Origin of the sequence: Vibrio cionasavignyae, assembly GCF_050337155.1 — a bacterium.
Lineage (GTDB): Bacteria > Pseudomonadota > Gammaproteobacteria > Enterobacterales > Vibrionaceae > Vibrio > Vibrio nomapromontoriensis.
The window spans coordinates 1-57,264 of record NZ_JAKJSR010000032.1 but is presented as its reverse complement, the minus strand read 5'-3'; the positions used below and the strand labels follow the sequence as shown (position 1 = coordinate 57,264).

At 45.3% G+C, this 57,264-nt stretch carries 59 protein-coding genes; 37 read left to right on the top strand and 22 right to left on the bottom strand.

Features of this window, described 5'->3' with window-relative positions:
- Window positions 1-116 precede the first annotated feature (116 nt).
- The 23 genes from L4D74_RS22585 (at window position 117) to glmU (ending at window position 20,179) form a co-directional block, all read left to right on the top strand.
- Window positions 117-881, top strand: a complete 765-nt coding sequence (locus tag L4D74_RS22585) for an amino acid ABC transporter substrate-binding protein (RefSeq protein ID WP_428754706.1) — start codon at window positions 117-119, stop codon at window positions 879-881.
- A 71-nt stretch (window positions 882-952) separates the two neighbouring features.
- On the top strand, window positions 953-1,624 hold the full coding sequence (locus tag L4D74_RS22580; protein WP_250619306.1) for an amino acid ABC transporter permease: 672 nt from the start codon (window positions 953-955) through the stop codon (window positions 1,622-1,624).
- Window positions 1,621-2,358, top strand: coding sequence for an amino acid ABC transporter ATP-binding protein (locus L4D74_RS22575; protein ID WP_428754705.1), 738 nt, complete (start codon window positions 1,621-1,623; stop codon window positions 2,356-2,358). The genes L4D74_RS22580 and L4D74_RS22575 overlap by 4 nt, the downstream gene beginning before the upstream one ends.
- Window positions 2,359-2,565: 207 nt before the next feature.
- On the top strand, window positions 2,566-2,703 hold the full coding sequence (rpmH, locus tag L4D74_RS22570) for a 50S ribosomal protein L34 (RefSeq protein WP_102470009.1): 138 nt from the start codon (window positions 2,566-2,568) through the stop codon (window positions 2,701-2,703).
- Window positions 2,704-3,072: a ribonuclease P protein component gene (rnpA, locus tag L4D74_RS22565; RefSeq protein WP_250619304.1), complete on the top strand. Its 369-nt coding sequence runs from the start codon at window positions 2,704-2,706 to the stop codon at window positions 3,070-3,072.
- Window positions 3,039-3,296: a membrane protein insertion efficiency factor YidD gene (yidD, locus tag L4D74_RS22560; RefSeq protein ID WP_265676797.1), complete on the top strand. Its 258-nt coding sequence runs from the start codon at window positions 3,039-3,041 to the stop codon at window positions 3,294-3,296. The genes rnpA and yidD overlap by 34 nt, the downstream gene beginning before the upstream one ends.
- A gap of 2 nt (window positions 3,297-3,298) precedes the next feature.
- Complete coding sequence (gene yidC, locus L4D74_RS22555) at window positions 3,299-4,918, top strand: membrane protein insertase YidC (RefSeq protein ID WP_265676796.1); 1,620 nt, start codon at window positions 3,299-3,301, stop codon at window positions 4,916-4,918.
- A gap of 102 nt (window positions 4,919-5,020) precedes the next feature.
- Complete coding sequence (gene mnmE, locus L4D74_RS22550) at window positions 5,021-6,382, top strand: tRNA uridine-5-carboxymethylaminomethyl(34) synthesis GTPase MnmE (RefSeq protein WP_428754704.1); 1,362 nt, start codon at window positions 5,021-5,023, stop codon at window positions 6,380-6,382.
- A 10-nt stretch (window positions 6,383-6,392) separates the two neighbouring features.
- Window positions 6,393-6,830, top strand: coding sequence for an FMN-binding protein MioC (gene mioC / locus L4D74_RS22545; RefSeq protein ID WP_428754703.1), 438 nt, complete (start codon window positions 6,393-6,395; stop codon window positions 6,828-6,830).
- A gap of 458 nt (window positions 6,831-7,288) precedes the next feature.
- Window positions 7,289-9,184 carry a tRNA uridine-5-carboxymethylaminomethyl(34) synthesis enzyme MnmG gene (gene mnmG / locus L4D74_RS22540; protein WP_428754702.1) on the top strand — a complete coding sequence of 632 codons (1,896 nt, stop codon included), beginning with the start codon at window positions 7,289-7,291 and terminating at the stop codon, window positions 9,182-9,184.
- Window positions 9,181-9,813 (top strand): 16S rRNA (guanine(527)-N(7))-methyltransferase RsmG, encoded by a 633-nt coding sequence (gene rsmG / locus L4D74_RS22535; RefSeq protein ID WP_428754701.1) that lies wholly within the window; start codon window positions 9,181-9,183, stop codon window positions 9,811-9,813. Before mnmG ends, rsmG begins: the two co-directional genes overlap by 4 nt.
- 13 nt (window positions 9,814-9,826) lie before the next feature.
- Entirely contained in the window at window positions 9,827-10,600 is a 774-nt protein-coding gene (locus L4D74_RS22530; RefSeq protein WP_102470016.1) for a ParA family protein, read from the top strand.
- 23 nt (window positions 10,601-10,623) lie between these two features.
- A complete protein-coding gene (locus L4D74_RS22525; protein ID WP_428754700.1) occupies window positions 10,624-11,505 on the top strand; it encodes a ParB/RepB/Spo0J family partition protein in 882 nt (293 codons plus the stop codon).
- 189 nt (window positions 11,506-11,694) lie between these two features.
- Window positions 11,695-12,084 carry a F0F1 ATP synthase subunit I gene (locus tag L4D74_RS22520; RefSeq protein ID WP_102470062.1) on the top strand — a complete coding sequence of 130 codons (390 nt, stop codon included), beginning with the start codon at window positions 11,695-11,697 and terminating at the stop codon, window positions 12,082-12,084.
- Window positions 12,085-12,092: 8 nt separating this feature from the next.
- Window positions 12,093-12,896, top strand: a complete 804-nt coding sequence (gene atpB, locus L4D74_RS22515; protein WP_428754699.1) for a F0F1 ATP synthase subunit A — start codon at window positions 12,093-12,095, stop codon at window positions 12,894-12,896.
- Window positions 12,897-12,959: 63 nt separating this feature from the next.
- Window positions 12,960-13,214, top strand: a complete 255-nt coding sequence (gene atpE, locus L4D74_RS22510; RefSeq protein ID WP_102470019.1) for a F0F1 ATP synthase subunit C — start codon at window positions 12,960-12,962, stop codon at window positions 13,212-13,214.
- Between the two features lie 80 nt (window positions 13,215-13,294).
- Window positions 13,295-13,765 (top strand): F0F1 ATP synthase subunit B, encoded by a 471-nt coding sequence (atpF, locus tag L4D74_RS22505; protein WP_250619294.1) that lies wholly within the window; start codon window positions 13,295-13,297, stop codon window positions 13,763-13,765.
- A gap of 14 nt (window positions 13,766-13,779) precedes the next feature.
- The gene (gene atpH / locus L4D74_RS22500; protein ID WP_265676789.1) at window positions 13,780-14,313 is read left to right on the top strand and encodes a F0F1 ATP synthase subunit delta; all 534 of its coding nucleotides are present in this window, start codon (window positions 13,780-13,782) and stop codon (window positions 14,311-14,313) included.
- 13 nt (window positions 14,314-14,326) lie between these two features.
- Window positions 14,327-15,868 carry a F0F1 ATP synthase subunit alpha gene (gene atpA / locus L4D74_RS22495; RefSeq protein ID WP_428754698.1) on the top strand — a complete coding sequence of 514 codons (1,542 nt, stop codon included), beginning with the start codon at window positions 14,327-14,329 and terminating at the stop codon, window positions 15,866-15,868.
- 41 nt (window positions 15,869-15,909) lie between these two features.
- Window positions 15,910-16,776 (top strand): F0F1 ATP synthase subunit gamma, encoded by an 867-nt coding sequence (gene atpG / locus L4D74_RS22490; RefSeq protein WP_265676787.1) that lies wholly within the window; start codon window positions 15,910-15,912, stop codon window positions 16,774-16,776.
- 34 nt (window positions 16,777-16,810) lie between these two features.
- Complete coding sequence (gene atpD / locus L4D74_RS22485) at window positions 16,811-18,214, top strand: F0F1 ATP synthase subunit beta (protein WP_265676786.1); 1,404 nt, start codon at window positions 16,811-16,813, stop codon at window positions 18,212-18,214.
- 18 nt (window positions 18,215-18,232) lie between these two features.
- The gene (locus L4D74_RS22480) at window positions 18,233-18,655 is read left to right on the top strand and encodes a F0F1 ATP synthase subunit epsilon (protein WP_265676785.1); all 423 of its coding nucleotides are present in this window, start codon (window positions 18,233-18,235) and stop codon (window positions 18,653-18,655) included.
- 162 nt (window positions 18,656-18,817) lie between these two features.
- Complete coding sequence (glmU, locus tag L4D74_RS22475) at window positions 18,818-20,179, top strand: bifunctional UDP-N-acetylglucosamine diphosphorylase/glucosamine-1-phosphate N-acetyltransferase GlmU (protein WP_428754697.1); 1,362 nt, start codon at window positions 18,818-18,820, stop codon at window positions 20,177-20,179.
- A gap of 71 nt (window positions 20,180-20,250) precedes the next feature.
- Here glmU and L4D74_RS22470 read toward each other — a convergent pair whose 3' ends face one another.
- Window positions 20,251-20,994, bottom strand: coding sequence for an amino acid ABC transporter permease (locus tag L4D74_RS22470; RefSeq protein ID WP_428754696.1), 744 nt, complete (start codon window positions 20,992-20,994; stop codon window positions 20,251-20,253).
- Between the two features lie 92 nt (window positions 20,995-21,086).
- On the opposite strand from L4D74_RS22470, the gene L4D74_RS22465 reads away from it, so the two are divergent.
- Window positions 21,087-21,863 (top strand): transporter substrate-binding domain-containing protein, encoded by a 777-nt coding sequence (locus L4D74_RS22465; protein ID WP_428754695.1) that lies wholly within the window; start codon window positions 21,087-21,089, stop codon window positions 21,861-21,863.
- 76 nt (window positions 21,864-21,939) lie between these two features.
- On the opposite strand, the gene punC is transcribed toward L4D74_RS22465, so the two are convergent.
- The gene (gene punC / locus L4D74_RS22460; RefSeq protein ID WP_265676781.1) at window positions 21,940-23,145 is read right to left on the bottom strand and encodes a purine nucleoside transporter PunC; all 1,206 of its coding nucleotides are present in this window, start codon (window positions 23,143-23,145) and stop codon (window positions 21,940-21,942) included.
- Between the two features lie 141 nt (window positions 23,146-23,286).
- On the opposite strand from punC, the gene punR reads away from it, so the two are divergent.
- Both punR and L4D74_RS22450 read left to right on the top strand, forming a co-directional pair.
- The gene (gene punR, locus L4D74_RS22455) at window positions 23,287-24,189 is read left to right on the top strand and encodes a DNA-binding transcriptional activator PunR (protein ID WP_428754694.1); all 903 of its coding nucleotides are present in this window, start codon (window positions 23,287-23,289) and stop codon (window positions 24,187-24,189) included.
- 86 nt (window positions 24,190-24,275) lie between these two features.
- Window positions 24,276-25,943, top strand: a complete 1,668-nt coding sequence (locus tag L4D74_RS22450; RefSeq protein WP_428754693.1) for a sensor domain-containing diguanylate cyclase — start codon at window positions 24,276-24,278, stop codon at window positions 25,941-25,943.
- A 108-nt stretch (window positions 25,944-26,051) separates the two neighbouring features.
- Here L4D74_RS22450 and ilvA read toward each other — a convergent pair whose 3' ends face one another.
- From ilvA to ilvG, 5 genes are read right to left on the bottom strand one after another with little or no spacing between them, the layout of a single operon-like run.
- Complete coding sequence (ilvA, locus tag L4D74_RS22445; protein ID WP_265676778.1) at window positions 26,052-27,587, bottom strand: threonine ammonia-lyase, biosynthetic; 1,536 nt, start codon at window positions 27,585-27,587, stop codon at window positions 26,052-26,054.
- Between the two features lie 4 nt (window positions 27,588-27,591).
- Window positions 27,592-29,433 (bottom strand): dihydroxy-acid dehydratase, encoded by a 1,842-nt coding sequence (gene ilvD / locus L4D74_RS22440; RefSeq protein WP_428754692.1) that lies wholly within the window; start codon window positions 29,431-29,433, stop codon window positions 27,592-27,594.
- A gap of 12 nt (window positions 29,434-29,445) precedes the next feature.
- A complete protein-coding gene (locus L4D74_RS22435) occupies window positions 29,446-30,408 on the bottom strand; it encodes a branched-chain amino acid transaminase (RefSeq protein ID WP_428754691.1) in 963 nt (320 codons plus the stop codon).
- Between the two features lie 13 nt (window positions 30,409-30,421).
- Entirely contained in the window at window positions 30,422-30,703 is a 282-nt protein-coding gene (gene ilvM / locus L4D74_RS22430) for an acetolactate synthase 2 small subunit (RefSeq protein ID WP_265676775.1), read from the bottom strand.
- Window positions 30,703-32,349, bottom strand: a complete 1,647-nt coding sequence (ilvG, locus tag L4D74_RS22425) for an acetolactate synthase 2 catalytic subunit (protein ID WP_428754690.1) — start codon at window positions 32,347-32,349, stop codon at window positions 30,703-30,705. Before ilvG ends, ilvM begins: the two co-directional genes overlap by 1 nt.
- Before the next feature lie 489 nt (window positions 32,350-32,838).
- Between ilvG and L4D74_RS22420 the strand changes: the two genes are divergently transcribed.
- Window positions 32,839-34,362, top strand: a complete 1,524-nt coding sequence (locus L4D74_RS22420) for a YifB family Mg chelatase-like AAA ATPase (protein WP_428754689.1) — start codon at window positions 32,839-32,841, stop codon at window positions 34,360-34,362.
- Here the strand turns inward: L4D74_RS22420 and L4D74_RS22415 are convergent.
- The 7 genes from L4D74_RS22415 to L4D74_RS22385 all read right to left on the bottom strand — a co-directional run bounded on the left by L4D74_RS22415 (window position 34,359) and on the right by L4D74_RS22385 (window position 40,597).
- Window positions 34,359-35,336, bottom strand: coding sequence for a DUF2860 family protein (locus L4D74_RS22415; RefSeq protein WP_428754688.1), 978 nt, complete (start codon window positions 35,334-35,336; stop codon window positions 34,359-34,361). The two genes, L4D74_RS22420 and L4D74_RS22415, sit on opposite strands and share 4 nt — an antisense overlap.
- 144 nt (window positions 35,337-35,480) lie before the next feature.
- Window positions 35,481-36,476 carry a DUF2860 domain-containing protein gene (locus tag L4D74_RS22410; RefSeq protein WP_428754687.1) on the bottom strand — a complete coding sequence of 332 codons (996 nt, stop codon included), beginning with the start codon at window positions 36,474-36,476 and terminating at the stop codon, window positions 35,481-35,483.
- Between the two features lie 184 nt (window positions 36,477-36,660).
- Window positions 36,661-37,260 (bottom strand): thiol:disulfide interchange protein DsbA/DsbL, encoded by a 600-nt coding sequence (locus tag L4D74_RS22405; RefSeq protein ID WP_428754686.1) that lies wholly within the window; start codon window positions 37,258-37,260, stop codon window positions 36,661-36,663.
- A 52-nt stretch (window positions 37,261-37,312) separates the two neighbouring features.
- Window positions 37,313-38,296, bottom strand: a complete 984-nt coding sequence (locus tag L4D74_RS22400) for a serine/threonine protein kinase (protein WP_265676806.1) — start codon at window positions 38,294-38,296, stop codon at window positions 37,313-37,315.
- Window positions 38,297-38,359: 63 nt separating this feature from the next.
- Window positions 38,360-39,778 (bottom strand): cytochrome c oxidase accessory protein CcoG, encoded by a 1,419-nt coding sequence (ccoG, locus tag L4D74_RS22395; RefSeq protein ID WP_428754685.1) that lies wholly within the window; start codon window positions 39,776-39,778, stop codon window positions 38,360-38,362.
- A 268-nt stretch (window positions 39,779-40,046) separates the two neighbouring features.
- Entirely contained in the window at window positions 40,047-40,313 is a 267-nt protein-coding gene (locus tag L4D74_RS22390) for a YihD family protein (protein WP_428754684.1), read from the bottom strand.
- Window positions 40,314-40,429: 116 nt separating this feature from the next.
- Window positions 40,430-40,597, bottom strand: a complete 168-nt coding sequence (locus L4D74_RS22385) for a hypothetical protein (protein ID WP_250619274.1) — start codon at window positions 40,595-40,597, stop codon at window positions 40,430-40,432.
- Window positions 40,598-40,881: 284 nt separating this feature from the next.
- Between L4D74_RS22385 and L4D74_RS22380 the strand changes: the two genes are divergently transcribed.
- Entirely contained in the window at window positions 40,882-41,682 is an 801-nt protein-coding gene (locus tag L4D74_RS22380) for a sporulation protein (protein WP_428754683.1), read from the top strand.
- A gap of 82 nt (window positions 41,683-41,764) precedes the next feature.
- Window positions 41,765-42,412 (top strand): PAQR family membrane homeostasis protein TrhA, encoded by a 648-nt coding sequence (trhA, locus tag L4D74_RS22375; RefSeq protein WP_265676766.1) that lies wholly within the window; start codon window positions 41,765-41,767, stop codon window positions 42,410-42,412.
- An 18-nt stretch (window positions 42,413-42,430) separates the two neighbouring features.
- Here trhA and L4D74_RS22370 read toward each other — a convergent pair whose 3' ends face one another.
- From L4D74_RS22370 to def, 5 genes are all read right to left on the bottom strand, one after another.
- On the bottom strand, window positions 42,431-43,876 hold the full coding sequence (locus L4D74_RS22370; RefSeq protein WP_428754682.1) for a TrkH family potassium uptake protein: 1,446 nt from the start codon (window positions 43,874-43,876) through the stop codon (window positions 42,431-42,433).
- Between the two features lie 9 nt (window positions 43,877-43,885).
- A complete protein-coding gene (gene trkA / locus L4D74_RS22365) occupies window positions 43,886-45,262 on the bottom strand; it encodes a Trk system potassium transporter TrkA (RefSeq protein WP_265676764.1) in 1,377 nt (458 codons plus the stop codon).
- Between the two features lie 67 nt (window positions 45,263-45,329).
- Entirely contained in the window at window positions 45,330-46,607 is a 1,278-nt protein-coding gene (rsmB, locus tag L4D74_RS22360) for a 16S rRNA (cytosine(967)-C(5))-methyltransferase RsmB (protein ID WP_265676763.1), read from the bottom strand.
- A 90-nt stretch (window positions 46,608-46,697) separates the two neighbouring features.
- Window positions 46,698-47,645 carry a methionyl-tRNA formyltransferase gene (gene fmt, locus L4D74_RS22355; RefSeq protein ID WP_428754681.1) on the bottom strand — a complete coding sequence of 316 codons (948 nt, stop codon included), beginning with the start codon at window positions 47,643-47,645 and terminating at the stop codon, window positions 46,698-46,700.
- Between the two features lie 19 nt (window positions 47,646-47,664).
- Window positions 47,665-48,174: a peptide deformylase gene (gene def, locus L4D74_RS22350; protein WP_250619267.1), complete on the bottom strand. Its 510-nt coding sequence runs from the start codon at window positions 48,172-48,174 to the stop codon at window positions 47,665-47,667.
- Window positions 48,175-48,289: 115 nt separating this feature from the next.
- Here def and L4D74_RS22345 point away from each other — a divergent pair, with 115 nt between their 5' ends.
- Genes L4D74_RS22345 through L4D74_RS22330 form a run of 4 tightly spaced genes read left to right on the top strand, consistent with a single transcriptional unit; the run spans window position 48,290 to window position 51,592 of the window.
- The gene (locus L4D74_RS22345; protein ID WP_428754680.1) at window positions 48,290-49,354 is read left to right on the top strand and encodes a LysM peptidoglycan-binding domain-containing protein; all 1,065 of its coding nucleotides are present in this window, start codon (window positions 48,290-48,292) and stop codon (window positions 49,352-49,354) included.
- 8 nt (window positions 49,355-49,362) lie between these two features.
- Window positions 49,363-50,499 (top strand): DNA-processing protein DprA, encoded by a 1,137-nt coding sequence (gene dprA / locus L4D74_RS22340; protein WP_265676805.1) that lies wholly within the window; start codon window positions 49,363-49,365, stop codon window positions 50,497-50,499.
- Window positions 50,496-50,972 (top strand): DUF494 family protein, encoded by a 477-nt coding sequence (locus tag L4D74_RS22335; protein ID WP_279348332.1) that lies wholly within the window; start codon window positions 50,496-50,498, stop codon window positions 50,970-50,972. The genes dprA and L4D74_RS22335 overlap by 4 nt, the downstream gene beginning before the upstream one ends.
- Window positions 50,973-51,007: 35 nt before the next feature.
- Window positions 51,008-51,592: a topoisomerase DNA-binding C4 zinc finger domain-containing protein gene (locus tag L4D74_RS22330; protein ID WP_428754679.1), complete on the top strand. Its 585-nt coding sequence runs from the start codon at window positions 51,008-51,010 to the stop codon at window positions 51,590-51,592.
- Window positions 51,593-51,648: 56 nt separating this feature from the next.
- On the opposite strand, the gene L4D74_RS22325 is transcribed toward L4D74_RS22330, so the two are convergent.
- Window positions 51,649-52,779 (bottom strand): 5-(carboxyamino)imidazole ribonucleotide synthase, encoded by a 1,131-nt coding sequence (locus L4D74_RS22325; protein ID WP_428754678.1) that lies wholly within the window; start codon window positions 52,777-52,779, stop codon window positions 51,649-51,651.
- Between the two features lie 2 nt (window positions 52,780-52,781).
- Window positions 52,782-53,267 carry a 5-(carboxyamino)imidazole ribonucleotide mutase gene (purE, locus tag L4D74_RS22320; protein WP_265677965.1) on the bottom strand — a complete coding sequence of 162 codons (486 nt, stop codon included), beginning with the start codon at window positions 53,265-53,267 and terminating at the stop codon, window positions 52,782-52,784.
- Between the two features lie 181 nt (window positions 53,268-53,448).
- On the opposite strand from purE, the gene tsaC reads away from it, so the two are divergent.
- The 4 genes from tsaC to L4D74_RS22300 all read left to right on the top strand — a co-directional run bounded on the left by tsaC (window position 53,449) and on the right by L4D74_RS22300 (window position 56,088).
- Window positions 53,449-54,006: an L-threonylcarbamoyladenylate synthase type 1 TsaC gene (tsaC, locus tag L4D74_RS22315; protein ID WP_428754677.1), complete on the top strand. Its 558-nt coding sequence runs from the start codon at window positions 53,449-53,451 to the stop codon at window positions 54,004-54,006.
- A 15-nt stretch (window positions 54,007-54,021) separates the two neighbouring features.
- Window positions 54,022-54,927, top strand: coding sequence for an oxygen-dependent coproporphyrinogen oxidase (gene hemF / locus L4D74_RS22310; protein ID WP_428754676.1), 906 nt, complete (start codon window positions 54,022-54,024; stop codon window positions 54,925-54,927).
- 65 nt (window positions 54,928-54,992) lie between these two features.
- Complete coding sequence (aroE, locus tag L4D74_RS22305; RefSeq protein ID WP_428754675.1) at window positions 54,993-55,820, top strand: shikimate dehydrogenase; 828 nt, start codon at window positions 54,993-54,995, stop codon at window positions 55,818-55,820.
- A 4-nt stretch (window positions 55,821-55,824) separates the two neighbouring features.
- On the top strand, window positions 55,825-56,088 hold the full coding sequence (locus tag L4D74_RS22300; RefSeq protein WP_428754674.1) for a DUF1488 family protein: 264 nt from the start codon (window positions 55,825-55,827) through the stop codon (window positions 56,086-56,088).
- Here L4D74_RS22300 and L4D74_RS22295 read toward each other — a convergent pair.
- Window positions 56,085-56,633, bottom strand: coding sequence for a gamma carbonic anhydrase family protein (locus L4D74_RS22295; RefSeq protein WP_428754673.1), 549 nt, complete (start codon window positions 56,631-56,633; stop codon window positions 56,085-56,087). The two genes, L4D74_RS22300 and L4D74_RS22295, sit on opposite strands and share 4 nt — an antisense overlap.
- Between the last annotated feature and the right edge of the window lie 631 nt (window positions 56,634-57,264).

Here is a 57,264-nt window from a genome sequence, read left to right as displayed (position 1 = left end):
TGGTGAAAGCTTCATCATTCAACCGCGAGTTTGTTATGGTTAATAACAACTAGTTATTTAACTTATCGACAACTTTGCCAGTAACATTCCTCCCTATAAACATAAGGAGTAGTAAAATGAAAAACTGGATTAAAGGCGCATTAACAGCCTTAGCACTTTCTGCAACCGTATCTCAAGCAGCATATGCTGCAGTCGCACAAGACGTGAAAGTGGGTATGTCTGGTCGCTACTTCCCATTTACGTTTGTAAAACAAGACAAATTACAAGGTTTTGAAGTCGATTTATGGGACGAAATTGGCCGACGTAATGACTATAATGTCGAATATGTAACGGCCAGCTTTTCAGGCCTATTTGGGTTACTTGAAACGGGAAGAATTGATACTATTTCGAATCAAATAACCATTACTGACGAGCGTAAAGCGAAATATCTCTTCGCTGACCCTTATGTCATCGATGGCGCGCAAATTACCGTACGTAAAGGCAATGACAGCATTCAAGGTATTGATGATCTTGCCGGTAAAAATGTCGCCGTTAACTTAGGTTCAAACTTTGAACAGTTGCTGCGTCACTACGATAAAGACGGAAAAATCAATATCAAAACTTACGACACTGGTATTGAACATGATGTCGCACTGGGTCGCTCAGATGCATTCGTCATGGATCGCTTATCTGCTCTTGAACTGATTAAAAAGACAGGCCTTCCACTACAGTTAGCAGGCGAACCGTTTGAAACCATTGAAAATGCATGGCCATTTGTTAATAACGACAAAGGCCAAAAATTACAGCAAGAGGTTAACACTGCACTAGCAGCAATGCGTGCAGACGGCACTTTGGCCAGTATCTCTGAAAAGTGGTTTGGTGCTGATATCACTAAAAAGTAAGTGAACACTATGTACGCGCCCACTACTCTTATCGGTAGTGGGCGTTTATTTTTTTAAGTTTTGGATGCGTTATGGGATTTGATTTTCAATACATGCTCGACCTATTGCCAATACTATTTAAGTACCTTGGTACCACAATGGAGATGGCAATATGGGGCTTGTTTTTCTCACTGATACTGTCAGTGATATTAGCCAATATCCGTGTATTTAAAATCCCGGTATTGGACCAACTTAGTCAACTGTATATTAGTTTCTTCCGTGGCACGCCGCTGCTAGTCCAGCTCTTTCTGCTCTACTACGGTTTACCGCAGGTTTTTCCGTGGATGGTAGGACTCAATGCTTTTAGTGCTGCGGTTATAGGCCTTACCTTGCACTTCGCCGCCTATATGGCAGAAAGTATTCGAGCCGCCATTATTGGTATTGATCGCAGTCAAATGGAAGCCAGTCTGTCTGTCGGCATGACCAAAAGTCAGGCCATGCGCCGTATTATTTTACCGCAAGCGACACGAGTCGCACTGCCATCATTAATGAATTACTTCATTGATATGATCAAATCGACATCACTTGCCTTTACGCTTGGTGTTGCCGAAATCATGGCCAAAGCTCAAATGGAAGCCTCTTCAAGCTTTCGATTTTTCGAAGCTTTCTTAGCGGTCGCTCTTATCTACTGGGGGGTAGTGTTAGTGCTCACTCGTGTCCAAGTGTGGGCGGAACAAAGATTGAACAAGGCGTACCAACGATGATTAAATTAAATAATATTCATAAACGCTTTGGCGATACCGAGGTGTTAAAAGGCATCGATATCGACATAAAACAGGGCGAGATCGTGGTGGTCATTGGTTCCAGTGGCACCGGTAAGTCCACACTACTTCGTTGTGTTAACTTCCTTGAAGAAGCCAACCAAGGCACAATCTCTATTGATGATGTGACAGTTGATTGTCAAAATCACACCAAAGCAGAAGTATTGGCACTGCGCAGAAAAACAGGCTTTGTATTCCAAAACTACGCCTTATTTGCCCATATGACGGCAAAACAAAATATTGCAGAAGGTTTGATTACCGTAAAAGGTTGGAAAAAACCGCAAGCACTCGCCCGAGCTCAACAAATTCTTGATGATATCGGCTTAGGGGACAAAGCGCAGCAGTACCCTGCGTCACTTTCTGGTGGTCAACAACAACGAGTTGGGATTGGACGCGCCATGGCACTGCAACCTGAATTGTTGTTATTTGATGAGCCAACTTCTGCTCTTGATCCTGAATGGGTCGGTGAAGTATTAAATTTAATGAAAAAATTAGCCACTCAACATCAAACCATGTTAGTGGTTACTCACGAAATGCAATTTGCCCGCGAAGTCGCTGATAAAGTGATCTTTATGGCCAATGGTCATATCGTGGAACAAGGTCCACCAGAGCAAATTTTTAACGATCCACAGGATATACAGTTAAAAAAGTTCCTAAATCAGGTCGGGATCGAATAAGGATCCTTGCGCTCTGGCTCACAAAACGTATAATCCGCCGACCGGAATTGAAATTGAACTGATTATTGACTCTTTGAGCCACAGTGATTACAATTCCGCCTCTTTGTTGAGAGGCGTCGGATTTCCTCTTTATTTATAGAGAAGGGTATTTCTCCCACGCCGGGTTCAACGAGAACCTAAAACTACTGATCAGTAAAGGTAATAACCATGTCTAAACGCACTTTTCAACCTTCAGTTCTAAAGCGCAAGCGTACTCACGGCTTCCGTGCACGCATGGCGACTAAGAACGGTCGTAAAACAATTAATGCACGTCGTGCAAAAGGCCGTGCGCGTCTTTCAAAATAATTGACTATTTTGAATAAGAAGCACGCCTTTATTCGGGAGTTACGTTTGTTAACTCCCGAGCATTATCAAAACGTATTTAAGCAAGCTCATCGAGCCGGCTCCCCTCATTTCACCATCATTGCTCGTAAAAACTCTCTTTCACACCCACGTCTCGGTCTTGCGGTTCCTAAAAAACAGATAAAAACAGCTGTCGCTAGAAATCACTTTAAACGACTTACTCGTGAAAGCTTTCGTAACAAACAACACGAACTTCCAAACAAAGATTTTGTTGTTATTGCAAAGAAGAGTGCCCAAACTCTTAGCAATGATGAAATGTTCCAACTTCTCGATAAACTATGGCATCGCCTGTCTCGCCCTTCGCGTGGTTAGCAATAGGACTTGTCTATCTTTATAGATGGACCATTAGTCCCCTAATCGGACCTCGCTGTCGGTTTACCCCAACTTGCTCCCGTTACGCTATAGAAGCCTTACAAGCTCACGGTTTTGTAAAAGGGTGTTGGCTATCTGGCAAACGTCTATTAAGATGTCATCCTTTGAATGAAGGGGGATACGACCCCATTCCACCAGTCCAAAAACAAGACAGAGATAAATAACGATGGATTCTCAACGTAATATTCTGTTAATCGGCTTGGCGTTAGTTTCTTTTTTGCTATTTAACCAATGGCAATCGTACAAGAATCCAGCACCAGTACCGACACAACAGGCTCAAGGTAGTACCCTACCTGCACCATCTTTCGCTGATGAACATGATCCAGCTCCTGGTCATACTTCAGCTGCAGAGAAAATCATCACAGTGAAAACTGATGTGCTAACGCTTGGCATCAATACGATCGGTGGCGATGTAGTAACAGCAGATCTTAACGAATACGCGATTGAGCAAGATTCAGCAGACCCTTTTGAACTTCTTAAAGATTCACAAGGTCATCAGTTTATTGCACAAAGTGGTCTTGTTGGTCCTCAAGGTATTGATTTAAGCAGTACCGACCGTCCGGCTTACCAGGTTTCGACAGAAAACTTGACGCTACAAGATGGTCAGGATGAACTTCGTATCCCTATGACGTTTACTGCGAATGGCATTAACTATGTTAAAACCTTCGTTCTTAAGCGTGGCAGTTATGCCGTTGATGTTGAATACAACATCGACAACCAATCAGGCCAAAACGCAACGTTTGGTATGTACGCTCACCTGAGACAAAATGTTCAGGATAAGGGCGGCAGTATTACAATGCCAACTTATAACGGCGGTGCTTATTCAACTCAAGACACGCGTTATAAAAAATACAGCTTTGAAGATATGCAAGATCGCAACCTGTCTCTTAACCTGACTGACGGTCAAGGTTGGGCAGCAATGATCCAGCACTACTTTGCAGCTGCATGGATCCCACGCGAAGCGCCTGGTACAAATCTCTACACTCGTGTTATTGGCAACCTTGCTGATATTGGTGTTCGTATGCCAAATCAGACCATTGGTAATGGCCAAACCGCTGAACTTAAAGCAACGCTTTGGGCGGGCCCTAAACTACAAGACCAAATGGCTGCAACCGCGCCAAACCTTGACCTTGTAGTGGATTACGGTTGGTTATGGTTTATTGCAAAACCACTTCACACGCTATTGTCGTTTATTCAAGGCATTGTCGTGAACTGGGGTCTAGCGATTATTTGTTTAACCTTCATCGTACGTGGTGCTATGTACCCACTGACGAAGGCTCAATACACATCGATGGCAAAAATGCGCATGCTACAGCCTAAGCTGCAAGCAATGCGTGAACGTATTGGTGATGACCGCCAACGTATGAGCCAAGAAATGATGGAACTGTATAAGAAAGAGAAAGTGAACCCACTGGGTGGCTGTCTTCCAATTATCTTACAGATGCCAATCTTCATTTCGCTTTATTGGGCACTGATGGAATCTGTTGAACTGCGTCACTCGCCATTCTTTGGCTGGATCACTGACCTTTCAGCACAAGACCCTTACTACATCCTTCCATTATTGATGGGTGCGAGTATGTTCTTGATTCAAAAAATGAGCCCAACAACGGTGACGGATCCAATGCAGCAGAAGATCATGACCTTTATGCCGGTTATGTTTACTTTCTTCTTCCTTTGGTTCCCATCAGGCCTAGTTCTATACTGGTTGGTTTCAAACATCGTGACACTTATTCAACAGACTCTAATCTACCGAGCGTTGGAAAAGAAAGGATTACACTCTAAGTAATCCCAAAACGAGTAAATAATAATAAAAGGCGACCTTAAGGGTCGCCTTTTTTAGTCTCCATGATTACAATTTGGCTAACGTATTGCGATTAAGGCAAACCCCATGACAACAGACACTATTGTGGCACAAGCCACCGCACCTGGCCGTGGTGGCGTCGGTATTATCCGCGTCTCAGGCCCTGCGGCATCTCAGGTTGCGCTTGCCGTCACCGGACGTGAACTTAAACCGCGTTATGCAGAATACCTTGCCTTTAAATCTGGCGATGGTTCAGAAATTGACCAAGGCATCGCCCTGTATTTCCCAAACCCGCACTCCTTTACTGGTGAAGATGTCCTAGAACTGCAGGGCCATGGTGGCCCGGTGGTCATGGATATGCTGATTAAGCGTATTTTGCTTATTCCAGGCGTTCGCCCAGCACGACCGGGAGAATTCTCCGAACGTGCCTTCATGAACGACAAAATGGATTTAACACAAGCAGAAGCGATTGCCGATCTTATTGATGCCAGTTCAGAAGAGGCGGCAAAATCGGCCCTTCAATCACTGCAAGGTGAATTCTCTAAACGTATACACGTGCTGGTGGAATCCCTAATTTACCTACGAATCTACGTAGAAGCCGCCATTGACTTTCCCGAAGAAGAAATTGACTTCTTAGCCGACGGTAAGGTCGCTAATGACTTACAGTCGATAATCGATAACCTTGAGGCCGTTAGAAAAGAGGCCAACCAGGGATCGATCATGCGCGAAGGCATGAAGGTCGTCATAGCAGGCCGTCCAAATGCAGGTAAATCCAGCCTACTCAATGCCTTATCCGGTAAAGAGTCTGCCATCGTAACAGATATCGCAGGCACTACTCGAGATGTACTACGTGAGCATATCCACATTGATGGCATGCCACTGCATATAATCGATACCGCAGGCCTACGTGACGCGTCAGATGAAGTTGAACGTATTGGTATTGAGCGTGCTTGGGAAGAAATCAACCAAGCCGATCGTGTTCTCTTTATGGTTGATGGCACCACGACAGATGCAACGGATCCAAAAGAAATATGGCCTGATTTTATCGATCGTCTTCCAGAATCTATCGGCATCACCGTAATTCGCAATAAAGTGGATGAAACTAATGAGGCGCTTGGGATCTGTCACGTAAACGATCCAACACTGATTCGCCTATCGGCACGAACCGGTGAAGGCATCGGTGCGCTTCGAGAACATTTAAAGTCGATCATGGGCTTTTCTGGTGCGAATGAAGGTGGCTTTATGGCTCGAAGACGTCACCTCGACGCATTAGAGCGTGCAGCGGAACACCTTAGTATTGGTCAGCAACAACTTGAAGGCTATATGGCGGGTGAAATTCTTGCTGAAGAGCTAAGAATTACTCAGCAGCACCTCAATGAAATTACGGGAGAATTTAGCTCAGATGATCTACTGGGCCGTATTTTCTCATCATTTTGTATCGGTAAATAAAGGAATGAGCATGATTCATATCATTACAGGTAGCACACTTGGTGGTGCGGAGTATGTGGGTGACCATCTAAGCGATCTACTCAAAGAGCAAGGGCTAACCACGACAATTCACAATCAACCCCAGCTCGCCGACATTGAAGCAAATGGTATTTGGCTCATTATCACCTCAACTCACGGAGCGGGCGATTATCCAGATAATATTCAACCGTTCATTGCAGGCTTGCAGAACACCCCACCCCGAATGTCGACAGTAAAGTATGCCGTCATTGCGATTGGCGACTCAAGCTATGATACATTTTGCGCCGCAGGTAAACATGCCTTTGATCTTCTCGAGGATATAGGAGCAACACCAATCACAGAAGGTCTCGAAATAGACATACTTAATGATCAAGTCCCGGAAGATGCCGCAGAAGCTTGGCTTAACGAACACATCGGCAAATTCCAATAAAAAAAAAGCGGCGCAAGCCGCTTTTTTTACAATTGTGCATAACTTTCCTCGTTATTTTCTTAGCAAATACTCAAAAAAATCACTAATCTCATGTGGATAAGTCGTACACTTTCCAGTGTAAAAGCTATATTTATCCAAATAGTAACTTTTCCCCTTCCACCCGCCTGTGTATAAGTAGCCATTTTGATCCCAGCTAATACAAGACTAGATCAAAGAAAGATCACAAGAACTGATCATAAAAAGATCCATGGTTTTGTTGATCATTTTCTAGTTATCCACAGAAATGGTCGATCCTAATAATAGATCTAATAAAAGATCATATATATAGATCCCTATTTAATAGTTCTTTTTAGCAAGATCCAAAAGTTGTGAAAAGCGATGTTCTCGCTACAAGAAAAGCGGTAGAATACGTCTCCTTTTGGTTAGTCCATTTTGTCGATTGAATACGAGGTCGGTTCATGCTTTATCACGAAACATTTGATGTCATCATAGTCGGTGGCGGACATGCAGGAACGGAAGCCGCACTCGCATCTGCCCGTACAGGGCAAAAAACACTTTTACTGACACATAATATTGATACGTTAGGTCAGATGTCATGTAACCCTGCCATTGGTGGGATCGGTAAAGGTCATCTAGTCAAAGAAGTCGATGCTATGGGTGGTTTGATGGCCAATGCGATCGATCATTCTGGTATTCAATTTCGAACACTAAATGCCTCTAAAGGACCAGCAGTGAGAGCAACTCGAGCTCAAGCTGATCGTGCGTTATACAAAGCGTATGTCCGTAATGTACTTGAGAACACGCCTAATCTGACGTTATTCCAACAATCTGTGGATGATTTGATCGTAGACAATGATCAAATTCGCGGTGTGGTAACTGAAATGGGTTTAAAGTTCCACGCACAGGCCGTAGTGTTGACGGTAGGGACATTCCTTGGCGGAAAGATCCATATTGGAATGGAAAGCTCATCTGGCGGACGTATGGGTGATCAACCGTCTATTGCGCTGGCTAATCGACTTCGTGATTTACCATTTAGAGTCGATCGTTTGAAAACAGGCACACCACCTCGAATTGATGCGCGTAGTGTTGATTTTTCCGTTCTAGAAGCCCAGCACGGTGACAATCCAACCCCTGTCTTTTCTTTTGTTGGCAAGCGTGAGCAGCATCCAACTCAAATCCCATGTTTTATTACTCATACCAATGAGCAAACACATGATGTTATTCGAGCTAACCTCGATCGCAGCCCTATGTATGCAGGTGTGATTGAAGGCATTGGACCAAGATACTGCCCATCAATTGAAGACAAAGTCATGCGCTTTGCTGATAAAAATAGCCATCAGATCTTTATTGAGCCAGAAGGTCTAACGACACATGAATTATATCCGAATGGTATTTCGACCAGTTTACCATTTGACGTGCAGATCCAAATTGTTCGTTCTATGAAAGGATTCGAAAATGCTCATATCGTTCGTCCAGGGTATGCGATTGAATATGATTTCTTTGATCCGCGCGATTTGAAGCAAACTTATGAAACGAAATTTATCCAAGGTTTGTTCTTTGCTGGACAAATTAATGGTACGACTGGTTACGAAGAAGCGGCTGCACAAGGGTTAATGGCCGGGCTAAATGCCAGTCTATTCAGCCAAGGAAAAGAAGGTTGGAGCCCGCGTCGCGATCAAGCCTACATGGGCGTACTGATTGATGATTTATCGACGATGGGGACGAAAGAACCTTATCGTATGTTCACTTCTCGCGCTGAATACCGTTTACTGCTTCGTGAAGACAATGCTGATATGCGTTTAACAGAACAGGCGAGAACGCTTGGATTGGTTGATGATAGTCGCTGGCAACGTTTTAACGAGAAAATGGAAAACCTGACGTCAGAGCGTCAACGCCTTAAAGAAACATGGGTTAACCCTAAATCTGAAGGTATCGATGCACTTAACGCATTACTAAAAACGCCAATTTCTCGAGAAGCGAGCGGTGAGGATCTATTAAGACGTCCTGAGATCACGTATCAAACGTTAACTTCTTTGGATTCATTTTCACCAGCGATCGAAGATCAACAAGCGGCAGAGCAAGTTGAGATTCAAGTGAAATATGAAGGCTATATCCAAAGACAACAAGATGAAATTGCTAAAGCAATGCGTCATGAAAATACCGCGATTCCCGCCAATATTAATTATGGCGATGTGAGCGGTTTATCCAATGAGGTTGTTGCCAAGTTGACAGAAGCTAAGCCGGAAACAGTCGGTATTGCTTCTCGTATTTCGGGTATTACACCTGCGGCTATTTCCATTATTCTTGTGTACCTCAAGAAGCAAGGTTTACTTAAAAAAGGTGAAGTAGCGTGAGCGTTCTACTAGCAAAATTAGATCAATTACTATCAGAAACGTCATTGCAAGTTTCTGATCTTCAAAAGAAACAGCTTGTCGGATATGTTGAGCTGCTACACAAGTGGAATAAGGCGTATAACCTGACTTCCGTTAGAAACCCTGAAGATATGTTAGTGAAACATATTCTTGATAGTGTGGTAGTGGGTGAGCATATTGTTGGCGAACGCTTTATTGATGTGGGTACAGGCCCCGGTTTACCTGGGATCCCTTTAGCTATCATGCACCCCAATAAAAACTTTGTTTTGCTTGATAGTTTGGGAAAACGCATTCGGTTTATCAAACAAGTTGTTCATGAGTTAGGTATTGAGAACGTCACTGCTGTTCAATCTCGCGTTGAAGAATTCGACCCAGAGGGTGGATTTGATGGCGTATTAAGCCGAGCTTTTGCGTCGATGACAGATATGGTGAATTGGTGTAAACATTTACCTAAAGAATCAACAGGATGCTTCTACGCACTTAAGGGCCAAGTTCATGAACAAGAAGTTTCTGACTTACCTGAGTGGTGTTCTGTGACCGATATCAAACCTTTGCAAGTTCCTGAGTTGGAAGGTGACCGTCATCTTGTAATCTTGTCCAAACAGGGATGATGGAGAAGTTGTCGTGGGAAAAATTGTCGCTATCGCCAACCAGAAAGGTGGCGTAGGAAAAACAACAACATGTATTAATTTGGCGGCATCAATGGCTGCGACCAAACGTAAGGTTTTGGTGATCGATTTAGATCCTCAAGGCAATGCGACAATGGCCAGTGGTGTCGACAAGTATCAAATCGAAACAACTGCTTACGATTTGCTTGTTGATGAGCTTCCTTTTGAACAAGTAGTCTGTAAACACACATCTGGCCAGTATGACTTGATTGCGGCCAATGGTGATGTGACTGCTGCTGAAATAAAATTAATGGAAGTGTTTGCACGCGAAGTTCGCTTAAAACATGCTCTTGCGCCAATCCGCGATAACTATGATTTCATCTTTATCGATTGTCCTCCCTCTCTCAACCTACTTACAATTAACGCGATGGCTGCTGCAGATTCTGTATTGGTGCCAATGCAATGTGAGTATTTTGCGTTGGAAGGCCTAACGGCACTTATGGATACCATTAGTAAGTTGGCGGCTGTCGTGAATGAGAATCTCAAAATCGAAGGCTTACTCAGAACCATGTACGACCCTCGCAATCGACTTTCGAATGAGGTGTCTGATCAGTTAAAAAAACATTTTGGTGATAAAGTTTACCGAACTGTCATTCCTAGGAATGTTCGTCTAGCAGAAGCGCCAAGTCATGGTAAACCAGCGATGTATTACGATAAGTATTCTGCTGGTGCTAAGGCTTACCTCGCCCTTGCAGGTGAGATGCTTCGACGTGAAGAAACACTGGTATAACACTCTTAAGGGAAATTGATTGAATGTCTAAACGTGGTTTAGGAAAAGGACTCGATGCACTGTTGTCGACTAGCTCTATGGCTAGAGAAAAGCAGCAGGTTGCCACTCATAGCCAATCGCTTTCTTCGGATGGCGACTTAACCGATCTATCGATTAATAGCTTACGTCCAGGTATATATCAGCCTCGTAAAGATATGGCGCCTGAGGCGCTTGAAGAGCTGTCTGCGTCAATTCAATCTCAAGGTATTATCCAGCCTATCGTGGTTCGACAGGTTGACCATGAGCAATATGAGATTATTGCTGGAGAGAGGCGTTGGCGTGCGGCAAGACAAGCAGGCTTGAAGCAAGTGCCGTGCATTATTAAAAATGTACAAGATAAAGCCGCAATCGCGATGGCGTTGATAGAAAATATACAACGTGAAGACTTAAACGCAATCGAAGAAGCCCAAGCGTTAGAGCGTCTGCAAGATGAGTTTGAATTAACGCACCAACAAGTGGCTGACGTGATTGGAAAGTCGCGAACAGCGGTGAGCAACTTGCTTCGCCTCAATCAGCTTGAATTGCCTGTTAAGGCACTAGTTGAAAGTAAAAAAATAGATATGGGGCACGCAAGAGCGCTACTTGCTCTTGAGGGGGAGCTTCAGTGCGATGTTGCCGCAAGCGTGGCTAAGAAGAATCTCACGGTTCGTCAGACCGAAGATTTAGTTAAAAAGTGCTTAAAACCGAACTCTTCAGATAAAAAACAGTCAGAAGATAGCGCTGCACAAGAAATTTCACAGCGTTTGAGTGAAAAGTTAGGGGCAAAAGTATCTTTAACTCGAAATGCAAGCGGAAAAGCAAAACTTACTATAAGTCTTGATGAGGCTCACAAATTAGAGCAACTTATTGCCAAGCTTGAAAGCTAAATGAGATAATTGATGTAGGTCAATTATCTAGAAATTGATTTTTTGTGCGAAAGTTATGGTTTTGTGAACAAAAGTGCAGCTTTTTGCTGTGCTTTGATTGCAAATACTTTGTTGAAACGTATAATTTTCGCAAATCTCTTTGCACAGTAGTAATAGGTGCGTAGTGGATATAAACAAAGGTAAGAATACATGGTAGCAGTGCTAGCTAAACCAGGACGAGAGCTCGCAAAGCGATTGTTGCTGATTCAAGTGTGCGCGGTTACGTTTGTAGCTGTTGGAATGACAGTTGCCGTAAATGCTGAGTGGGGAATTTCAGCGCTGATTGGAGGTGGCATTTTTGTTATCGCCAATGCAACATTTGCGTTTTGTGCATTTCTGTTTAGTGGGGCTCGTGCTGCTCAAAAGGTAGCTGCGTCTTTCTATGCGGGGGCTGCATTGAAAATCCTCATTACGGCGGCTCTATTTTCAATCGCTTACATGTATATTCAGGTGGAAGTACTTCCCTTGAATTTCACATTTTTACTGGCTCTCTTAATTAACCTTATGGCGCCAGTAATTGTCGTTAACAACAAAAAATAGGATGAGTTATGGCTGCGCCAGGTGAAGCGCTTACATCGGCCGGATACATCTCTCACCACTTAACTAACCTTTCTTTAGGAAGTTTAGGTTTAGTGGAGGAGACGAGTTTCTGGAACGTACATATCGATAGCCTGTTTTTTTCTGTGTTTACTGGTCTTATATTCCTAGGAGTATTTCGTTCAGTTGCTAAGAAAGCAACAGCTGGTGTGCCGGGCAAGCTGCAGTGTTTTGTTGAAATGATCGTTGAATTCGTTGACGAAAACGTCAAAGAAACGTTTCATGGACGCAATGCGCTAATAGCACCCTTAGCACTAACTATCTTCTGTTGGGTATTTTTAATGAACGTCATGGATTTGGTTCCAATTGACTTCATTCCTTACTCTGCGGAGCAGATAGGCATCCCTTATATGAAAGTGGTTCCTTCTGCAGATGTTAATATCACCATGGCTATGGCGTTAGGTGTTTTTGCTCTGATGATTTACTACAGCATCAAAGTTAAAGGACCAGTAACGTTCATCAAGGAGTTGACACTCCACCCATTTAACAATCCAATCATGATTCCATTTAACATGCTTATCGAGGTTGTGTCTTTGCTTTCGAAGCCACTATCACTAGGTATGCGTTTGTTTGGTAACATGTTTGCGGGTGAAGTTGTCTTTATTCTTTGTGCTGCAATGCTACCGTGGTATTTACAATGGATGGGCTCATTACCATGGGCAATATTCCATATTCTAGTTATTTTGATCCAAGCTTTCGTGTTCATGATGTTAACAATTGTTTATCTATCAATGGCTCACGAAGACGATCACTAATTATTTAATTAACGCTTTTTATTTGGGCAACTTTAAGCCAACAACTATAAATTGGAGATAGTAATGGAAACTTTACTGAGCTTTTCTGCAATCGCCGTAGGTATCATGATCGGTATGGCAGCATTTGGTACGGCGATCGGCTTCGGTCTTTTAGGTGGTAAATTCCTTGAGGGCGCAGCTCGTCAACCTGAAATGGCTCCGATGCTTCAAGTTAAGATGTTTATCATCGCTGGTCTACTTGATGCGGTTCCTATGATCGGTGTGGTTATCGCACTGCTATTCACATTCGCGAACCCATTCGTTGGTCAGCTAGGTTAATCAGCTTTTCTCTGACAGGTTTTGGACTTGTCATCTGATTAATTTTAGCTAATCGATGAAATATTAGAGGGGTAGCTGTTGTGAATATGAACGCAACTCTGCTAGGTCAAGCAATCTCATTTGCTATGTTTGTTTGGTTCTGCATGAAATATGTATGGCCACCAATCATGAATGCGATTGAAGAACGTCAGAAAAAAATTGCTGACGGTCTTATGGCAGCTGAACGAGCTGCAAAGGACTTGGATCTAGCACAAGCCAACGCTTCTGACCAAATGAAAGAAGCGAAGCGCACTGCAACTGAGATCATTGAACAGGCAAACAAGCGTAAAGCACAAATTGTTGATGAAGCCCGTGAAGAAGCTCTGACTGAACGTCAGAACATCCTAACGCAAGCGGAAGCAGAAATTGAAGCTGAACGTAACCGTGCCCGCGATGAGCTGCGCAAACAAGTTGCAACTCTGGCTGTAGCTGGTGCTGAGAAAATCCTTGAGCGTAGTATCGATAAAGATGCGCAAAAAGATATTCTTGATAACATTACTGCAAAACTTTAAAGCGAGGGGCGCCCATGTCTGAACTGACAACAATTGCACGCCCCTATGCTAAAGCAGCTTTTGACTTTGCGGTTGAAAAGAACGCACTAGACCAATGGGTCGACATGCTTACTTTCGCCGCGGAAATCGCCAGCAATGAAAATATCGCAGACCTGCTTTCAGGTTCTGTGACTGCAGATAAAATTGCAGAGATTTTCATTACTGTTGGTGGTGAACAGTTTGATGCCTTTGGTCATAACTTGATAAAAGTGATGGCTGAAAATGGTCGATTAGCGGTATTGCCTACCGTGTTAGTTGAGTTTGTTGCGCTGAAAAAACAGCACGAGAAACTTATCGATGTAGACGTCATGTCTGCAAGCGAACTAACCGATGAGCAAATTGCTGAGATCAGTAGCAAACTTGAAACACGCTTTGAGCGTAAAGTTAAGCTGAATTGCAGTGTAGATGAGACCCTACTTGGTGGGGTTATTATTCGAGCCGGAGATCTTGTAATTGATAACTCAGCACGCGGTCGTTTGAACCGCCTGAGTGATGCAATGCAGTCTTGATGGGGATTGGAGCATGCAACTTAATTCCACAGAAATAAGCGACCTAATCAAGCAGCGTATCGAATCTTTCGATGTTGTGAGTGAAGCTCGTAATGAAGGTACAATCGTTTCGGTAAGCGATGGTATCATTCGCATTCACGGCCTAGCGGACGTGATGCAAGGTGAAATGATTGAATTACCGGGTGGCCGTTATGCACTCGCACTTAACCTCGAGCGTGACTCGGTTGGTGCAGTTGTAATGGGACCATATGCTGACCTTAGAGAAGGCATGAAAGTAACAGGTACTGGTCGTATTCTTGAAGTACCAGTTGGTCCAGAAATGCTTGGTCGTGTTGTAAACACACTAGGTGAGCCTATTGATGGCAAAGGTCCAATTGAAGCTAAGCTTACTTCACCAGTAGAAGTGATTGCACCTGGCGTAATCGACCGTAAATCGGTAGATCAACCAGTACAAACCGGCTATAAGTCTGTTGACTCAATGATCCCAATCGGTCGTGGTCAACGTGAACTTATCATCGGTGACCGTCAGATTGGTAAAACAGCACTGGCGATCGACTCAATCATTAACCAGAAAGATTCTGGTATCTTCTCTATCTACGTAGCGATTGGCCAAAAGGCATCAACAATTGCTAACGTAGTACGTAAATTGGAAGAGCATGGTGCACTAGCGAATACTATCGTTGTTGTTGCATCGGCGTCTGAGTCTGCTGCACTACAATACCTAGCACCATATGCTGGTTGTGCAATGGGTGAATACTTCCGTGATCGTGGTGAAGATGCACTAATTGTTTATGATGACTTGTCTAAGCAAGCGGTAGCTTACCGTCAGATCTCTCTACTATTGAAACGTCCACCTGGCCGTGAGGCTTTCCCTGGTGACGTATTCTACCTTCACTCTCGTCTTCTAGAGCGTGCAGCTCGTGTAAGCGAAGAGTACGTAGAGCGTTTCACTAACGGTGAAGTAAAAGGTAAGACTGGTTCTTTAACTGCTCTTCCTATTATCGAAACTCAAGCTGGTGACGTATCTGCATTCGTACCGACGAACGTAATCTCGATTACCGATGGTCAAATCTTCCTACAAACTGAAGCATTCAACTCGGGCGTACGTCCAGCGGTTGACCCTGGTATTTCAGTATCTCGTGTAGGTGGTGCAGCTCAGACTAAGATTATCAAGAAGCTATCAGGTGGTATTCGTACTGCACTAGCGGCTTATCGTGAGCTAGCAGCGTTTGCTCAGTTCTCATCTGATCTAGATGAAGCAACTAAGCGTCAGCTAAGCCACGGTCAGAAAGTGACTGAGTTGATGAAGCAGAAGCAATACGCTCCTATGTCAGTATTTGACCAAGCGCTTGTGATCTTTGCAGCGGAACGTGGTTACTTGGAAGATGTAGAAATCAATAAGATTCTAGACTTCGAAGCAGCTTTACTATCGTACGCTCAAATCCAGTATGCTGATCTTATTAAAGAGATCAACACAACGGGTGCTTACAACAAAGAAATCGAAGCTCAGCTGAAAAAGCTGACGGACGATTTCAAAGCAACCCAGACTTGGTAATTAGTGGGTGACCTTTAGGTCACCACTTATGGAGAGTAACGATGGCCGGCGCAAAAGAGATACGTAATAAAATCGGTAGTGTGAAGAGCACTCAGAAAATTACGAAAGCGATGGAAATGGTAGCAGCTTCAAAAATGCGTCGTTCGCAAGACTCGCGTGAAGCTTCTCGTCCATACGCTGAAACTATGCGTAAAGTGATCGGTCATTTGGCAAATGCAAATCTAGAGTACCAACATCCGTACCTAGAAGAGCGTGAAGCCAAGCGTGTTGGTTACGTCATTGTTTCTACCGACCGAGGCTTATGTGGCGGTTTGAACATTAACTTGTTCAAGAAAACTGTCCTTGAGCTAAAGGATTGGAAAGAAAAAGGTGCTGAGATTGAGCTGGCGGTAATTGGCTCAAAAGCAACGGCATTTTTTAATAATAGCGGCGCTAAAGTAGCGGCACAGGTGTCTGGTTTAGGCGATAGCCCAAGCTTAGAAGACCTTATCGGTACGGTTGGCGTCATGCTAAAGAAATATGACGACGGCGAATTGGATCGCCTGTATGTAGTGTATAACCACTTTGTGAACACTATGGTGCAGGAACCAACGATCGATCAATTGCTACCTTTGCCTAAATCAGAAAGCGAAGAAATGCAGCGTAATCATTCTTGGGGCTATATTTATGAGCCTGAGCCAAAACCATTACTAGATGCACTATTGCTTCGTTATATCGAATCTCAAGTGTATCAGGGTGTGGTAGAGAACCTTGCTTGTGAGCAAGCGGCTCGAATGATTGCAATGAAAGCTGCAACAGATAACGCGAGCAACCTGATTGATGATTTAGAACTTGTGTACAACAAAGCGCGTCAAGCGGCTATTACACAAGAGCTATCAGAAATCGTTTCAGGTGCGGCTGCAGTTTAAGCTTAGGTAAAACGAAATAGATAGAGGATTAACGATGGCTACAGGTAAGATCGTACAGATCATCGGTGCGGTAGTCGACGTAGAGTTCCCACAGAGCGATGTACCTAGTATATACGACGCTCTAAACGTTACAGAATCTAAAGAGCGTCTAGTTCTTGAAGTTCAACAACAACTAGGCGGTGGCGTAGTTCGTTGTATCGTAATGGGTAGCTCTGATGGTTTACGTCGTGGTTTGACAGTAGAAAACACTGGCGCTCCAATCTCAGTACCAGTAGGTACTAAGACTCTTGGTCGTATCATGAATGTTCTTGGTGATGCGATTGATGAGTGTGGTGAGATCGGTGCGGAAGAAAGTTATGCGATTCACCGTGAAGCGCCAAGCTATGAAGAGCAATCTAGCGAGACATCTCTTCTAGAAACAGGTGTTAAAGTAATCGACTTGATTTGCCCATTCGCTAAGGGTGGTAAAATTGGTCTATTCGGTGGTGCTGGTGTAGGTAAGACCGTCAACATGATGGAACTTATCAACAACATCGCACTACAACACTCTGGTTTGTCTGTATTCGCAGGTGTTGGTGAGCGTACTCGTGAAGGTAACGATTTCTACTTTGAGATGCAGGAAGCTGGCGTTGTAAACGTTAAAAATCCTGAAGAATCAAAAGTAGCAATGGTTTACGGTCAGATGAACGAGCCACCGGGCAACCGTCTACGTGTTGCACTGACTGGTCTAACGATGGCAGAACGTTTCCGTGACGAAGGTCGTGACGTACTACTGTTCATCGATAACATCTACCGTTATACCCTAGCGGGAACAGAGGTATCGGCACTTCTAGGTCGTATGCCATCTGCGGTAGGTTACCAGCCAACTCTTGCAGAAGAGATGGGTGTACTACAGGAGCGTATCACGTCAACTAAGTCAGGATCGATTACGTCGATTCAAGCGGTATACGTACCTGCGGATGACTTGACGGATCCATCTCCAGCAACGACGTTCGCGCACTTGGATGCAACGGTTACACTAAACCGTAGCATTGCTGCAATGGGTCTATACCCTGCGATCGACCCACTGGATTCTACATCTCGTCAACTTGATCCACTTGTAGTAGGTCAAGAGCACTATGATGTGGCACGTGGTGTTCAGCAAACGCTTCAGCGCTATAAAGAGCTGAAAGATATCATTGCGATTCTAGGTATGGATGAGCTGTCTGAAGAAGATAAGCAACTTGTATCTCGTGCACGTAAGATTGAACGTTTCCTAACTCAGCCTTATCACGTAGCTGAAGTATTTACTGGCGACCCAGGCATCTATGTATCTCTAAAAGAGACACTACGTGGCTTTAAAGGTCTACTAGCTGGTGACTACGACGACATTCCAGAGCAAGCGTTTATGTACTGCGGTACTATCGACGATGCTATCGAGAATGCTAAGAAGCTATAAGGCTAAATAGGAGGCGATATGGCAGCAATAACCTTTCACCTAGACGTAGTAAGCGCTGAGAAAAAACTTTTCTCAGGTCTTGTTGAGACGTTTCAGGTGTCCGGTAGCGAAGGTGAACTTGGTATTTTCCATGGTCACACACCGCTGCTGACCGCTATTCAGCCTGGTATGGTGCGTATCGTTAAACAGCACGGCCACGAAGAGTTCATTTATGTCTCGGGTGGTATTGTTGAAGTTCAGCCTGGTACAGCGACTGTACTGGCTGATACAGCAATTCGTGCTGAAGAGCTAGACGCAGCAAAGGCAGAAGAAGCCAAACGCAAAGCTGAAGAGAATATTTCGAATCAGCATGGCGATATGGACTTCGCGCAAGCGGCCAGTGAACTGGCTAAAGCCATTGCTCAGCTTCGAGTAATTGAGCTGACAAAAAAACGTCGCTAATCTCGATTAGCAGCGATGAGAAAGGCGGCCTTATGGTCGCCTTTTTGCTTTCTGTCGATCATTTGTCTATTTAAAGAAAAAATATAGCGTTACCGAATTAACATCCCACTCAATCATCGCTAGAATGGTTGCAGCTTAAATAAACGTCAGTGGTTAATAATAATGAAATTTAGTGCAGTTGTGCTTGCCGCGGGTAAAGGTACTCGCATGTATTCCAATAAACCTAAAGTGTTACATACGCTTGCTGGAAAGCCGATGGTTAAGCATGTTATTGACACATGTGAAGGCTTAGGCTCGCAAAATATCCACTTGGTCTACGGCCACGGTGGAGAAATGATGCAATCAGAATTACAACAAGAGCGTGTTAACTGGGTATTGCAAGCCGATCAGCTAGGCACAGGTCATGCTGTTGACCAAGCCTCTCCCCACTTTGCTGATGATGAAAAAGTGTTGGTTCTTTATGGTGATGTTCCACTTATCTCAGAGCAGACCATTGAAAATTTATTAGATGCTCAACCAAATGGTGGAATTGCGTTGTTAACCGTGGTTCTGGATAACCCGATGGGTTATGGCCGTATCGTGCGTAAGAATGGCCCGGTTGTGGCGATTGTGGAGCAAAAAGATGCGACAGAAGAGCAGAAGCTAATTAAAGAGATCAATACTGGTGTGATGGTGGCGACCGGTGGTGATCTTAAACGTTGGTTGTCAGGCCTTAGTAATGATAATGCGCAAGGTGAATATTACCTGACGGATGTTATCGCGGCAGCGCACAATGAAGGTCGTGCGGTAGAGGCGGTCCATCCAGCGAACCCTATTGAAGTAGAAGGGGTGAATGACCGAGCTCAACTTGCTCGCCTTGAGCGTGCCTTCCAATCAATGCAAGCTCAAAAACTGCTAGAGCAGGGTGTGATGCTACGCGACCCAAATCGTTTTGATCTGCGTGGTCAGCTGCAGTGTGGTATGGACGTAGAGATTGATGTGAATGTGGTAATTGAAGGGTCAGTTTCTTTGGGTGATAACGTGGTTATCGGTGCGGGAAGCGTACTGAAAGACTGTGAAATTGATGACAACACGATTGTTCGTCCATACAGTGTGATTGAAGGTGCTACTGTTGGTGAGGCGTGTACAGTTGGACCATTTACCCGTCTTCGTCCTGGCGCGGATCTTCGCAATGACTCACATGTGGGTAACTTTGTTGAAGTGAAGAATACTCGCTTGGGTGAAGGCTCTAAAGCCAACCATCTTACTTACCTTGGTGACGCAGAAATTGGTCAGCGAGTGAATGTTGGCGCAGGTGTTATTACGTGTAACTACGATGGTGCCAATAAATTCAAGACGTTAATTGGTGATGATGTCTTTGTTGGTTCTGACGCGCAGTTGATTGCACCGGTTAGCATTGCAGATGGTGCAACCGTTGGCGCTGGCGCAACCGTCACGAAAGATGTAGCAGCAGGTGAGTTAGTGATTACTCGCGCCAAAGAACGCCGCATTGCTGGCTGGATTCGCCCTGTAAAGAAAAAATAGTCATCACACTTTAACGTGTCGCTCGGTACTCTAGTATTGCGCAAAAGGCCTCTTTGAGGCCTTTTTTATTGTCAGTGGCTTGGGATAGCAATACGCTTCTCTACCCAGCGTACCCCTTGTGATACCACAAGAATGAGAACTAAATATTCCAGTACTAAAAAGCTATAGATCTCCAATGGTAAGTACTCATTGACCACTAACTCATTGGCACGGCGTGTGAGATCGCTTAAACCAATGACACTGACGAGTGATGACATCTTGAGGATGTAGACAAACTGATTCCCAAGTGGTGGCAATATTTGCCTGAAAGCTTGAGGTAAAATGACGAGGCGCATTTTTTGCCAATAGTTTAACCCTAAGGATTCGGATGCTTCGTGCTGCCCTCTGGAGATAGCCTGAATCCCACCTCGAAAGACTTCAGCCATAAAGGCGCTTTCTGCGATAGTCAAAGCAATGACGCCAGCCCAAAAATGATTAAGAGAAATATCCATTAGGGTTGGCATACCATAATAAACCCACAGTAATAACACCAAAACTGGAATCGAACGAATCACCTCAACATAGAGTCGGTTCATCGCTTTGAGCCAGCTGTTATTAGATAGAGCTGGGAAGGCCACCAGCAACCCAATGGACATCGCAAACAACATGCTGAGCAGAGATACATAAATTGTGTCTTTGAAACCCGCAAGTAGAAACTTAAGATTGACTTGACCTTGTTCGGTGGCTGGATTTAACACATACCACCCCCACTCGTAGTCAGAGCAGCCTGATAATATGGGTAAGCACAGTATGATGGTTAATATTCGATAGCTCACAAACGTCCCTAATTTTCCCTGAAAATTCCATCTGTTACTGCTATGTTATCAAGGTTATATAATGAATGTTTAATAATTTTAGGGACGTATTAATGAAGAAGTGGATTCTTGGTTTTATCATGACGGTTTTGTCGATTGGGCAAGCTGCGGCAGAAACAAGTCGCTTACAAGAAATATTGGATGCAGGTGTACTAAGAGTGGGAACAACGGGTGATTGGAACCCCATGACGATGAAAGATCCGGCGACCAATTCATATCGTGGTTTTGATATCGATGTGACGACAGAGCTCGCCAAAGATCTTGGCGTTAAGGTCGAATATGTTGCCACTGACTGGAAAACACTGGTTAATGGGATCACGGCAAATAAATATGACATTACCGGTAGTGCTTCACTGAACATGTCACGGGCAAAAGTAGCTGGCTATAGCCAGCCGTATTTTTATTTAGCGTTTGTCCCCGTGGTACAGAAAAAAGATCTGCAGAAATTCTCCGATTGGTCAGACTTTAACAAGCCTGATGTAAAAGTGGCCGCGACACTTGGTACTGTGCAAGAAAAAATGGTTAAGGCCTTCTTTCCAGATGCAAAACACATTGTTATTGAAGCGCCAGCGCGAGATTTTCAAGAGCTGTTAGCTCGTCGTGCTGATGTGTCAGTCACCTCGAATGTTGAAGCGGCGACGTTGGTGACGAAATTTAAGCAGTTGGCGATAGTGCCGGTAAAAGCGCCACGCAAGCCTACGCCTATTTCCATGCTATTACCGCAAAAAGACCAGGTCTGGATTAACTACGTTAACCACTGGGTCGAATTGAAAAAGACTCAGGGCTTCTTTGATGAAACAGCGGCAAAGTGGGGGCTAAAAAGTCTTTGAGTAAAAAAGGGCGACATTGTCGCCCTTTTTTACTTTGTATGTTGCTTGTCTCAGGAGTGGTAACACGCGTTATGGTTTACTCATCATTGGCCACACGTGAGTTATCAGGAATGGTCAGTTCGCTTGTTAATGCAGGGTTCGAAATGACATACCCTAGCCACATCAATACTAAACATCCTAAAATGACATAACCTACGGCCGTTTGCGCAATCACTGCGAATGTGGCGACGAGAGCACTGGCCAAGCTACTGACTCCTATCTGAATACTGTTTTGTAGTCCCGCTGCAGTGGCAGAGCAGTGTGGTGCGCTAGATAGCGCACGATTAACCACGATAGGATAGATTGCTCCGTTTGCTACCGCGAGTAAACAGAATGGCGCCAATATTGGCCAAACTGAGGTTAATTGCCATTGGCAAGCCGCAAACACCAGCAGAATAGCAACCGTTTCTAATCCGAGCAGTTGCTTAAGAACGGCTTCATCACCGAGTTTAGCCACTAACTTCTTACCCATGTAACCGCCGACCATAAAGGCGATAGTTTGCGGGATAAAGCTGAGTCCAATATCTTTCGCGGAGTAGCCTAGCTGGTTCATTATTTCTGGCATACCGGTTAAGTAAGCAAAAAATGCGGCCGAAGCGACGGCGTAAATAATGACATTACCGATATAGTCTCGTGATCCTAACAAGCTTTTTAGATCGGCAGAGACGGATGTTGTTTTGACCTTACTCGTGCTGCTATCTTTCATCGATAAAGTGATGAGTGCTAGCAATGCACCTGTCATCGCAAGGACGACAAAAATACTGTGCCAACCCCAAAATTCAGTGAGCAGTACGCCAAGTTGAGGTGCAAGTGCTGGAGATAGTGCCACTAACGGCATGATAGTCGCAAAGATTTGTTGGCTGGTCTTTTTATCAAACTTGTCGATAACCATCGATTGCCAAATGACCGCGGGAGCACAAACGCCAATGGCCTGAAGCATTCGTAATGTCAGCAATTGCCATACTTCTTGGCTCCAGGCGAGACCAATCGATGCGATAGTAAATACGACTAAGCCAGTAAAAAGGGTTTTTCTGTGGCCAAAACGGTCACTGGCTAAGCCCCAAACAAATTGTCCTAGTCCCATACCCACTAAAAAGACTGTCAGCGATAACGCGATCTGTTCTGGTCCAGTAGCAAAATCTTGCTCGATTAATTTGAACGCAGGCAAGTACATGTCTGTGGCAATAAAGCCAAGCATGGACAAGATGGAAAGATAGATAAGTTGCAGTTTTGAGATTTTCATTGTTATTCCTTTGAATTTTTTTCACAGGAATGAGTTGGCGCCAGCCCATGCTGTTAGTGTGGTGTATTCTATTTTTGGAATTAGAAAAAATAAAACGCTATATTTTGTAGTTATAAATCAAAAAATTTGAAAGGTAAGGTTATGTACTCACGTCCGTCACTCGAAATGTTAGATATGATTGCACGACTCGGCAGTTTCAGTGCGGCAGCAGAAGCATTGCATAAAGTCCCGTCTGCAATCAGTTATAGCGTACGCCAGATAGAGCAAGAGATTGGTACTCCTTTATTTAGGCGATTGCCTCGTCGTGTGGAACTAACACCTGCGGGCAAGGTGTTTATTGCTGAGGCGAGGCGCTTGCTTCGTCAAATGGATGAATTGACACGCCATACTCGGCGTGCGGCTTCAGGGTGGCAGAAGCGACTCAAGTTGACCTTAGATAATATTGTAAAAGTCGATAAATTATCGGTGTTGATCGAAGACTTTTACGCAGAGTTTGAGTCGGCAGAATTGCAGATCAATATGGAAGTGTATAACGGATCCTGGGAAGCGATTTCCGAACAGCGAGCGGATATTGTGATTGGTGCGACATCGGCGATTCCGGTGAGTGGAGAGTATGGGGTGAGGCCGATGGGGGAGCTACAGTGGACCTTAGTGATGTCACCCCTCCATCCTTGTGCGCAAGTGGCTGAGTTAGATGAAGAGTTTGCCAGTCAGTTTCCAGCTATTTGCTTAGACGACACGTCACGTGTGTTGCCAAAGCGTCATACACAGCACAGCCCTAGACAGCGGCGACTATTGTTGCCCAATTGGTATTCGGCAATAGAGTGTTTGAAAAGTGGTGTCGGTATTGGCTATATGCCTCGCCATATAGCAGAGCCCCTTATTGATAGCGGCTCGCTGGTGGCGCGTTCGCTTAATAATGACACCATAGATAGCCAATGCTGTTTAGTTTGGCGTAAGGATGACAGTAATAAGTTGATTCACTGGATGCTTAACTATCTTGGTTCATCAAGCCAATTGCATTCGGACTGGTTAAAACACTGAGTGGCGCCATATTCTGATTGCCCTTGATTAAAAAGAACGCTATTTTGTTTATTGTTAATACGCTGTTCGGTAAAGGGTGTTTAAGAATGTCGAAGTTAATTGATAGGAAGTGGCAGCTGCTACCAGTAATGGCGCTTTCTGTGGTTATGATAGGTGGTTTATATGGATTTAATATTACCTTAGAACGCCTCGTTCATGGGTCAGTAAAGCGGACAACGGACTCTCTGTTGACCGATGTAATTTACGAAATTCACGAAGATAATCCGAGTTTTACCAGTCGCCTACAAATAGATGATTATATTGGCGATCTGACTCAGGCTGATGCAGACGCCAGAATTCAGGTGATTAATAGTAACGGGGTCGTGGTGGGCGATACCGCGCTATCTGACCGAGCGCTAGTGGATCTGGACAGTCATGCAAACCGACCCGAATTTATTCAAGCTTGGGAAAGCGGAGAAGGCGGAGATGTTCGTTTTAGTTCCGTGTTATCTGTCGACTTGTTGTATTCCTCCCGAAGGGTGACGATTGATCAGCAAGATTATGTCGTGGTTTTAGCCGTTCCAATGCATCATTTGGAGAATATGACGTTTCAGTTAATGAGCATCTTAGTGGGCTTAGCGCTGTTAAGTATCGCGATGCTGATTGCAACGTCTTTGCTTAGTCATCGCCAGATAGAAGCGAGCGTTACGGCGGAAAAGAATAAACAAGATGAACGGATTCATCAGCGAACTCTTGAAATAGAGCTGATGCATCGTTTAGCGAATATGCTAGCAGCGTGTCAAAACCTTGTAGAAGCCCAGCGTGTCGTTGAGGATATTGTGCCGCGCATTCTGGGACAACTGAATGGCAGTATTTCATTGATGCGTTCATCCAGAAACCAACTGGTTAATCAATTGGATTGGGGGGAGAAGTGGCCTGGGAGCAAAAGCTTTGCTCCTGATGAATGCTGGTCACTACGTACAGGGCGTAGCCATTTATCTATTGAAGCGTTTCACCATTTATCGTGTGAGCATATGTCGTCGATTGATAACAATCAGACCTTGTGCATCCCGTTAACCGCACATGGTAATACCATCGGTATTATGCACTTATATTTTGGGCAGGGAGAGATAGAGGTCGAGGAACTCACCACACAACTGGCTTACAGTGTCGCGGAGCATCTTGGCCTAGCTCTGGCGAATTTAAGTTTACAAGAAAAATTACGTTCACAGGCACTAAGCGACCCATTAACGGGTCTATACAATCGTCGCTTCTTTGAACAAAAGCTGACAGAGCATACTAATAACTCAGCAACGAGCAGCGAGTCATTGTCACTACTCATGCTTGACCTCGACCACTTTAAGCGTTTTAACGACAATTTCGGCCATGATGCTGGAGATTATGTGCTAAAAGAGATCAGTTCTTTACTCAAAAGAACCGTCGCTGATGATGAAATAGCGTGCCGATTAGGGGGAGAAGAGCTCGCGGTGATCTTACCGCACTGCAATATGGCAGATGCCACTGAATACGCTAATAACATTGTTAACCTAATCCGAACCTTGCACCTAGAGCATAAGGGGTTATCTTTGGGGCAGTTGAGTGTGTCAATTGGTGTCGCGACGTACCCTGATCCGGCTTCCGATATTGAAGCGTTGGTTAAGATGGCAGATAAAGCCTTGTATCTAGCAAAAGATCAAGGGCGAGACCGAGTGGTAAACTACCAGCAGTACAATGAATTTAAATCTCCGGAGCTTGGACTGGTTGAAAACCAGTAATCGGGGGTTACTGAGAAACTTGCCATCAAAAAACGCCTCATCAGAGGCGTTTTTATTAGGTAAAGCGTCGATTCTAAATAGAAACTGAGCGCCCGTTACAGCAGCGTGTTAAGACAAGAAAAATTGATACGATGGGTTATCTGTTTCATCTTTACACTGGTAGCCTAGTTCACGCAGATGTGAAGAAAACTCGGCGAGATCACTGTCTTGTAGCTCAAAACCACACAGCACCCGACCGTAGTCAGCGCCATGGTTACGGTAGTTGAATAAGCTGATATTCCAATGCGTCCCCAGCGTGCTCAGGAACTTCAGTAGAGCACCTGGATATTCTGGGAACTCAAAGCTATACAAACGCTCTTGAAGTGGCTTAGAAGGCTTGCCACCAATCATATAACGGATATGTAGTTTGGCCATCTCATCATCTGACAGATCGACAACCGGGTAGCCACCAGCACGTAAATCTTTAATGATACCCTCGAGCTCTTCCTGACCACCAGCGAGACGCACACCGACAAAAATATTCGCCAGTTTGTCATCATTGTAGCGGTAGTTAAACTCAGTAACGGCTCGCCCACCAATGATATTACAGAACTCAAAGAATGCGCCCTGATGTTCCGGAATAGTCACGGCCAACAAACCTTCACGCTTTTCACCAAGCTCACAACGTTCGGAAACATAACGCAAGCCATGGAAATTAGTGTTGGCTCCAGAAAGCACGGTGCCTAGCTGTTTGTTCTGCAGTGCGTGTTTTTCGGCAAACTTTTTAAGTCCAGCCAGAGCAAGCGCGCCAGAAGGCTCAGCGATAGCGCGCGTGTCTTCGAAAATATCTTTTACAGCAGAGCAGATTTCATCACTGGAGACGGTAATATGCCCATCAATATATTCTTGGCATAGACGGAAGGTTTCTTGACCGATAATTTTAACCGCAACCCCATCAGCAAACATACTCACCTGATCTAGAGCCACTGGTTTTCCAGCGTCCAGCGCGGCTTTTAGACAGGCAGAATCTTCCGGTTCCACTGCAATCACTTTGATTTCTGGCATCAGTTGTTTAACTAATACCGCGACGCCAGCGGCTAACCCGCCGCCGCCGACTGGAACAAAAATATAGTCGAGGTGACCATTTTGCTGCAGCATTTCCATGCCGATCGTACCTTGTCCTGCAATGACAAGCGGGTGATCAAAGGGAGGCACAAAGGTGTAACCGTGCAAAGCGGATAAACGCTCTGCTTCGGCTTTTGCTTCATCAAAGTTGTTGCCGTGTAATACAACGTGACCGCCAAAGCTGCGTACCGCATCCACTTTAATGTCTGGCGTGGTCTTAGGCATCACGATAGTTGTGCTAATACCCAGTTTGGTGCCAGACAACGCCATGCCCTGTGCATGGTTACCGGCTGAGGCTGCGATAACCCCTGCTTTTTTCTGCGCTTCAGTAAGGTTAGATACCATATTATAGGCACCACGTAGCTTAAATGAATGCACGGGCTGGCGATCTTCACGTTTGATTTGCACGTTATTATGAATACGAGCAGATAAGCGAGGCATATCTTGCAGTGGCGTTAATGTCGCCACTTCGTAAACAGGAGCGCGCAATACCTGGCGCAGGTACTCTGCGCCAGTTTTGGGATAACTTTCGCTACTCATTAGACTATCCCTCGAGTTTAGACTTATCTCGTACCGCACCTTTATCAGCACTCGTTGCCATACTCGCATACGCTTTCAGCGCTAAAGAAACCACACGTTCACGATTGGCAGGTTTCCAACCAAGTTGATCTTGTGCTTCACGTCGAGCCGCCAATTCTTCCTCTGGGACGTCCAGTGAGATGGAGCGGGCTGGGATATTAATATCAATAATATCGCCGTTGTTCACAAGGCCAATGGTGCCACCGTTAGCGGCTTCTGGGGACGCGTGGCCAATAGATAGGCCAGAAGTACCGCCAGAGAAGCGACCGTCGGTGAGTAGTGCACATTCTTTACCTAGACCCATAGATTTCAGGTACGTGGTTGGGTAAAGCATTTCCTGCATACCAGGACCACCTTTAGGCCCCTCATAACGGATGATGACCACATCGCCCGCTTTGACTTTGCCGCCTAAAATGCCATCTACCGCGTCTTCTTGGCTTTCGAAAACGACCGCTGGACCACGGAAGACTAGGCTACCTTCATCGACGCCAGCTGTTTTAACAATACAACCGTCGACGGCGATATTTCCGCTCAGTACCGCCAGTCCGCCTTCTTGGCTAAAGGCATTTTCCTTGGTACGAATACAGCCATCTTTGCGATCGTCATCAAGGCGATCCCAACGACAATCTTGAGAGAAAGCTTTCGTGGTACGGATACCAGCAGGGCCCGCTCTGAAGAATTTTAATACTTCCTCATCCTCGGTTTGCATGATGTCGTATTGCGCTAGCTGCTCTTTCATAGAAAGACCCAGTACAGTACGTGTATCGCTATTGAGTAATCCTGCGCGATCGAGCTCACCGAGAATCGCCATCACGCCACCAGCACGGTGCACGTCTTCCATGTGGTATTTAGGTGTTGATGGTGCCACTTTACATAGGTGTGGGACTCGGCGTGACATTTCATCGATATCGTTCATATCGAAGTTAATCTCACCTTCTTGCGCGGAAGCTAAAAGGTGCAGAACGGTATTACTTGAACCGCCCATGGCAATATCCAACGCCATAGCATTTTCAAATGCGGCACGGTTAGCGATATTACGTGGTAGCGCAGACTCATCATCTTGCTCGTAGTAACGCTTGGTTAATTCGATAATGCGTTTACCGGCATTTAGGAATAACTGTTCACGGTCAGCGTGTGTCGCCAACATTGAGCCATTACCAGGTTGAGAAAGGCCAAGCGCTTCTGTTAGGCAGTTCATTGAGTTAGCCGTAAACATGCCAGAACATGATCCACATGTTGGACACGCAGAACGCTCAACTTGTTCACTTTGTTCATCAGAGATGGTTGGATCCGCGCCTTGGATCATGGCATCGACTAGATCCAGCTTGATGATCTGATCGGAAAGCTTGGTTTTACCCGCTTCCATTGGTCCGCCAGAGACAAAAATTACCGGAATATTAAGGCGCATGGCTGCCATCATCATCCCAGGGGTGATTTTGTCACAGTTGGAGATGCATACCATAGCGTCCGCGCAGTGCGCGTTAACCATATATTCAACCGAGTCGGCAATTAGCTCGCGTGATGGCAATGAATACAGCATACCGCCGTGACCCATCGCGATACCATCATCAACGGCAATGGTGTTGAACTCTTTGGCGATACCGCCCGCTTTTTCAATCTCACCTGCCACCAATTGACCCATATCTTTAAGGTGAACATGGCCTGGAACGAATTGAGTGAAAGAGTTTACGACGGCAATGATAGGTTTACCAAAGTCTTCGTCTTTGACACCTGTTGCTCGCCAAAGTGCACGAGCACCCGCCATGTTGCGACCATGTGTTGAGGTCGCGGATTTGTAGATAGGCATTGTACTCGTTCCTTATTTTACTGATGCAGTGTTCTTGTCGGCGTCTTGTGGGTAGACATAATCGAGCCAACCCCATTTATCTTCAGTAGTACCATTGAAAAGACCAAAGTAAGCATCCTGCATGACTTTAGTTATTGGACCACGTTTTCCTTCGCCAACTTCAATTTTATCAACCGTGCGAACTGGCACGATTTCAGCAGCGGTACCCGTCATGAAAATTTCATCGGCAAGGTAGAGTGCTTCACGAGCAATGTTGGTCTCACGAACGTCGTAGCCCATATCTTTGGCCATGGTCATGATGCTGTCACGAGTGATGCCTGGAAGAATCGCGCTGGTGGCTGGTGGCGTCATGATAATGCCATCTTTAATGACAAAAATGTTTTCACCGGCACCTTCGGAGAGATAGCCATCAACACTCAGAGCGATACCTTCGTCATAGCCGTGACGACGCGCTTCACCACCCACAAGTAAAGATGATAGGTAGTTACCGCCTGCTTTTGCGGCTGTTGGGATAGTGTTAGGGGCAGCGCGATTCCAGCTAGATATCATAGCATCGACACCATTTGCGAGCGCTTCTTCACCCAGGTAAGAACCCCAAGGAAAGGCGGCAATAATTAATTCCATGACAGAATCTTCAGGTGGGCAAACACCTAGCCCGACATTACCAACAAAACCTAGAGGACGAATGTACGCCGACTCGAGTTTATTTTGGCGAACCGTTTCACGTGTCGCTTCCATGATTTCTTCTTCCGTATAAGGAATAGGAAAGCGATAGATTTTTGCCGAGTTCTTTAGACGTTTGGCGTGCTCTGGGTGACGGAAGATCACCGGACCGTTCGGAGTATTGTAACAACGAACGCCTTCAAAAACCGACGTACCATAGTGCATAGCATGAGTAAGGACATGAACATTTGCCTCAGCCCATGGAACCATTTCACCATTAAACCAAATAAAATCTGCTGTACTTGTAGCCATTTAGCGTTCTTCCTTATGCACTTTGTTCTTGTAGGTTGTGATTGGTCAGCTGGTTAGTTTTGAGTTCAGTGACGTCAACAGTACGAATATCCCAGAGTTTTTCAATCTGATTGGTCAGCGTAGAAATCGGACGATCACTATCAACGATTATCTCTACACTGGCAATCTTGCTTTCATGATTTTGTGTCGCGGCAACTTGCTTGATGATAAATCCACGGTGGCGGATCACGCGCAATACTCGTTCAAGTAACACGCTTTTATCATCGGCTTTTATATCTAATAGGTATCGGTTCATTAGGTATTCTCCAACATATCGCTGTTTGAGGCACCAGGTGGTACCAATGGCCATACGTTCTCTTCTTCGTCGATCAATACATGCAAGAGGTAAGCTGTTTTACTTTCTAGCATCTCTTTTAAAGCGGGTTCGACTTCTTCTTTTCGAGTAATGGTTTTGCCTGGAATATCGAACGCTTTCGCTAGCATGACGAAGTCAGGATTGTCATCCAAAATGGTTTCACTGTGGCGACCATCAAAAAATAGGGACTGCCATTGTCTAACCATACCTAACCGTTGGTTGTTCAGTAATACCATTTTGACGGGGATCTGGCGGCGCTTGAGCGTACCCAGCTCTTGTACATTCATCATAAACGAACCATCACCAGAAATGAGGATAGATTGGTCGTCAGGTCGCCCTACGGCGGCGCCCATTGAGGCTGGTAGGCCAAAGCCCATCGTGCCCAACCCTGCCGACGTAATAAAGTTTTCTGGCGATCGCGGTTGAATGTGTTGTGCTGCCCACATTTGGTGTTGCCCGACGTCCGTTGAGACGATAGAAGACTCAGGCATCATGTCAGACAGTTGTTTAAGTAGTAATGGCGCAAAAATAAGATCACCCGGATGGTCATAGCGCCATTTGAAGCCACTTCTTAGGCTTTCGCTATGGTGAGCCCAAGGGGAAATGTCTTTAGATAGCTCTAGTTGGGCCAAAATGACATTGATATCACCGCGCAAAGCGGCATTCGCCGTTCTTAATTTATTAAACTCTGCCGCGTCGATATCAATATGAATCACTTTAGCATGAGGAGCAAAGGTATCGAGCTTACCGGTGACTCGGTCATCAAATCGTGCACCGACGACAATAAGCAGGTCACACTCTTGCACGACTAAGTTAGCCGCTTTAGTACCGTGCATTCCTAGCATGCCCAAATAGTGTGGGTCATCGCGTTCGATTGTACCCAGGCCTTTCAAGGTGCTGACTGATGGCATTGGGTTTAAACGGAGAAACTCACGCACAGAATCCGTAGCATGAGCGAGTTGTACCCCACCTCCTACATAGAAAACTGGACGAGAGCTCTGATTGAGAAGCTGTTGTGCTAGCTGTATTTGCTCTGGGTTTGCCACTGGCATTGCTGGTGGTGTAAATGGAGGTAAAACATCAACGGGGGTCTGAGCAAGTTGAACATCTTTAGCAATATCGACGATGACAGGGCCAGGACGACCGGTTTTTGCAACTTCAAACGCTTCCGCTAAGGTCGGCGCGAGATCATTGATATCGGTAACGAGGTAGCTGTGTTTAGTACAAGACAATGACATACCAATCACGTCCATTTCTTGGAAGGCATCGGTACCGATGTGGGAGCTGGCGACTTGGCCTGTGATGGCGACGAGAGGGATGGAATCAAGAAAAGCATCGGCAAGGCCGGTAACGAGGTTGGTGGCGCCAGGACCCGAGGTTGCCATACAGACGGCGACATCTTTGGTGGCTCTTGCCATGCCGATTGCGGCCATCGCTGCACCTTGCTCGTGTCGGCATAGAATATGTTCTACCCCGCCATCGTAGAGTGCATCGTAGATGGGCATGATGGCTCCACCGGGGTAACCAAACACAGTCTTAATACCTTGTTGCGCTAATGCAGCAACAACTAACTCAGCACCTGTCATTGCTTTCTCCTTGTTGACCGCATAGTGACTTGCGGTTTTCTATCGTTCGACTGCACATTGTGTGCTCCCATATCTTCCGTTTTATCATTGTAATGAGGTGACTCTCGTTTTCGTGACCGTCATCAAATTTTCGTTTTAGAGTTTGTAAAAAAACCCCCGGACTTTTCAGTGCGGGGGTTTTTTGAATCTTGCGGCTATTTTCTGCCCACATTCCCCCGTGTGTTCCTAATCAGGACCACAATAATCAGAGTAATCAGAGTGTGAGCATAAGCACTAAAAGTCATTTCAAATATCTAATCGTTTGCTTTGTGTTGAACAAAAGTATCTATGTCCTTAGTGGTATCACATATTTCTGTTACCTGACAAGCAAAACCTCATTCTTTTTTCACATTTTATCAGCATCAAATCAGGCTATATAACAAGGACTATTTATAAAACTCTGCATTTTTGAGGGTTTATTGAATGAATTTAGCTGGAAAAAGGAATGACATGGGATTATCGATTATTTATAGCCGAGCGAGTGTTGGCGTCGAGGCGCCGCTTGTTACAGTGGAAGTACATATCAGTAATGGTATGCCTGGTTTTACCTTAGTTGGGTTGCCAGAAACGACAGTGAAGGAATCAAAGGACCGAGTTCGCAGCGCCATTATTAATTCACGATTTGAGTTTCCTGCTAAGCGCATCACGGTCAACCTAGCGCCTGCTGATTTACCTAAGGAAGGCGGGCGGTTTGATCTTCCTATTGCTTTAGGCATTTTAGCGGCCTCTGAACAGTTGCCCAAGAGTCTGTTGTTGCAGCATGAATTTATCGGGGAACTGGCTTTATCGGGATCATTACGAACGGTCAAAGGGGTACTGCCTGCTGCGCTAGCTGCGGATAAATCAGCACGCCAACTTATTGTGCCTGAAGGGAATGCTAATCAGGCAGCGCTTGTGGGCAAAGATAAGCATAAATCCGCCTCGGGATTACTGGAAGTGTGTGCCTATTTGATGGGGCAGCAGGCGTTGGGTTTGGTGACGTCACCAGCTATTAAAACAGTGAAACAAGACGTTAGAGATCTGCAAGATATCATAGGGCAGCAGCAAGGAAAGCGCGCGCTAGAGATAGCGGCGGCAGGCAATCATAATTTGCTGTTTTTGGGCCCTCCGGGTACTGGAAAAACAATGTTAGCGTCACGTTTGTGTGACTTATTACCGATTATGAGTGATATGGAAGCGATTGAAACCGCTTCGGTTGGCTCACTCACCCAGTTAGAGATTAATGAAGACAACTGGAAGCAAAGACCTTTTCGAGCTCCGCATCATTCAAGCTCTATGGCAGCGTTAGTTGGGGGAGGGAGTATTCCTAGACCGGGAGAGATTTCCTTAGCACACAACGGGCTACTGTTTTTAGATGAAATGCCTGAGTTTGAGCGTAAAGTCCTCGATTCATTGCGTGAGCCGCTAGAATCAGGGGAAATTGTGATTTCTCGTGCACAAGGAAAAACCCGCTTTCCAGCGCGCTTTCAATTAGTCGGTGCTCTGAATCCGAGTCCAACAGGTTACTATGATGAGAGTCAAGCTCGCGTTGCACCTCAGGCGATTCTGCGTTATCTAAGCCGTCTATCGGGTCCTCTGTTAGATCGGTTTGATATGTCGATTGAAATCCCCTTACTTCCTAAAGGCGTACTTGCTGAAGGGGGGGACCGAGGAGAATCGACAGCGGACGTGAAATTACGGGTTATTGAAGCTAGAGAGAAAATGTTAGCACGTTCAGGTAAAGTTAACGCGCTATTGCAAAGCCGCGAGATTGAACAGTATTGTCCGTTGGAGAAGTCAGATGCGGAATTTTTAGAAAGCGCTTTGCATCGACTCGGCTTATCCATTCGAGCCTATCACCGCATTATTAAAGTGGCGCGAACCATTGCAGATTTGTCTAATGAGCCCGAGATTCAACGAGCTCATTTAGCGGAAGCGTTAGGGTATCGCGCTATGGATCGCTTGCTAAAGCAGCTTACGGCGCAGTCGGTTTAAAAGGCGAAGTTCATACCAATCGAGGTGATCCAGTCTGCTGAATCATAAAAAGTGATACTTGAGTCAGTGGCATTGTATCCCGACAAAGAGATCAGTGAGAGTGACTCTATGTTCCATAAAGAAAGATACTCATAGGCTAAGAAAGCACTGTATTTGTCATCGATTCTGCCAGCATGGTCAAAAATGACATTGTAACCCTGATACTCATGGTTCATGTAACTTAGCGTCGCAGCAAAGCTGTGTTGGTTATGTGCAAACAGCGTGGTGAGCTCTGCGCCTGCGCCTTGGTTATTGACCGCGACCCCTTTGGTGTCATCCAGTATGTAGATAAGCGAAGGGAAAAGTACCCACGAGTCATTGACGGCTAAGGTGTAAGAACCTTTCGCATAGTAAAAATCACTGTTGCGATCATATTGCGTGGCGTGGGCTACTGGACTTTGGGTCGCGGATGCTTCTGCTGCAACAACCCGTGTCCCATAGGCCATATCTATAGTAAAGAGTGAGCCTGCAATGTTTTCTACTTGCAATCGAAACGCGTCGCCAGTGGCTTCTGCTTGCTCAAGTTTGTCTGCTGCCACGTATGGATTTTTCCAGATCGGCTCACCGACGACAGTTGGCAGATAGGAAAAACTCCAAATTGAGTTGTCAGCAAATTGCTGTCGGTATCCACCTTCAAGTACGAAGGTACCGACGGCGATATCATTACGTGATGTACCGATAAACCATTGCTTGTTTAGGGTAGGGCCATAGGTATAGTTTAAGGTCCCCAAAGGTAACCAAAAGTCATCATATGCTTCTTCCGAGGTACTGATATTAGGGTTATCACTGGCGATCAGGTTCGATTTATCACCGACCTTAGCGGTGCTCAATGATATTTCGCCACTGAACCCTTGGGCAGGAGCTAAGGCTGCAAATGACGCAGGGGCATAAGTGAGAGAAGTGAAAAGTAAGAGAGAAAGCAGCCGTGCAGTCATTGTCCATCCCGTGGTAAGTGAATCGGAGGCTTGTGATTCATCCGCTTCAAAAATTTAGGGGGTACTGTAGCGATAAAAAATGGCTTAACAAAATGCCTTGTTAAGCCAACTATCACTCAAGCTAATGGGTGGTTAGGTAACCTATTAAAAGGCCCAGTTTAAACCAACCGCAGTAATCCAGTTCTTTTCATCGTAAAAAGCAATATTGGAGGTACTGTTGGTGACACCTCCAAAGGCAACAAGGGAAAGGTTATTGGAATAAAATATGCCCGGATACTCATAAGCTAGGAACGCCTTCCATTCATCATCGCTACGAGTCTTATCGTAGAGGGGATTGCTTGCATCATAGTCTCGTTTTAAGTACCCCAAAGTGAACGCCAACTTGTGGTTGCCAAGTGAGGCAAAAGAAGACACTTCGGCACCGTAGCTGTTGTGCTTCATTGCACTGCCGTCAGCGTCCTGTTGGGTGTAGATTAGGGCTGGGTAGAGTAAGACTTCTCGGCTGATAGGCAGCATCATTTTAAATTTACCGTAGAGAATGTCAGCATTACGGTTGAGTGTCTTCGCCTGTTCGGGTGTGATAGTCGCGTTAACGTTATTGCCGAAGCCGGACTTTTCTTCATCCAGCTCTCGCTTACCATAGGCGAGGTCAAGACTGAATAGTGAACCTGCAATATTGTCGAGTTGCACTCGGTAGGCAGTGCCTTTTTCATTGGTGGTTGTTCGAGCGTCGCTGGTATATGGGTCTTGCCATACCTCACCTTCAAGAATGGTGGGCAAAATAGATAAACTGACCTTTGTGCGGTCTTTAAATAAATATTTGTAGCCAGCTTCTAGTGCGACGGTACCGACGGCAATATCCGCTCTTGATGTGCCGAGAAATACCTGATGATTTGAGTGGGAACCAAACGTGTACTGCACGTTACCCAGAGGTAAAACGAGGGCAGAACTGTTGTTTTGTTGGTCTCCATTATAAAGTCGAAACTTATCATCAGTGTTGGTTAAGTTAGAGGTGCTGCTGCTATAGGCAGCATTAATAGCAATCTCACCACTAAAGCCGTTACTTTCTCCAAGCTTGGCAATAGAAGGCGCTGAAACGCAGCTGACGGCAATTGCTATGACAGTCCATGTCAGATTCATACCTTTCCTTTTTTTGTCTAAAGACGTTGTTAATCTAATTATATGTTTCTGTTGGCTTATTGGAACAGAATAAGCGTGTTTTGTGTGACTAACAAGACAATAAATTCATCGGTTTGTGGTGAGGTATATTGTATAGGTGAAAAAAAACCGAGCGTAGTCGCTCGGTTTTATGTGTGTGTCGTGGCTATTTTTTCAGTAGGAAATTCACCAACGCAAAGTACTCATCGAGCGACTGAATACCGCCCGCCTCGACAAGGTATTTGTTGTTAACGATTACCGCTGGAACGCCAGAAAGGCCACTGTCTTTGAATTGTTTATCAAAGCGACGAACCATTGAGTCGACGGCAAAACCGTTGAATGTCGCGTCGAATTTCTTAGCATCAACACCTTCATCTAAGAAGATTTGGCGTAGTTCTTCGTCGTTACGAGGCGCTTGTTGCATAGTGTGAATGCGATTAAATAGTACCGGAACCATTTTATCTTCGACTTTTAAAGCAATCATAGTGGCGTACGCTTTACTCATCGACATGCCCATGTTGCCGCCCATGAATGACACATGGTTCTTTTGGAACTTGGCGTCAGCCGGGATTTTTGTTTTTAGCTGCTCTATGATTGGCTCAAAACTATGACAGTGTGGGCAATAAAAAGAGAAAAATTCAGTCACTGTCGGCTTAGTAGTCGGTTCTGTTTCTAGCACTTTATAATGGGTGCCTTCTTCAAATTGCGCAGCGCTTACACCTACACTCACAAGAAGCGTAGCAAATAATGCGATAAATCTTTTCATTGTTGTCTCCATGTACAATTTAAATCCTTAAAAACGGATAGTTGTTAGTTTGTCACCACTGTGGCTGTAATGAAAGTGGCTTTTCATTGAGTGCGGCCATTTGTTCTTTAAAGCCAAGCACTTGCCCTTCCCAATATTTAGGGTCATTGAACCAAGGAAAAGCCAAAGGAAAGGCTGGGTCATTCCAGCGCTTCGCAAGCCAAGCCATGTAATACACCATACGTAGACCGCGCAGAGGCTCAATTAGTTTCAGCTGGCTAGAAGGAAAGTCATTAAACTCTTGGTAGCCTTCAAGAATAATGTCTAACTGCATCATTTTATCTTGTCTGTCGCCACTTAATAACATCCATAAATCTTGTACGGCTGGACCATTTCTAGCGTCATCTAAATCGACAAACATTGGTCCATCGCGCCACAGAATATTACCTGGGTGGCAATCACCGTGTAAGCGAATGATGCTGCTCGGCTCCCAATGCGTTTCAATTTGAGCAATGAGCATATCGAGGTCATTGAAGAAAGCGTTCTCGAGATGCATAGGGATAAAATTAGACGATTGCAGCAGTTTTCTTGGTTGATAGAGGTACTCTTCCAAACCAATGGTTGGACGGTGCTCAAAAGGCTGCGCCGCTCCTACCTTGTGCATTCGACCCAGAAAGCGACCCACCCACTCTAGTTGCTCTAAGTTGTCGACTTCAAATTGTCGGCCTCCCTCGCTAATAAAGAGGGTAAAGAAGTAGCCTTCATATTGATGAATAGTTGTGCCATTTAAAACAAGAGGCGCTGAAATAGGCACATCATGCGCGACCAGTTCATGGGCGAAGTCGTGCTCTTCTTGGATTTGAGCAAGTGACCAACGCTGTGGTCGATAAAATTTGACGACATACCGCTTTTTGTCTTCATCGGTAAACTGATAGACCCGGTTTTCGTAGCTGTTAAGCGGAAGAAGTCCGGATTCGGCTCGTATACCAATACTCTCTAGTGCATACCACATAAAGTCTGGTGTTAGAGCGTCAAAATTGAACGCTTGGTCTGTCATTATCCAACTAAAAAGGCTCATTACTGAGCCTTTTCCTATTATTGATGGTGAAGGGGTACTCGGCTAGAGTTTCTTAAGAAACCGGCTTTCCACTTCGATCGAAAAGTCATTATTGTCACTCAGTATAAACTGAATTGTGGCAACGGGTGAACTGAGTTGTTCTGGGTCAACGCCAAGGCTCATTGGCAGGTTTAACACTTCGCCAGGTTCAACCGTAATCGTTTGTTTTCCATACCAAACAACAGACTCTAAGCCAGAAACAGAAAGAGTGTATTGTTGTTCTTGCTGCGTTTTGTTAATGATTTTTAGGGTGTAGGTATTTTCAACGAGACCATCACTGTTGGTCCGGGATAGTTGGCTGCGATCTCTTAACACGCTTAATCCGGCAGGGTCCACAGCGGATATTTGCACAAAGAATAGGGCAATCATCACAAGAAGAATGGCGCCGTACCCAAGCAGCTTTGGTCGCATGACTTTAGTATGTTTACCTGATAGTCGATGCTCTGTGGTGTAGTTAATCAGACCTTTTTCGTAGCCCATGCGATCCATTGTCTTGTCACACGCGTCAATACAGGCACCACAGTTGATACATTCGTATTGCAGTCCGTCACGGATATCAATGCCGGTTGGACACACCTGAACGCACAAGTCGCAGTCAATGCAGTCGCCTAATCCGAGTGCTTTGTGGTCGGCTTTTCTAGGGCGTGGACCACGCTGTTCCCCGCGCTTAGGGTTGTAGCCGACAATAAACGTATCTTTATCAAACATCGCGGATTGGAAGCGTGCATAGGGGCACATGTGAATACACATGATAGAGCGCATCCAGCCAGCATTGCCATAGGTACAACCAGCAAAAAACAATACCCAAAAGGCGGGCCAAAAACTGGCGTTGAAACTAAAGAAATCGACCACTAAATCACTAATAGGAACGAAATACCCAGTGAAGGTAAAGCCAGTGGCGAGTGCGATAGCTAACCAGGCTATATGTTTTAGGGCTTTTCTTGCTGCGAGGTTTGTAGTGAGTTTATTTGAATCTTGTTTTCGTCTTTTGTTGGCGCTGCCTTCCAGTTTTTCTTCAAACCAGATGTACATAAAGGTCCAAACGGTTTGGGGACATAAGTACCCACACCATACGCGCCCTAAAAAGGTGGTAATAAAGAACAGTCCGAAGGCGGCGACCATAAACAGCAGTGCAAGTAATGTTAAGTCTTGCGGATAAAGGGTGGTGCCAAAAAAGTTAAACTGCTGGTTGCCAATATCGAGGAGAATGGCTTGCCTTTCACCATATGGGATCCAAGGAACAATAGCGAATAGAACGAGTAGAAACCAACCGCCGTAGCGTCTTAGTTTTTGAAATGTCCCTTTACTTTCACGTACATAAATACGATTGCTAGGGTTAAAGCGATCTCCATTGCCTTTGTGTGTTTTAGGATTGAACGTTTTTGGCGTCACGTCCTTTATGTCAATCTTATCCTGACTCATGTGAAGCGGTCCTTCTTAGGCTGACGGCATGTTTTGACATGCTCTATTTTTCCGACATTGCGAGGTAACCTTTACCCATGAGCAGCGCTAAGAGCTAGCAATCATTGATAAAGTATAAGTTTCTACGTAAATAGAAAACGCGCCGATTATAACCTCGATAACAAACTCTTTTCTTTAAGGCTATCAACCTTTAACAAGAAATATGAAATCAATGGATATAAAAACGCTCCTACTAAGTGAGGAGCGTTTTGACAAAAGGTGAGTATGACTACTTGATAATACCGCGAGCTTTCAATAATGCGGTTTTAAAATCATCTTCTTGGTCTTTGGCAAGGCCAGGGATCATGTCGTCCTTTTGGCTATTACGCATCTTGAGATGATAAATGAGTACATCGTCAGTCAGTTCAGCAAGTTCGCCGCTATAGCCAGCTTCATTGGCGAGTTTAGCGATGAACTCCATTAGGTTGAGATCTGGTTCTTTTTGCCATTCTGGCTGCATAAGTTCGATGAGCTCGTTGAGGCGATGACACTTCATAAATTTCTCCACAATATTTATAGTAATTTTTGCATCAAAATATCAAATATCGTGAGAATAACCAATATTAGAAAGCGCTAGGCATAAAAAAAGCGCAGGGTGTCTGCGCTTTTTTATTATGCTGCTTTAACGACTTTTGTTGGAGTCGGTGCCAAAAGAGCACTTTTTTCAACAAGCGTCATAGAAGGAGCGGCCTGTTTTGCGACAAAAGCAGGGGCAAAACCACTGCGACGACGCGACGCACCACGATTTGAGTGCGAAAACCTGACAGGAGTAGGGCGCATTGCTATACCTAACAGTCAGGCAATTCCATTGCCAATCTAATGGCCTGATTATTTATGAGTCATTGAAATACAATGGCTCTTTTTTGGCGGATGCCAGTCCTAATAAATAATCAGGAATAACGATATGCATGCATATCACGTATAGAATATCACCAAGTGTTATTTGGTTCGATAGCCTAGATAAAATTAATTGCTGCTTTTTTGCACATGTGGTTTTTTTGCTATGTATATTTGTTTTATCGTATTAATTGCGATAAAACGGTGAGTAGTGAATGGAGGTGCGTATGTCTTTTTTTAAGAAAACCTTAGCAAGCTTTGGGATTGGTGCGGCGCGAGTGGACTCTGTATTGCACCAGGAGTTCCTTTATCCTGGCGAGAACGTCAAAGTGACGGTTCATGTTTATGGCGGCAAAACCGCCCAAACGGTCGATAATATTAATATGCGTTTATGCTGCCGTTATATTGATGAAGTCGCTCGTAGTCATCATGATAATCAGAATCAGCCAGGCAGTCCTAAGAAGCGTGTAGCGAAAACCTATGAATTGGAAACGTGGACGTTACCTTATGCGTTTACGATTGAGCCCGGTGAAACGCGAGATTTTGAAGTAGAATTGGCAGTTCCTTGGAATACTCCCGTCACGTTGGGTGATTCTAAAGTGTGGCTCGAGACAGGGCTTGATATCGCACTAGCCGCCGATCCCACAGATAAAGATTTACTTACCGTGAGACCCGATCCTTTGCTTGATGGAATTTTTTCTACGTTAGAGCATGAAGGGTTGCGAATTCGACAAGTTGAATGCGAAGCGGCAAAAGGGTTTGCGATGCCGTTTGTGCAAGAGTTTGAATTTGTGCCGACCACCGGGCCTTACCATGGTCGTTGGAGAGAGCTAGAAATCGTAGCTTACCGGGATGAAAGTGAACTTAAACTGTGGTTTGAAATTGATAGAAATAGAGATGGCATTGGCGGAATGCTTTCTAGCTTGATTGGGTTGGGGCAGTTAAAGCGTGAACTAAGCCTACCAAGCTCAATGACTGCAGAAGAAGCGGGTAAGAAAGTGCTCGATTATCTCGATCAAACCTCTTAGAAAAGGAATGCTCAATCATTCAGCTTACATTTGTAAGCTGAATGTGTCATGCTGCAAACAAGTCCTATCTTGAGTATGTACCATGTCATCAGCTTCATTGTATAGTTTGCACGAAGAGCGCGCGAATAGTGTTACCCACGCACTTGGTGTCGCTTTGTCTGCCGTTGGCTTAGTGTTACTTGTATTGAAATCGATTCAAGCCAATGCCGATGCGCTCACATTCATTAGTATGAGTGTTTATGGCTGCAGCATGGTGACATTATTTCTGGCTTCGACACTCTACCATTCTATTGATGACCCCACGCAAAAACGTCGTCTGAAAACTTTTGACCATTGTGCTATCTACCTGTTGATCGCAGGGAGTTATACACCGTTTATGTTGGTGTGTTTGCGAACACCTCTTGCCGTGTCTGTTATGGTCATTGTTTGGTTGTTGGCAGTAGTGGGTGTTGTCATGAAGCTTTTTTATGCCCACCGTATTAAGCGTTTTTCATTGCTGACTTATCTAACCATGGGTTGGCTATCGCTTATTCCGTTGTATCAGTTATCTCAAAGCTTAGATCCGTCAGGTGTTATGTTGTTGGCGCTGGGCGGGGTGACGTATACCTTGGGGGCGGTATTTTATGCGTGTGAGCGCATTCCATTCAATCATGCTATTTGGCATGTGTTTGTTTTGGCGGGCGCGGCTTGTCACTTTTTCGCTATTTATTGGTATGTACAGCCTCGTTAAGTCATGAGGTTACCGATGTTAACGACGCCAAAACGCAGGGAAAAAGAGCACAAGTAGTGTCAAAATCTCGAGGCGTCCCATTAACATGCCGAGACTTAATAACCATTTAGCGGCATCGGGCAGTGATGAGAAATTGCCGGTAGGGCCGATGACAGTCCCCATCCCTGGTCCTACGTTAGCCACGGCCGTAATTGCCCCTGAAATGCTGGTGACTGGGTCAAGTCCCATCGCGCTCAGTGATGCCGCAAGCACTATAATAGTAACAAAGAACATCAATACAAACGCGACAACAGAGCGAACAATATCATCATTGACGGGGCGATGGTTGTAGCGTTGTACGAAGACACCTGATGGATGGATAAGCTTCATCATCTGTTTATTTAAGAGCGTAATGGCAATCTGAATACGGAATATTTTGATGCCACCAGACGTAGAACCAGAGCAAGCGCCTACCATCATTATAAATACAAAAATAACGCTGGGTAAGGCTCCCCACGCGGTAAAGTCTTCTAATCCAAAGCCAGTGGTTGTCACGACAGAGACGATGTTAAACATCGCGACTCGAAACGCATCACTCAACGCGTAATCGTTTTTGATAATGAGCCACAGTGCAACGATGGTGCTGGATACTAAGAACAAATAGGTGAAACCGCGAACTTGCGCGTCATTGATGATGACACGAAGATTGCGTTTAGTGAGCGCAGAGACAAAGAGTAGGAAAGGTAACCCACCCAAAAACATAAAAATGGTGCCCACCCAATGGGCACCATTGGAGAAGTGGTTCATCGAACCATCGGAGGTGGAATAACCTCCTGTAGACAGCGTTGTAAAGGCATGATTAATGCCATCAAACAATGACATGCCAGTTGCTAAGTAACCAAGCAGACACAGCGCGGTCAATACCAAATAGACTAAGACAATATTTTTAGCGACGGTTTTTGCTCTTGGGCTGCTTTTATCTGACCAATCGGACGATTCGGTTTGGAATAAGCGCATCCCCCCGACATTAAGCATCGGTAATACCGCCACCGCCATAACAATAAAGCCAATACCACCAAGCCATTGCAAAATAGAACGCCATAGCAAAATACTTGGTGCCATATTATCGAGCCCGCTGAGAACGGTTGAGCCAGTCGTAGTAATGCCTGACATGGTTTCAAAGTACGCATCGGTAAAGCTGATATGGTTGATGAACACAAAAGGTAGTGCGGCAAATGCGCTGGTAATCATCCAGACGAGGCTGGTAATCAGGAACATATCACGCACACTTAGGTGAAAATTCTTGGTGCGACCTATTGATAGGCATAGAAATGCCACAAGGTGGGTAATGGCTACCGCTAAACCAAAATCAAGAAAACCATCGGTACCCGTGAAAAAGGCGACTAATGTCGGGACGTACATAAATAGGGCCAGTTTTGAAAGAACTAACCCAATAACGAACGCGACTGGACGAGCATTGACCATAAATGTGCCTTATAAGAAGAATGCACTTGGTTGGAATAGTGCTTCTACATCGGGAACATACTTTTTGTCCACAAGGAACATGACCACGTGGTCATCTTGCTCAATGACGGTACGATCGTGAGCAATCAGCACTTCTTCGCCACGAACAATCGCGCCAATGGTGGTGCCTGGTGGTAACTTGATCTCACCAATGGCTTTGCCTACCACTTTAGATGTGGTTTCATCACCACGAGCAACGGCTTCAATGGCTTCAGCAGCGCCGCGTCTTAATGACGATACATTAACGATGTCAGCACGTCTTACATGGGTTAGCAGCGCGGAAATAGTGGCTTGCTGGGGTGATATTGCTACGTCAATGGTGCCACCTTGAACGAGATCAACGTACGCGCCTCGTTGAATGAGCACCATCACTTTTTTAGCGCCCATCTTTTTCGCTAACATTGCAGACATGATGTTAGTTTCATCTTCATTGGTTAGCGCAATAAAGACGTCAACTTGGTCGATATTTTCTTCGGCAAGTAATTCTTGATCCGCCGCGTCACCACAGAACACGATGGTGTTTTCGAGTTGCTCAGAAAGTTTTTCTGCTCGTTGATAACTGCGTTCGATGAGCTTAACGCTGTAGTTTTGTTCTAGGCGTTTCGACAGGCTTGAACCGATGTTACCCCCACCAACAATCATGATGCGACGATAAGGCTTTTCGAGGCGTTGAAGCTCACTCATGACCGAACGAATATGGTTACTGGCCGCAACAAAAAACACCTCGTCGTCGGCTTCAATAATCGTGGTGCCTTGAGGGCGAATAGGGCGACCTTGTCGAAAGATAGCAGCGACTCGTGTGTCGATGTGCGGCATGTGTTCACGCAATGTTGATAGGGCATTGCCTACCAATGGACCGCCATAGTAGGCCTTCACCGCCACAAGGCTGACCTTTTCATCGGCAAAACTGACCACTTGCAGTGCACCGGGATATTGAATTAAGCGCTCGATATAACTGGTGACCAACTCCTCTGGCGCAATTAAGTGGTCAACGGGTACTGCCCCTGAATTAAACAGCGTTTCTTTTTCAATGAGGTACTCACGTGAGCGAATACGAGCGACACGGTTTGGGGTGTTAAAGAGCGAAAACGCCACCTGACAGGCTGCCATATTGGTTTCGTCCATATTAGTGACGGCAACCAACATATCGGCATCTTGAGCGCCAGCTTCACGCAATACGTCGGGGTGGCTGGCATAGCCGTTGACCACCCGTAAATCATACTTATCTTGTAGTTCACGCAGACGGTCACTGTTTTTATCTACAATGGTAATATCATTGTTTTCACCCACGAGGTTTTCTGCGAGTGTGCCACCGACTTGCCCTGCACCAAGAATGATGATTTTCATAACGTTTCGCTCTTTTGATTATGTCGACTCAACGAGTCGCTAGAATAACTATCAATACCTTAGCATTCTATGCTTTTTTTAATACTGCGTAATAGAAGCCATCCATATCTTCTTCTCCAGGCAAAATCTGACGTCCTGGGTGGTTGATATCTGAATCTACTAGCTGGGCATTGCTGGTTCGCGCCAAGAATGCTTTCACTTGTTCTACATTTTCTTGCGGTGTAATTGAGCATGTTGCGTACACCATGGTGCCACCAGTTTTGAGCTGTTGCCACATTGCATCAAATATTTCACGCTGCAGCTCAGCAAGAGCCGCAATGTCTTCAGCTCGACGCAGCCATTTAATATCAGGGTGGCGACGAATAACGCCTGTTGCAGAGCATGGCGCATCCAACAAGATACGGTCGAACTGTTCACCTTGCCACCACTCTTGCGGTGTTCTTGCATCACCACAAACGACAGTCGCTTGAAGTTGCAAACGCTGAAGGTTGTCGTGAACGCGCTTTAGGCGGGTTTCATCGCAATCAATGGCAACGACTTTGCTGCCAGTCGTGCGTTCAAGAATATGAGCCGTTTTGCCACCTGGCGCGGCGCAGCAATCTAGAATTAACTCACCATCTTGAGGTTGGAGATAATTAAGAGAGAGTTGCGCTGCGGCATCTTGTACCGATACCCAGCCTTTATCAAAGCCTGGCAAATTGTTGACGTCGCAAGGTGCGGCCAATTTTAGAGCATCTTGCGCTTCTGAGTGTGCTGTGCAATCAATGCCTTCATTTTTGAGCAGTTCTAGGTATTCATCTCTTGTGTGATGCTGGTGATTAACACGTAACCACATCGGTGCCTTGGTGTTGTTCGCTTCTAGAATATCCGCCCACTGCTCTGGGTAACTATTTTGGAGCAGTTTTAGCAGCCAGCCTGGGTGACCATATTTACCGGCATTGTGACTCATGGATATTTCATCGAGCTGTTCTTGATTGCGTTGATAATTTCGCAATACCGCATTGATGAGCCCACGCAATTTCGGGCCTTTTAGCGTTTTCGTTGCTTCAACCGTTTCACCTACTGCGGCGTGTGCTGGGATGCGCATATTGCCAATTTGGTAAATGCCGACAAGGATCAGGTGATGAAAAACACGCTGTTTGCCTTTAAGAGGTTTTTCCATGAGCTCAGAAGCAATGGATTCCAAGCGAGGTAGGATTCGCAGGGCGCCAAAACAAATTTCTTGCAGTAAAGCTTGGTCACGTGGTTTGACCTGCTGTTGACCGGCAGGAAGCGCATTGGATAGGGATTGACCTTTATCAACCACTTGAAACAGGATGTTGGCCGCAACAGCGCGAACGTTCATGTTAGTTACCTAAAATTGTGTTGTTATTAAAACAAACTAGGGCCTGCACTGGTCAGTACTGGCCCTAAAGATTGTATGTAGGGAGTATCGTTAACCTAGGATACTGCCGACTTCAAACCAGCTGGCTTTGGAGTTTAGTACATCACTGACCGGCATGGCTTTCTTTCCTGGGATCTGGATCTGCTCCAGAACTAAGGTGTCCTTTCCAGTAGCAACGTAAATTCCTGTTTTATCAGCCTTAAGGATAGTGCCTACTGCCATTTCTGTCGTACTTGCCTCGACACGAGATTGCCAAACTTTGATGTTGTTCTCTTCCACCGAGAAGAAGCTCATTGGCCACGGGTTAAAGGCACGCACGCAGCGCTCGATAAACTCCGCGTCTAGCGACCAGTCAATCTTCGCTTCGTCTTTGCTCAACTTACTGGCGTAATTGGCTTGCTCGTCGTCTTGTTTTACTGGTTTTGTATTGTTAACAGCAATGTCACCTAAGCAGTCAACTAAAGCCTGGGGACCTAGCTCGGCGAGCTTGTCATACATAGTGGCACTAGTGTCGGTGGCTTCGATAGGAAGTGTCGCGATCTTTAGCATGTCACCAGTATCAAGACCGATATCCATCTGCATGATAGTCACGCCTGTTTCTGCATCGCCCGCCCAAATAGAGCGCTGGATTGGCGCTGCGCCACGCCAGCGAGGCAAAATAGAACCGTGAACATTGATACAACCCAATTTAGGGGTATCAAGGACTGCTTGTGGGAGCAATAAACCATACGCAACGACAACCATAAGATCAGCATTCAAATCTTTCAGCGTTTGTTTGGCTTCATCTGACTTAAAATTCACTGGCTGGTAGACAGGAATATCATGCTCAATCGCCATCGTTTTTACAGGGCTAGCGGTTAGCTTTTTTCCGCGCCCCGCCGGTCGATCTGGTTGGGTGTAAACGGCAATAATGTCGTGCTCCGAAGACAATAACGCCGCCAAGTGACGGGCGGCGAAGTCTGGAGTACCGGCAAACACAATGCGTAATGATTGGCTCACAGAAACCTCACTTAAGTTATTATTGTTTCGCGTTGAAGCGCTGAATCTTTTCTAATTTATCTTTGATACGCTTACGCTTTAGAGGGGAAAGATAATCGACAAAAAGTTTGCCCTCTAAATGGTCCAATTCGTGCTGAACACAAATGGCGAGTAAGTCATCGGCTTCAAAGGAGAACGTTTCACCATCGCGGTTAAGCGCAGTGACGCTGACTTCTGCTGCGCGAGCTACGAGTGCGCGTGCGCCAGGCACGGACAAGCAGCCTTCTTCAATGCCGTCTTCACCGCGTTTTTCGGTGATTTCTGGATTGATAAGGACCATAGGCTCATCGCGTGTGTCCGAAATATCGATCACAACAATACGCTGGTGGAAGTCTACTTGCGTTGCCGCTAGACCAATTCCTTCTTCGTCGTACATGGTTTCAATCATGTCATCAACGACTTTTTGAATCTCCGGAGTGACTTCAGTGACAGGCTTTGCGACTGTTCTTAGGCGCTCATCCGGGAAAGTTAATACTTGTAATACAGACATATACACTCAAAATATTGAACTGTGCCGAATAGGCACGGACTTCGTTGGTTCAATTCTAGACATTTTCGCACCTAAATGACAGCATCCCATGAAACAAAGCAAGGGAATGCTGACGATGAAACAACAAATATTGAGATCAAAGTGGCATTTTATTCTGCTCACACTCTCTGTATTTGTTTGCTTTCCTGTGGATTCCGATGAGTTGAAGATCAAACCCAATGTCCCTAAGTCTTATGTGGTTGTGGCAGGAGATACGTTGTGGGACATCTCTACATTATATCTGCAGTCACCATGGCGATGGCCTGAACTTTGGGGGCAGAATCAGCACATCGATAACCCACACCTAATCTACCCTGGCGACCAACTCACGCTTATCTGGATTGATGGCAAGCCTCGCCTGACAAAGAAGGCCTTTGAAAAGTTATCACCTCGTATTCGTACTAACCAAAAAGTTGCCATTTCGGGCGCGGAGCGCGCTACGGTGACTCGTTATCTAGAAAAAGAAGGGCTTGTCGAATCCTCTCGATTAGAGACATTCCCGGTTGTTGCAGGGTCAAGTCGTGGTCTGGACTATGTGACGGATCGTGATGAGCTCTACATTCAATACAAAGGGGCAGAGCGTGAGTGGGGAATTTATCGGGTTGGCAAAGCGTATATATCAAGCGCTGAGCAGGTTGAAATGACGGAAATTCGGCTATTGGCGGAAGCCCATACCGTTGATCAGAAAGAAGGAATGACGACGTTAATGATAACCAGCCTTAAAAGAGAGCTTAAAAAAGGTGATCTCGTTATTCCGTTTAGCGTCCATCAGGATATGTCTCTAGCCGCCAGTTTTTCTCCTCAACCTGGACCCTATATTACGTCTAAGCCAGTTCAGCTTCTGGGCTCGCTAAATTCGTTGAACTATGCAGTGCAAGGACAGACAGTGGTGCTAAATGTTGGTGTATTGGATAGCGTGAAGCAGGGAAGTACTTACCTTATCAAGCGGCGTTCGGAAGATTTTCGCTTTTCATCAGGGGAGAAAGGACTCACCAAAGCCACGGAGGCATCCACATTCCCTAAAGTTGAAATTGGGCAATTGATGGTGATTCGTCCGTATGCGCATTTTAGTATCGCCGTGATCACGACATCGACAGAACCGGTATCAATGATGGCAATCATTGAAGCGCCAGAACGGTAATGACACTGATGGTTGAGCGTAAATCGTTAGAAGACGAATTAGCCGCATGGCTGACGTTGGCCTTGTGTCCAGGGATTGGCTCGGTGACGTTTCATAAGTTATGCGCGATTGCGGCACCCTCAACGCTGATTGATTTTGATGAACTTCAGCTACGTGCCATTGGTCTAAAAGAAAAACAAATTCGTTTTATTCGCCATGATGCCACGAACGTCGTGCAAGCTTGCTTAGAATGGCAGAATCGCCCATACCACCATATATTGTTGTCGATAAACCCTCATTACCCTGCTTTACTTAAAGAAACAAAGGGGTATCCACCGATACTGTTCGTTATTGGTCATCCACAAGTATTGAGTGCTCCGCAAATTGCGATGGTTGGCAGCCGCAATGCCACAATAGAAGGGCTAGAGACAGCATCGAGTTATGCGCATACTTTTTCTGAACAAGGGTTTGTTGTCACGAGTGGCTTGGCGCTGGGTGTGGATGGACACGCTCATCAGGGGGCGTTGAATGCCGGTGGTAAAACGGTGGCGGTATTGGGCTCTGGCTTAGAACATATTTATCCCCATCGACATAAAGGGCTTGCGAGCCGAATTCAGGAGCAGGGTGCACTAATTAGCGAACACCCTCCTTACAGCAAACCGAGACCGGAGTTTTTCCCACGTCGAAATCGTATTATTAGTGGCTTGGCGGCTGGTGTTGTTGTGGTTGAGGCAACAGAAAAAAGTGGCTCGTTAATTACAGCGCGATATGCTGCTGAGCAAGGCCGAGATGTGTTCGCTATTCCGGGCTCAATCCGACACCCTTTTCATAACGGGTGCCACTCATTGATAAAAAACGGTGCTTGTCTCGTACAATCACCAAAGGATGTGTTGGATGAAATAGAATCGCTGACAAATTGGTCTAAAGATCATCAACCGAGTTTTTTTGACTCACCACCTGAGAGGCAAGTGTCTGATAAAGAAGCATTGCCATATCCAGAACTGTTGGCTAACGTAGGAATAGAGCCGACACCTGTTGATATTTTGGCTCAAAAGACCCATATTCCTGTGCATGAGGTCATGCAACAGCTCCTTGAGCTTGAATTACTTGGCCATATTGTTGCCGTTACCGGTGGTTATATTCTTAGTGGGAGAGGCAAGCTATGATGATGGACATACTGATGTACCTGTTTGAAACCTATATCCATAGCGATGCGGAACTACAGGTAGACCAAGACGAACTGGAAGATGAATTGCTTCGAGCAGGCTTTCAGCAAAAAGATATTTACAAAGCACTGCAATGGTTAGAAGACTTAGCGGAACTGCAAGATACCGATAAGCACTCTGCTATCTCGATGAGTGCATCCACCTCAACTCGTATTTACACCGCCAAAGAAATGTCTCGTATTGACGTTAAGAGCCGAGGCTTTTTGATGTTTTTAGAGCAAGTAGGCGTCTTAACGACAGAAACTCGTGAGATGGTGATAGATCGAGTGATGGGACTGGAAACAAGTGAGTTTGAATTGGATGATCTGAAGTGGATTATCTTAATGGTATTGTTCAATGTTCCCGGTAATGAAAATGAATATACGCTGATGGAAGAGCTGATCTACACCACGGAACAAGGCATGGTTCATTAGAAACCCGCCCCCTAACGTTTACAGAAGAGAGTTTCATGAGCGGTAAAATTGATCATCAACTGTTTTCGGCTCATGAACATGCACTCGACAAAGAGTCATGTCCGCAATGCCAGCGCGGTACGTTACAGCTAAAGAATGGTAAGCACGGCCCTTTTCTAGGATGCAGTGATTACCCTAGCTGTGATTTTATTAAACCATTGCATCAAAATGATGGCCATATCATTAAATCATTAGGGGTGTCATGCCCAGACTGTGGTCGTGAGCTATTGCTTCGCCAAGGTCGTTACGGAATGTTTATTGGTTGCAGCGGGTATCCGGAATGTCATTTTATTCAATCGCCCAATAAACCTGAAGACAACGAACAGAATAGTGTCGCTGATGTTTCTTGTCCTGAGTGCCGGAAGGGACACTTAATAGAGAGAAAATCACGATTTGGTAAAGCTTTTTACGCTTGCGATGCCTATCCGAAATGCAAGTTTGCAGTGAACCACCCGCCTGTGGTTGGCAGCTGCGATGGTTGTGGTTATCCGTTATTGACGGAAAAGAAACGGGCGTCTGGAGTGGTACTTGAATGTGCTTCACGCTCGTGTCATAAAATTCAAAATGAAAACGGCTCTTAATGAGCCGTTTTTTATTGGGATGAGATAATCACTGACCGGAGAGTATGCTTGGGCAGCTACAACGCGTGCGCCGCAGGCTTTAGTGCCGGAAATGCCGCTGGGTCGAGAATATCAGCGAGCTTAATGAGCGTCGCTTTCAGTTCTGCGTTGTCAGAGGCTGACACATTAATATGCCCCATCTTACGCCCAGCTCGTTTCTCTTTGCCATACCAATGTACATGACAACCTGGTAGCTGATGTACCGCCTCTGGGACGCAATCTTCGCCTAAGATGTTGACCATTGACGTTGTGCGGGTGAGCTGCGTTGAGCCAAGTGGCATGTCGCAAACCGCGCGTAAATGGTTTTCAAACTGACAAGTATCGGCGCCCTGTTGTGTCCAGTGTCCAGAATTGTGCACGCGCGGGGCAATTTCATTGACGAGTAGAGCACCATTGACGTCAAAGAACTCTAACGCCAGTACACCGACATAATCAAGAGACTCAGCAACGGCGGTGAACATTTTGGCTGCTTGTTGCTGTAGCTCACTTTCATCAATCGCGGTTGATAGTGTTAATACGCCGTCGGTATGCACGTTTTCCGCCAAAGGATAAATCGCAATATCACCTTGTTGATTACGAGCGCCAATCAGTGAGACCTCACGCTGAAAAGGGACAAATTCTTCCGCGACAATCGCTTGGTTCTCTGACTGTTCAATACACACTAGCATTTCCGCCCAAATTGATTCGACGTTATCTAGGATTTTAAGTCGCCATTGACCTTTACCATCGTAGCCACCAAGCGCACTTTTTAGCACCATCGGCAAGCCGACATGAGAAATGGCCGCATCGAAATCTTGTCGTGAGCGGATAATGGCGTACTTGGCATTTTTTACACCAGCTTGATCAAGCAGGGCTTTTTCAATGCGTCGATCACCACCGGCTTTGATCGCCTGCGTCGAAGGGAGAAACTTGCCACTTTTTTCACAGATGTCTAAAACTGCAAGCGGGATGTGCTCAAACTCAGCCGTAATCACGTCGGCAAGGTCGATAGCTTGCTGTAAACCGTTACCCAGCACTTCAAGTGTTAAGGGGTGGACGATGTCTTCGCTGTTTACGTCAAACGCCGATATCTTGATATTGAGAGGTGCGCCAGCCAGAGCCATCATTCGTGCTAATTGACCAGCTCCTAAAACCAATACGTGCTTCATTATCAATCCTCTGATGGATCAGGGTTTGCGAGTACAGTATCCGTTTGTGTTTGGCGGAATGCTTCGACTTTTTCCATAACCGCCGGTTGGTGAATGCCGATGATTTGAGCCGCTAGGATGCCCGCATTTGCAGCACCAGCTTCACCAATGGCTAAAGTACCGACTGCAATGCCTTTTGGCATTTGAACGATAGAGAGCAGTGAGTCCATTCCTTTTAGCGCACGACTTTGCACTGGCACACCTAATACAGGAATGCTCGTGAATGCTGCAGCCATACCTGGAAGGTGTGCAGCACCGCCAGCTCCTGCGATGATAACGGAAATACCGCGCTCTTTGGCAGAAGTCGCGTAGTCTGCTAGTAGTTGTGGTGTGCGGTGAGCGGAAACAACTTTCGTTTCATATTCCACACCAAATTGGTCTAGCATATCAGCAGCCAGTTGCATTGTTGGCCAGTCTGATTTTGAACCCATAATAATACCGACTTTCATCCGAAGCTCCTTCAAAGCATGTTCAAATGGACTAAATTGCGCGCATTATACGAGTATTTTTTTCATAGGAAAACGTTTGCGTGAGTTAAAGTTGGGTTTTTTTCTGGATTCTAGGCAGGGTTTTGAGCATAGTGCGGTGAATTGTAAAAAAAATGTTTAGATTTAAGGAAAGGAAGGCGCAGTGAATAACGTTCTCTCTATTGTCGATATGCTCAAGTTGGGTGAGGTGATTGCTTATCCAACAGAAGGTGTGTTTGGTGTCGGTTGTGATCCGGACAACATAGAAGCGATTAAAAAGCTATTGGCGGTAAAAGAAAGACCTGTAGAGAAAGGTCTGATTTTAATTGCGAGTAGCTATGAACAGCTGCGTCCCTATATTGACGAGACTCAACTCAGCAAGACGCAACTTGAACGTGTGTTCTCTACTTGGCCAGGCCCTTATACTTGGGTGATGCCAGCCAGTAGAAAGGTATCTCCTTGGTTGAGTGGTCAGTTTGATACGATTGCAGTAAGGGTGACCGACCATGCTCTTGTTCAAGCGTTATGCCAAGAATTTGGTAAGCCAGTGACATCGACGAGCGCTAACTTAACCGGTATGCCTTCATGTATGACGGTAAGCGAAGTGAAGGTACAACTTGGCGAGCGGTTAGCGGGTATTCTCAATGGTGAAGTGGGTGGGCGTGAAAATCCGAGCGAAATTCGTGACGCAAGAACCGGGAAAATGATTAGGCAAGGGTAGAGAGGTCGATAGACAATGTCAGGTGTAGATAAACATCAAGTGAAAGCATTCTTGTTGCAATTACAAGATTCCATTTGTGAACAACTAACCAGCGTAGACGGTGTAGCGCAATTTGTTGAAGATGAATGGCAAAGAGAACTTGGCGGCGGCGGGCGAAGTCGCGTGCTTAAAGATGGCGGGGTGTTTGAACAAGGTGGCGTAAACTTTTCCCATGTCTTTGGAGATAAAATGCCAGCGTCTGCTACCGCTCACCGCCCAGAATTGGCGGGACGCAAGTTCGAAGCCATGGGAGTCTCTTTAGTGTTGCACCCCAAAAATCCTTATGTACCAACATCGCACGCCAATGTGCGCTTTTTTGTGGCAGAAAAAGAGGGTGAAGCACCCATCTGGTGGTTTGGTGGTGGCTTTGATTTAACACCGTTTTACCCTTTTGAGGAAGACTGTCAGCATTGGCATCAGGTAGCTAAGGATTTATGTGCGCCATTTGGCGATGACGTCTATGCTGAACATAAAAAATGGTGTGATGACTACTTCTTCTTACCGCACCGAAATGAAACCCGCGGTATTGGGGGCTTGTTCTTTGATGATTTAAATCAGTGGGGCTTTGATAAGTCGTTTCAGTATATGCAGGCGGTTGGCAATGGTTACCTCGATGCGTACTTGCCGATAGTGAATCAACGTAAGAGTTTAGAGTTTGGCTCACGTGAACGTGACTTTCAACTCTATCGCCGTGGTCGATATGTCGAGTTCAACCTCGTTTATGACCGTGGAACTCTGTTTGGCTTGCAAAGTGGCGGGCGGACTGAGTCGATACTAATGTCGATGCCACCATTAGCGCGCTGGGAATATAGTTATCAGCCTGAAGAAAATACACCAGAAGCGACGCTTTACTCGGACTATTTGAAGCCAAGAGACTGGTAACTTGGCGAAAGCATGCTGAAGTGATAGTGTCTTTAGTATCACTTTAGTATGCAGCAGGCAGGGACATGAGCAAGCCAGATCAGTATGTTGTTTTCGGAAATCCTATCACTCAAAGTAAATCTCCTTTTATTCATACCTTGTTTGCTAAGCAGACTGCGCAAAATATGGAGTATGGCCGTCAGCAGCCGGATAACACAGAATTTATATCCGCAGTTGAAGTGTTTTTTAATGAGGGTGGTAAAGGGTGCAATATCACCGCCCCCTTTAAAGAAGAAGCCTATCAATTTGCAAGCCGCCTAACTGAAAGAGCGCAATTGGCTGGAGCGGTTAACACGTTAAAGAAAGTCGATGATGGTGAGATCATTGGAGACAATACTGATGGCGAGGGGTTGGTTCAGGACTTATTACAGCATCAAGTGATGCTCGAGGGCGCATCAATTCTTGTTATAGGGGCTGGTGGTGCAGCTCGTGGTGTGCTGAAACCTCTTTTAGACCAAAAACCGTCTTCAATTACGTTGACCAACCGTACCTATGAAAAAGCAGAAGAATTAGTAGGGATTTTTTCCAGCTTTGGGGCTATCAATGCCATAGAAATGTCGAGTGTTTCGAAAAGCTATGATGTTGTTATCAATTCTACATCTGCAAGCCTGTACAACGAACGTCCAAATATAAGTCACGCAATTTTTGGTTCGCAGACGGTGAGTTATGATATGGCTTATGGTCAAGGGCTGACGACATTTAACCAGTGGGCCTGTGAATCAGGTGCTGCAGTCACTTATGATGGGCTGGGTATGTTAGTGGGGCAAGCCGCTGAAAGTTTCATGTTATGGCGTGGGCTACGCCCAGGGTCTCGACAAATCTTGCGTGAACTTCGTAGAAATCTGGAAAGTTAGTAAAATGAATCAATCAATATTGTTTTCTGATGACATTGTATGGAACTCCCTCACGCAGACATTAACATTTTATGCCAATCAATCCGGCATGCTAATTACTTGTACTATTGATGCTGAAAAGCTAGGTCAGTTAGCCTCTATGCGAGTGAATAATGAAGAAGAGGCTATCGAAGCATATAAAAAAGCGCAGTTTGATATTGAAGAGTGCGCAGAAGCCCTCATTGAAGATGAGGACTTCGATGACCAAGGTCACATTAAAGTGGGCTAGCGAATAACGTCAACATGATTAATGTAGTCATTTTTGTTCTGTACATAATTGTTTGATGACGTCTGTAAAAATGTGGTTTCTTTTTCTGTTAGTGGGCGAATTTGCTTTACCGGGCTTCCCACGTATAGGTAGCCCCTTTCGAGGCGCTTATTTGGTGGAACTAAACTTCCCGCACCAATCATTACATCGGATTCAATGATGGCACCATCTAATACGATGCTAGCCATTCCAATCAACACGCGGTCGTGAATGGTGCAGCCGTGAAGCATAACCTGATGACCAATAGTGACATCACTACCGATTAATAATGGATAACCCTCGGGGTTATCCATATTTTTGTGGGTTACATGTAAGACGGAGTTGTCTTGAATATTCGTTCTGTCTCCAATCTCAATACGATTGACATCGCCACGTGCAGAGACGAATGGCCAAATGCTCACATCTTTACCAAGGTGAACATCTCCTACGATAACGCTAGTCATATCTATATAGACAGAAGAGTCGAATTGCGGGCAAATTCCTTTGAAACTACGAACTGAAGTCATATTTATCTCTTAGTTGAGAGTTTGTAATGTGATTTAAGCTGATTTTAAGCGGTTTTTTAACCATTAAGAATAAAAAACAATCAGACAGATAAAAAAAATAGAAAAAGTGACTTTTAGGGCTTGCCAATGTGATTCGGATCTCTATAATGCACCCTCGCTGACACGGGAAGGGTTCAACAAAAACCAGAACGAGTCAGAAGGTTATCAAGCTCAATGAGCTTGGCAAAATAAGTTTCAAAAAGTGTTTGACACTGAAGCTTATCTCGCTAGAATGACCGTCCGTTTCGAGCAATGCTCGAAACAAGCTCTTTAACAATATAGACCTATATCAATCTGTGTGGACACTTGTTGATGATAATCATTATGTTTACTTCTGCTTTGAGCAGAGATAAACAACTTCTTCGGAAGTAAAATGGTTTTCAATGAACACGTGACCTAAGGGTAGTAAGTTCGCTTACTGTCACACAGTCAAAATTCATTATCGTTCTGTTGGAACGATAATAGCTTTAAAATTACTTCTTACTTTTTAAGTAAGGGACAGTTTTGAAGTCAGTATTCATTGAGCCGACAAAATCTTAAATTGAAGAGTTTGATCATGGCTCAGATTGAACGCTGGCGGCAGGCCTAACAC

What these genes read in the sequence shown, in the direction of transcription:
- L4D74_RS22345 (WP_428754680.1), top strand. Translation starts at nt 48,290, where the DNA reads ATGAAACAACAAATATTGAGATCAAAGTGGCATTTTATTCTGCTCACA.
- L4D74_RS22295 (WP_428754673.1), bottom strand. Translation starts at nt 56,633, where the DNA reads ATGACTTCAGTTCGTAGTTTCAAAGGAATTTGCCCGCAATTCGACTCT.
- mnmE (WP_428754704.1), top strand. Translation starts at nt 5,021, where the DNA reads ATGACAACAGACACTATTGTGGCACAAGCCACCGCACCTGGCCGTGGT.
- ilvA (WP_265676778.1), bottom strand. Translation starts at nt 27,587, where the DNA reads ATGAGTAGCGAAAGTTATCCCAAAACTGGCGCAGAGTACCTGCGCCAG.
- L4D74_RS22575 (WP_428754705.1), top strand. Translation starts at nt 1,621, where the DNA reads ATGATTAAATTAAATAATATTCATAAACGCTTTGGCGATACCGAGGTG.
- rsmB (WP_265676763.1), bottom strand. Translation starts at nt 46,607, where the DNA reads ATGAACGTTCGCGCTGTTGCGGCCAACATCCTGTTTCAAGTGGTTGAT.
- L4D74_RS22585 (WP_428754706.1), top strand. Translation starts at nt 117, where the DNA reads ATGAAAAACTGGATTAAAGGCGCATTAACAGCCTTAGCACTTTCTGCA.
- atpA (WP_428754698.1), top strand. Translation starts at nt 14,327, where the DNA reads ATGCAACTTAATTCCACAGAAATAAGCGACCTAATCAAGCAGCGTATC.
- trhA (WP_265676766.1), top strand. Translation starts at nt 41,765, where the DNA reads ATGTCATCAGCTTCATTGTATAGTTTGCACGAAGAGCGCGCGAATAGT.
- atpH (WP_265676789.1), top strand. Translation starts at nt 13,780, where the DNA reads ATGTCTGAACTGACAACAATTGCACGCCCCTATGCTAAAGCAGCTTTT.
- L4D74_RS22415 (WP_428754688.1), bottom strand. Translation starts at nt 35,336, where the DNA reads ATGACTGCACGGCTGCTTTCTCTCTTACTTTTCACTTCTCTCACTTAT.
- ccoG (WP_428754685.1), bottom strand. Translation starts at nt 39,778, where the DNA reads ATGAGTCAGGATAAGATTGACATAAAGGACGTGACGCCAAAAACGTTC.
- L4D74_RS22335 (WP_279348332.1), top strand. Translation starts at nt 50,496, where the DNA reads ATGATGATGGACATACTGATGTACCTGTTTGAAACCTATATCCATAGC.
- trkA (WP_265676764.1), bottom strand. Translation starts at nt 45,262, where the DNA reads ATGAAAATCATCATTCTTGGTGCAGGGCAAGTCGGTGGCACACTCGCA.
- L4D74_RS22405 (WP_428754686.1), bottom strand. Translation starts at nt 37,260, where the DNA reads ATGAAAAGATTTATCGCATTATTTGCTACGCTTCTTGTGAGTGTAGGT.
- purE (WP_265677965.1), bottom strand. Translation starts at nt 53,267, where the DNA reads ATGAAAGTCGGTATTATTATGGGTTCAAAATCAGACTGGCCAACAATG.
- L4D74_RS22380 (WP_428754683.1), top strand. Translation starts at nt 40,882, where the DNA reads ATGTCTTTTTTTAAGAAAACCTTAGCAAGCTTTGGGATTGGTGCGGCG.
- L4D74_RS22325 (WP_428754678.1), bottom strand. Translation starts at nt 52,779, where the DNA reads ATGAAGCACGTATTGGTTTTAGGAGCTGGTCAATTAGCACGAATGATG.
- L4D74_RS22450 (WP_428754693.1), top strand. Translation starts at nt 24,276, where the DNA reads ATGTCGAAGTTAATTGATAGGAAGTGGCAGCTGCTACCAGTAATGGCG.
- ilvM (WP_265676775.1), bottom strand. Translation starts at nt 30,703, where the DNA reads ATGAACCGATACCTATTAGATATAAAAGCCGATGATAAAAGCGTGTTA.
- ilvG (WP_428754690.1), bottom strand. Translation starts at nt 32,349, where the DNA reads ATGACAGGTGCTGAGTTAGTTGTTGCTGCATTAGCGCAACAAGGTATT.
- L4D74_RS22480 (WP_265676785.1), top strand. Translation starts at nt 18,233, where the DNA reads ATGGCAGCAATAACCTTTCACCTAGACGTAGTAAGCGCTGAGAAAAAA.
- atpG (WP_265676787.1), top strand. Translation starts at nt 15,910, where the DNA reads ATGGCCGGCGCAAAAGAGATACGTAATAAAATCGGTAGTGTGAAGAGC.
- L4D74_RS22385 (WP_250619274.1), bottom strand. Translation starts at nt 40,597, where the DNA reads ATGCGCCCTACTCCTGTCAGGTTTTCGCACTCAAATCGTGGTGCGTCG.
- L4D74_RS22370 (WP_428754682.1), bottom strand. Translation starts at nt 43,876, where the DNA reads ATGGTCAATGCTCGTCCAGTCGCGTTCGTTATTGGGTTAGTTCTTTCA.
- hemF (WP_428754676.1), top strand. Translation starts at nt 54,022, where the DNA reads ATGTCAGGTGTAGATAAACATCAAGTGAAAGCATTCTTGTTGCAATTA.
- atpE (WP_102470019.1), top strand. Translation starts at nt 12,960, where the DNA reads ATGGAAACTTTACTGAGCTTTTCTGCAATCGCCGTAGGTATCATGATC.
- L4D74_RS22410 (WP_428754687.1), bottom strand. Translation starts at nt 36,476, where the DNA reads ATGAATCTGACATGGACTGTCATAGCAATTGCCGTCAGCTGCGTTTCA.
- mioC (WP_428754703.1), top strand. Translation starts at nt 6,393, where the DNA reads ATGATTCATATCATTACAGGTAGCACACTTGGTGGTGCGGAGTATGTG.
- aroE (WP_428754675.1), top strand. Translation starts at nt 54,993, where the DNA reads ATGAGCAAGCCAGATCAGTATGTTGTTTTCGGAAATCCTATCACTCAA.
- L4D74_RS22300 (WP_428754674.1), top strand. Translation starts at nt 55,825, where the DNA reads ATGAATCAATCAATATTGTTTTCTGATGACATTGTATGGAACTCCCTC.
- atpD (WP_265676786.1), top strand. Translation starts at nt 16,811, where the DNA reads ATGGCTACAGGTAAGATCGTACAGATCATCGGTGCGGTAGTCGACGTA.
- ilvD (WP_428754692.1), bottom strand. Translation starts at nt 29,433, where the DNA reads ATGCCTATCTACAAATCCGCGACCTCAACACATGGTCGCAACATGGCG.
- L4D74_RS22390 (WP_428754684.1), bottom strand. Translation starts at nt 40,313, where the DNA reads ATGAAGTGTCATCGCCTCAACGAGCTCATCGAACTTATGCAGCCAGAA.
- glmU (WP_428754697.1), top strand. Translation starts at nt 18,818, where the DNA reads ATGAAATTTAGTGCAGTTGTGCTTGCCGCGGGTAAAGGTACTCGCATG.
- yidD (WP_265676797.1), top strand. Translation starts at nt 3,039, where the DNA reads ATGGCATCGCCTGTCTCGCCCTTCGCGTGGTTAGCAATAGGACTTGTC.
- L4D74_RS22330 (WP_428754679.1), top strand. Translation starts at nt 51,008, where the DNA reads ATGAGCGGTAAAATTGATCATCAACTGTTTTCGGCTCATGAACATGCA.
- rpmH (WP_102470009.1), top strand. Translation starts at nt 2,566, where the DNA reads ATGTCTAAACGCACTTTTCAACCTTCAGTTCTAAAGCGCAAGCGTACT.
- dprA (WP_265676805.1), top strand. Translation starts at nt 49,363, where the DNA reads ATGGTTGAGCGTAAATCGTTAGAAGACGAATTAGCCGCATGGCTGACG.
- mnmG (WP_428754702.1), top strand. Translation starts at nt 7,289, where the DNA reads ATGCTTTATCACGAAACATTTGATGTCATCATAGTCGGTGGCGGACAT.
- def (WP_250619267.1), bottom strand. Translation starts at nt 48,174, where the DNA reads ATGTCTGTATTACAAGTATTAACTTTCCCGGATGAGCGCCTAAGAACA.
- L4D74_RS22580 (WP_250619306.1), top strand. Translation starts at nt 953, where the DNA reads ATGGGATTTGATTTTCAATACATGCTCGACCTATTGCCAATACTATTT.
- L4D74_RS22400 (WP_265676806.1), bottom strand. Translation starts at nt 38,296, where the DNA reads ATGACAGACCAAGCGTTCAATTTTGACGCTCTAACACCAGACTTTATG.
- yidC (WP_265676796.1), top strand. Translation starts at nt 3,299, where the DNA reads ATGGATTCTCAACGTAATATTCTGTTAATCGGCTTGGCGTTAGTTTCT.
- L4D74_RS22520 (WP_102470062.1), top strand. Translation starts at nt 11,695, where the DNA reads ATGGTAGCAGTGCTAGCTAAACCAGGACGAGAGCTCGCAAAGCGATTG.
- punC (WP_265676781.1), bottom strand. Translation starts at nt 23,145, where the DNA reads ATGAAAATCTCAAAACTGCAACTTATCTATCTTTCCATCTTGTCCATG.
- atpB (WP_428754699.1), top strand. Translation starts at nt 12,093, where the DNA reads ATGGCTGCGCCAGGTGAAGCGCTTACATCGGCCGGATACATCTCTCAC.
- L4D74_RS22465 (WP_428754695.1), top strand. Translation starts at nt 21,087, where the DNA reads ATGAAGAAGTGGATTCTTGGTTTTATCATGACGGTTTTGTCGATTGGG.
- L4D74_RS22525 (WP_428754700.1), top strand. Translation starts at nt 10,624, where the DNA reads ATGTCTAAACGTGGTTTAGGAAAAGGACTCGATGCACTGTTGTCGACT.
- L4D74_RS22420 (WP_428754689.1), top strand. Translation starts at nt 32,839, where the DNA reads ATGGGATTATCGATTATTTATAGCCGAGCGAGTGTTGGCGTCGAGGCG.
- L4D74_RS22435 (WP_428754691.1), bottom strand. Translation starts at nt 30,408, where the DNA reads ATGGCTACAAGTACAGCAGATTTTATTTGGTTTAATGGTGAAATGGTT.
- punR (WP_428754694.1), top strand. Translation starts at nt 23,287, where the DNA reads ATGTACTCACGTCCGTCACTCGAAATGTTAGATATGATTGCACGACTC.